The organism is Pseudazoarcus sp. NS36, assembly GCF_059703705.1.
The window spans coordinates 1-55,829 of the sequence record NZ_BAAKJA010000007.1; the positions used below are offsets into that span (position 1 = coordinate 1).

The window sequence follows — 55,829 nt, forward strand, 5'->3', positions numbered from 1 at the left end:
AAATCTCCTCAACCCCGCTAAACACAACACTTCCAGCGGCGAAGAGGGGCGCAGTATATAGACCAAAAACAGCCCGTCAAGCAGACAAACGCAACTTTCTCGCAGGCAACCCGGAAAGCATGCTCCGGGCCGATATGGATCAGTAACTTACGCCCGAAGCGAAATTTTCGAAACGCGTGCATTCGCCGCGGAAAGTCAGCCTCACCATGCCGGTCGGGCCGTTACGGTGCTTACCGATAATGAGCTCGGCAGAGCCTTTTTCGGCCGAATCCGGGTTGTAGACCTCATCCCGGTAGATGAACATGATGATGTCCGCGTCCTGCTCGATCGCGCCGGACTCTCGCAGATCGGACATCACCGGACGCTTGTTGGGGCGCTGCTCCAGACTGCGGTTGAGCTGCGACAGCGCGATGATCGGCACGTTGAGCTCCTTGGCCAGCGACTTCACCGAGCGAGAGATATCCGACAGCTCGGAGGCACGGTTGTCGCTGTCGCGCACGCCGGTCATCAACTGCAGGTAATCGATGACGATCAACCCCAGCGTGCCGCACTGACGCGCGAGCCGCCGGCAGCGCGCGCGCAGATCGATCGGGTTCAGGCCTGCGGTCTCGTCGATGAAAATCGGCGCATCGTACAAGCGCCCCATCGCGGACGTCAGGCGCTGCCAGTCGTCGTCGGTGAGCCGGCCCGTGCGCAGCTTGGTCTGGTCGATACGGCCGATCGAGGAGATGAAACGCATCGCCAACTGGGTGCCCGGCATTTCCATCGAGAAGATGGCGACCGGCAATTTGCAATCAACCGCCACATGCTCGGCAATATTGAGCGCCAATGTGGTCTTGCCCATGGCCGGACGGCCGGCCAGGACGATCATGTCGGAGGGATGCAGCCCGGAGGTCTTCTCATCCAGATCCGCAAGCCCGGTCGGCACACCGGTGACCTCGTTGGGGTTGTCGCGGTCATAGAGCTCCTGCACGCGATCAGCAACTTTCTGCAGCAGCGGCTGGATTGACACGAAGCCGCTCATGTCACGCGCACCCGCCTCGGCGATCTCGAAGACCCTGGCTTCGGCCTGATCAAGCAAGGACTTGGCGTCTCGCCCGGACGGGTTCAGCGCACTTGCGGCGATCTCGTCGCCAACTGCAACCATTTTGCGCAGGATGGAGCGCTCACGAACAATCTCGGCATAGCGCCGGATGTTGGCTGCAGACGGAGTGCTGTTGGCAATCTCGGCAATGTAGGCCAGACCACCGCCTTGCTCGGCCTCGTTGGACTTCTCGAGCGACTCGAACACCGTGACGACGTCGGCCGGCTTGCCCAGATCCACCAGCTTGGCGATGTGCGAATAGATGCGGCGATGATCGTCACGATAGAAATCGGACGCAGACACCAGATCTGCAATGCGCTCCCACGCTGCGTTGTCGAGCAGGATTCCGCCGATCAGCGCCTGCTCCGCCTCGATCGAGTGCGGCGGAAGGCGGATCGACGCCATCTGCGGGTCTTCGGAATAATCGGAACGGGACAGGGCCATCGCGCAACGCCAGACTGGAATTCGGAGGTCGATTCTAGCCCGGATGAGGCATGCGATGCCCGCGGATGCATTTCGTACGCCCCAAATGAAACGGGGCTGCCGAAGCAGCCCCGCCTTGATTGCCTTGCAGCAGACGCTTACTGCTGGTCGCCCAGCACCGACACGGTGATCGGAGCGATCACGTCGGAGTGCAGAGCCACGTCGACCTGCACGTCGCCAACCTGCTTGAGCGGACCGTCCGGCAGGCGGACAGCACTGCGGTCGATATCGAAACCCTGACCCTGCAGCGCTTCAGCGATGTCGGCGTTGCCGACCGAGCCGAACAGACGACCGTCCATACCCGCCTTGCGGACGATCTGAACGATCAGACCTTCCAGCTTGGTGGCCACGGCCTGGGCAGCGGCAAGCTTCTCGGCCTGCACGCGCTCGAGCTCGGCGCGGCGAGCTTCGAACTCGGCCTTGTTGGCTTCGGTCGCGCGCTTGGCCTTGCCTTGCGGAATCAGGAAGTTACGGGCGTAGCCGTCCTTGACCTTGACGATATCGCCGAGGCCACCAAGGTTGACGACCTTCTCGAGGAGAATGATTTGCATGTCCGGTTCTCCTTACTGGTGCAGATCGGTGTAGGGCAGCAGAGCCAGGAAGCGGGCGCGCTTGATCGCGGCCGACAGTTGGCGCTGATAGCCGGCCTTGGTGCCGGTGATACGTGCCGGCATGATCTTGCCGGTTTCGGTGATGAAGTCCTTCAGCAGATCGACATCCTTGTAGTCGATCTCTTCGATCTTCTCAGCCGTGAAGCGGCAGAACTTGCGACGCTTGAACAGACCGCCACCACGGCGATCATCCTTTTTCTTGAACTTGGACTTCGACTTGAAAGCCATTTTTCGTTCCTTCCAGAAATTCGATCTTATCCAGGTGAAGCACCAGACTCCGGCTGCGCTGGCTGCGCGCCGCGAGGAATCCACTCACCCGCATTGACATTCCGGGGCTTGCTGCCGCCAGCACCTTGGCCAGCTCACCGATCGCCACTGCCTGCAGCTCCATCGAAATTTCGCGAGGCATTCCGGCCTCAACCTGCTTCGACGTATGCTTCAGACCGCACCCGCTGACCGGAATACCGGCCGGCGTCAGGCGTATCGGCTGCAACTCGACCAGTTCCGCCTCCAGGCAGAGCCGATTGAGCCCCGTATCCGTCACCTCGTGCCGCTCAGGCCTCGTCGCTGCTCGCGCTGTCGTCGTCACCTTCGGTGGCAACCGGGGTCAGCGAACGGGACTTCTCTTCCTTCATCATCGGCGAAGCTGCGGTGACCGCATCCTTGCGCTGAGTAACGAGGTGACGCAGAACGGCGTCGTTGAACTTGAAGGCATGCTCAAGCTCAGCCAGCACTTCGTTGCCGCACTCGATGTTCATCAGAACATAGTGGGCCTTGTGCATTTTCTGGATCGGGTATGCCATCTGGCGACGGCCCCAGTCTTCCAGGCGGTGAATCTGGCCGCCGCTGCCGGTAACGAGCGCTTGGTAGCGCTCGATCATCGCCGGGACCTGTTCGGACTGGTCCGGGTGGACGATGAACACGATTTCGTAGTGTCGCATGCGTACTCCTTGTGGTTTAGGACAGCCCCCCGGCATGCGAAGACCGGTGGAGCAAGGGAAAGCGCGCGAATTTAGCATGAAGCGGCGACAAATGAAAGGCTTGCGCGCAGTGCTTCAGCGCGGGCGCGCATCCCATATCTTCTGCAAGCGCTTCACACTGACCGGCATCGGCGTCTTGAGCTCCTGCGCGAACAGCCCCACGCGCAGTTCTTCGAGCAACCAGCGGAACTCCTCCAGCGCCGGCTCGACCACGCCGGCACGCAGGCGCGTCATCCGTTCACGCTCGAAGGGCTGCGCCAGCGCTCTCCATTCGGCCATCAGTTGTGCGTCCCGGCCCGGGTTGGCGCGCAGTTTGTCCAGGCGCAGCGTCGCCCCCTTGAGATAGCGCGGAAGATGCGCCAGGCGCTCCCACCGATTCACCAGCATGAAATCTTTCGGGAGCAGCGCGGCCAACTGCGCGCGAATATCTTCGGCAACGCCCGGGAAGCCCTTCAGCGCAGACAGGCGCTTCTCCAGCACTACCCGCTCGGCCAGCACTTGCTGCGTCATGCGCATGAATTCCTGAGCCACCAGACTCATGCGCGGCTTGGCCTCGCCGCAGCGCACGGCAAAGGCCTCGGCGTCCTGCGGCAGCGGATCGAGCAGACACACGCGCTCAATCGTCGCCGCCACCAGTTGCGCCTTCAGATCGGCCTCGCTGCCAAAGGGCAGGAAAGCCAGTGCCAGCTCGCGCAAGCCCGGCAAGCGCTCGATGGCGCGCACCTGATCCTTCAGATTGAGCGCGAACAGCCGCGCCAGCCCCTTGCGATGTACCCGCGCAGCCTCCTCCGGCGTATCGAAGGGGCGCAAGGAAACGCTGTCGCCATCGTCGTGCAGCGCCGGGAAACCGATCACGTCGCGACCGGCCACCCGCACTTCGAGCAGTTCGGGCAGTTCGCCGAAGCTCCAGCTCGTCAGACCGGACTGGCTGCTCGCCCCTGCAGCCTTCGCTTCAGCTTTTGCGGTCGTCCCGGCCGGCGCGGACGTCACGGGCACCTCAAGCTCGACTTGCGCCTTGCGAAACCGCTCAGCCACCTCACGGCCGAAACGCGCGCGCAGTTCCGCCAGATTGCGCGACTGCCCGAGCACACGGCCGTGTTCGTCGATGACGCGGAAGTTCATCTGGCTGTGGGCCCGCAGGTTCTCCGCGCGGAAGGACTCCATCGGCAGCTTCAGTGACACACGCTCTTCGACGAAAGTCTGCAGCGCGCGCAACAAGGGCTCGTCGCGTTCGAACTCGCCCCTTTCCACCGCGGCGACGAATACCGCTGCACTTTCAGCCAGCGGTTGCAGGCGGTGGCGATGCTTCTGCGGCACGGTCTTGAGCAACGCCAGCACCTTCTCTTCGAGCAGGCCGGGCACCAGCCACTCGCAGCGCGCCGCGGGAATCTGGTTGAGCATGGCCAGCGGCACGGTCAGGGTCACGCCATCGTCGGCCGCGCCCGGTTCATGCAGATAGGAGAGCTTGAGCTTCTGACCGAGCACTTCGAACTGGGCCGGGAAGCGCTCGGTCGTGATGCCGGAGGCCTCGTGGCGCATGAGCTGGTCGCGAGTCAGATGCAGCAATTTCGGCTCGGCTTTCTCGGCCGGCTTGCGCCAGGCCTCGAAGCTCGCGAGGTCGACCACTTCAGCCGGCACGTGATCGTCGTAGAAGGCTTCGATCAAGGCTTCGTCCACCAGCACGTCCGGACGGCGCGACTTGTGTTCCAGCCGCTCGATCTCGGCCACCAGCTTGAGGTTGTGCTGCAAGAAGGCCATGCCGCGCGCCGGGCCGTCGGCGATTTCGCCCTGTACCAGGCCTTCGCGGATCAACAGTTCACGGCACAACGCGGGATCGATATCGCGGTAGCCGACGCCGCGCTGAGAATACAACGTCAGGCCGTGCAGGGTGCCGCGCTCCCAGGCACGCACGGAACCGGCGCTCTTGGACCAATGCGGTTCGGACACCTGACGCTTGATCAGGTGCGCGCCGACCTCCTCGACCCATTCCGGCTCGATGCGCGCAATGCAGCGGCCGAACAGGCGCGAAGTCTCGACCAGCTCCGCGCACACCGCCCACTTGCCGGCTTTCTTCGCCAGCGCAGAACCCGGGTGCGGCCAGAAACGGATGCCGCGCGGTCCGAGATAGCTGCCGGCCTGCGGCCCGCTGGCGTCTTCCGCGCGGCAACCGATGTTGCCGAGCAAGCCCGCCAGCAGCGCCTTGTGAATGGCTTCATAGCCGGCCGGCAGTTGGTTCTCTTTCCAGCCGTGCTCGCCGCACAGGGTCGTCAGCTGGGCGTGTACGTCGCGCCACTCGCGCATGCGCAGATGGCTCAGTAAGTGCTGCTTGCACCAGGCCTTGAGGCGGCTGCCGGACTCGTGGCGCACGACTTCGTCCCAGGCCTTCCAGGCATTGCGATACCACAGGAATTCGGAGCGCTGATCCTGCTCGCCGCCGCGGAACCTGGCGTGCGCCTGATCGGCCGCGCCCGGCGATTCCTGCGGGCGTTCGCGCGGATCCTGCACCGCCAGCGCCGACGCGATCACCAGCATCTCCGCCAGGCAGCCGCGATCGCGCGCAGCCAGAATCATGCGTCCGATGCGCGGATCGAGCGGCAGGCGGGCCAGCTCTTCGCCAATCGGCGTGAGTTCGCGCGCCTCGTCGTCAGTGACCGCACCCAGCTCGGCCAGCAGCTGATAGCCGTCGGCGATCATCCGCGACTGTGGCGCATCGAGGAACGGGAAGTCTTCCACCACGCCGAGGCGCAGCGACTTCATGCGCAGGATCACCCCGGCCAGCGATGAACGCAGGATTTCCGGATCGGTGTGCTCGGGGCGCGCATTGAAATCGTCCTCGGCGTAGAGGCGGATACACACCCCGTCCATGACGCGGCCACAGCGACCGGCGCGCTGCTTGGCGGCCGACTGCGCGATGGCCTCGACCTGCAACTGCTCGACTTTGTTGCGGTAGGAATAGCGCTTTACGCGCGCCAGCCCCGTATCGACGACGTAGCGGATGCCCGGCACCGTGAGCGAAGTCTCGGCCACGTTGGTTGCCAGCACCACGCGCCGGCCGCGGCCGCCCGAGAACACGCGCGCCTGCTCCTGGGCCGACTGGCGCGCGAACAGCGGCAGGATTTCCATCGCCGCCGAATGCGGCGATTTGCGCAGCGCCTCGGCCGCCTCGCGGATCTCACGCTCGCCGGGCAGGAACACCAGCACGTCGCCGGGGCCGATGCGCTGCGCCTCGTCCACCGCGTCGGCAATGGCTTCGGGCAGATCGCGCCCCTTGTCGCGGCGCGCCTTGCCGTCGTCTTCCACCGGGCGGTAGCGCATCTCGATCGGATACAGGCGGCCGGACACCTCGATCACCGGTGGCGCCTGGCCGTCGACGGTGAAGTGCCGCGCAAAGCGCTCGGCATCCAGCGTGGCCGAGGTGACGATGATTTTCAGATCCGGCCGGCGCGGCAGCAAGGTGCGCAGGTAGCCAAGCAGGAAGTCGATGTTGAGGCTGCGCTCGTGCGCCTCGTCGATGATGATCGTGTCGTAGGCCGCCAGCGACGGATCACCCTGCGTCTCGGCGAGCAGAATGCCGTCGGTCATCAGCTTGATGTAGCTGGTGGGTTTGAGCCGGTCGGTGAAACGGATCTTGTAGCCGACTGCCTCGCCCAGTTCGCTCTTGAGCTCCTGCGCGATGCGTGTGGCGGTAGCGCGTGCGGCAATGCGTCGCGGCTGGGTGTGGCCTATGAGACCGGAGGCGCCACGCCCGAGCTCAAGACAGATCTTGGGCAACTGCGTGGTCTTGCCAGAGCCGGTCTCGCCACACACGATGACCACCTGATGGTCGCGGATGGCCGTGGCGATCTCCTCACGCTTCTGCGTGACCGGCAGTTCGGGCGGGAAATCGGGCTTCGGCAGCTTCGCCATGCGCTCGGCCAGCAAGGCACGCGAACGCTGCTGCAGCGCATCGAAATCAGCCTGCGGTCTGGCCCGACGCTCGCCCTTCTCGCGCGCAATGCGTCGTTCGAGCGCGCGCAGACGCGGCCGGTCTGCGCTCAGGCAATCGGTAAAACGGGTTTCACGGGGGAAATCGGCGGCGGAACTCAAAGCGCGGGCGGAGGCGGGTTCGGGATGTATTCAGGTCGGCGATTATGCCAGACCCTATCCCCGCACCCGCCCGCATTGCAGTCAGCGCAAGCCCACCACCATGCTCAGGATCAGCGACAGGATCACCATCAACGCCGCCCAGGCGATGACGCCCGCCATCAGTACAAAGGTGCCCATCACGCGCGCCCGGCTATGGCTGTCGAGCCGGAACAACGGGTATACGCCGTGGTAGATCAGCGCCGCCGAGGCCACCCAGGCCGTCAGCATCACGACCATGTTGAACCACACTGACGGCACCAGCAGGGCCAACGAGCCGATCCACAGCGGCGTCGGCGCAATCGCCGCGAGCATGAAGGCCTCCTCGTAGCGCGGCGTCGCATCCACGACGTCGCCCATCTGCTGGATCATCGAGGCCATCAGCGCCACCATGCCAAGCTCGATGGCAAAGAACGCCGCACCGACGCCCAGCGCCTCGGCCATCGAGATCTGCGGAACCACCGCCGGCAACACCGTGCCCGGCGTAACCGCCATGGCGTACATGAACATCACCGCCGGGATCAGCGACATCGGCGCGACATACATCCACATCAGGCGATTGACGCCGGGATGCATGCGCATCAGGTCCTGCCAGCCTTCGGAATACGAATAGACCATCTTCTGGAAATTGTGCGTATCCATAGTGCCCTCCAAAAGTGAGCCGGAACGCCATCCGGAATTCAGTATAGGTGCCGATACGCCCGACTTCACGGCACAATGTCGGGCCGCGCCCCGAACACGCCGATGAACCGCCTGCAGGCCTTTCCCCCCGTCGCCCGCGCCGACGCCCACACGCTGATCCTCGGCAGCATGCCGGGCGCAGCCTCACTGGACGCAGACGCGTACTACGCGCACCCGCGCAATCTGTTCTGGCCCATCGTCGGCAGTCTGTTCGGTTTCGACCCGCACGCCCCCTACCCCGAGCGCATCGCGGCACTGAGCGCGCGCGGCTATGCGCTGTGGGACGTGCTTGGCGGCTGCCGCAGGGCCGGCAGCCTGGATAGCGCCATCGAATCTGAATCCATGGAAATCAACGACTTCCGGAGTTTCTTCGCAGCACATCCCGGCATAACGCGCGTATTCTTCAACGGCAGCTTCGCGGCCACGCTGTTCCGCCGCCGGGTCTTGCCGCTGCTGGGAGAACAGGCCGACCGACTGCATCTGACTCGCCTACCCTCCACCAGCCCCGCCAATGCTGGCACTCCGGCCGCAGCCAAGCATTCCGCCTGGGCGGCGATCCTGCGATGACGACGCGCGAAATCGAAGTCGCCGTGATCGGCGGCGGCCCGGCCGGGCTGGCCGCAGCGGAGGTGATCGCCGCCTCCGGTCGCCACGTCGAGGTCTTCGACGCCATGCCCTCGCCGGGGCGCAAGTTTCTGCTTGCCGGCATCGGCGGGCTGAACCTCACACATTCCGAAGCCACATCGGACTTCATCGCGCGCTATGGGCAGCGTGCGAACTGGCTCACGCCCATGCTGCAGACCTTCGGCGCCGACGCGCTGCGCAAGTGGGCTGCGGGCCTCGGCGTGGAAACTTTCGTCGGCAGCTCCGGCCGGGTGTTTCCGACAGAAATGAAGGCCGCGCCGCTGCTGCGCGCCTGGCTGCATCGCCTCAGAGAAGCGGGCGTGCGGCTTCATGTACGACACCGCTGGGCCGGCTGGAACGGAGATCACCTGCGCTTCACCACATCCGAGGGCGAGCGCAACGTGCGCGCGCACGCCACGGTGCTGGCCTTGGGCGGCGGCAGCTGGGCGCGGCTGGGTTCGGACGGCGCATGGCTGCCGTGGCTGACGGAGCGCGGCGTCGAAGTCGCACCGCTGCGGCCGGCCAACTGCGGCTTCGAGGCAGACTGGAGCGAACATTTCCGCACACGCTTCGCCGGCCAGCCGCTAAAGAACGTCGCGGCCAGCCTAGGCGACCACACGGGGCAGGTGCCCCGGCGCAGCGGCGAATGCATCATCACCGCCAACGGCATCGAAGGCGGGCTGATCTATGCGCTGTCGGCGCCGTTACGCGACACGATAGCCGTTCAGGGCGAAGCCACGCTGTATCTGGACCTCGCACCAGGGCGCAGTCTTGAACGGCTGCAGGATGAGCTCGCCCGACCACGCGGACGCCGCTCGCTCGCCAGCCATCTGCAAAGCAAGGCCGGCATCGACGGCGTGAGGGCCGGGCTGCTGCGCGAATGCACTCCGCGCGAGACAATGGACGACCCCGCACAACTGGCCGCAGCCATCAAACACTTGCCACTTCGGCTGCTGCGCGTACGCCCGCTCGACGAGGCCATCAGCAGCGCCGGCGGGGTGCGTGCCGAGGCACTCGACGAAGACCTGATGCTGAAGAATGTACCGGGTGTGTTCTGCTGCGGCGAGATGCTCGACTGGGAGGCACCGACCGGCGGCTATCTGCTCACCGCCTGCTTCGCCACCGGTCGGCACGCCGGCGAAGGCGTATTGCGCAGGCTCAGCCGCGCAAGGACATGACCAGGGTGTAGCCGGCCCAGGCCATGGCCAGCGAGCCGGCCACGTGGGCGGTGGTGTGCAGCGCGAGCCAGCCCCATTCGCCGCGCTGCATCAGGTGCAGGCCTTCGGCCGAGAAGGTCGAGAAGGTGGTCAGGCCGCCCAGCAGGCCGGTGGTGAGGAACAGCTTGGCCGCGGCCGACAGCGTCGGCAGGGTCTGCACCAGCGCCAGCACCGCGCCCATCAGCCCGCCGCCGATCAGGTTGGCCGCCAACGTGCCGAGCGGCACCGACGCAAACCACGGGTTCATCAGCAGCCCCAGCCCCCAGCGCAACCAGGCACCTATCGCAGCGCCGCAGCCCACCGCGAGGAAGGCCGAAACGCCCGGCATGCTCAACGCGCCACCTCGGCAGCCTGCTCGGGCGCAGCATCGACACGCACGCTCTCGGGCAGATGCAGCGTGCGCGTCGGGAAGGCGATCTCGGCGCCATGCGATTCGATGATCTCGCCGATGCTGAGCAGCACGTCCTGCTTGACCTCGTGGTAGCGCACCCACTGCGTGGTGCGCGTGAAGGTGTACACCATGATGTCGAGCGAGGAATCGTTGTACTGGTTGAAGTTCACGATCAGGGTCTGCTTGGTGTCGATCTCTTCGTGACTGCGCAGCATCTCGCGGATGGCGTCGACAATGGGCGCCACTGAAGCGAAGTCATCGTAGCGCACGCCGATGGTCTCGTAGATGCGGCGGTTGGTCATGCGCGAGGGGTTCTCGACCGTGATCTGCGTGAACACCATGTTGGGGACGTAGATCGGGCGTTTGTCGAAGGTGCGGATGCGCGTCACGCGCCAGCCGATGTGCTCGACCGTACCCTCGATCTCGCGGTCGGGCGAACGCACCCAGTCGCCGATGGCGAAGGGCCGGTCCAGATACACCATCAAGCCGCCGAAGAAGTTGGCGAGCAGATCGCGTGCGGCAAAACCCACCGCAATGCCGCCGATGCCGCCGAAAGCGAGCACGCCCGACACCGAGAAGCCCAGACTCTGCAGCGCCACCAGCGTGGAGGTGATGATGATGGACACGCGCAGCAGCTTACCCACGGCATCCACCGTGGTGCGGTCAATGGGCCGCTCACGCGCGAGCTGATGGGCAACGACCGCCTCCTCGGCGTTGACCAGGAAGCGGTACAGGAACCACGTGAAGCAGAAGATCACGCCGACCGTGCGTACCGGCTCGAAGAATTCCAGCACGGGCGCGTCGGTGGCGGCATACACGATGCGCACCGCAAAGCTCAGACCGACGATCCACGCCAGCAGGCTGGCCGGCTTGCGCACGGCCGCGACGAAGGCGTGACGCCACGGCGTTTCCGGGCCGGCGCGCTGCTCAAGCTTCTCAAGGCTGCGCCGGATGACGAAGTTGGCCACGACCACCATCAGCACCACCACGAACACCTGCAGAATCAATGGCCAGCCGCTGTTCTCGCTGGTCAGCCACTGCATCAGTCGGTCGGTGATCTGCTGCCACTCCATCGGCCTCTTCCCCTGCGTCAAAAACGTCCGAGTTTAACGCACCCGTCCGCGGCCTCACGCCGGGGCCGGCCATCCGCGCTAGAATCGCGCCTTGCGAATCCCGCCTGCATCACCGACCACCGAGGCCCATTCCCGTGTCCGAACACCGCACCGGCGACACCACCAACGCCACCCCCGGCAACTTCATCCGCAGCATCATCGAAGACGACAACCGCAACGGCAAGTGGGGCGGCCGCGTCGAAACCCGCTTCCCGCCGGAGCCCAATGGCTACCTGCACTACGGGCACGCCAAGTCGATCTGTCTGAACTTCGGGCTGGCCGAGTACTACGGCGGCGAATGCCATCTGCGCTTCGACGACACCAACCCGGAAAAGGAAGATCAGGAATACGTCGACGCCATTATCGACGCCGTGAGCTGGCTGGGCTTCGACTGGGGCAAGCACCTGTACTTTGCATCCGATTATTTCGAGACCATGTATCAGTGCGCCGTGAGCCTGATCAAGGCTGGCCACGCCTATGTGGACTCCCTGCCCGCCGACGAGATGCGGGCGCTGCGCGGCACGCTGACCGAGGCAGGCAAGGACAGCCCCTTCCGCACCCGCAGCGTGGAAGAAAACCTCGACCTGTTCCGTCGCATGCGCGACGGCGAATTCGCCGACGGCACGCACGCGCTGCGCGCCAAGGTCGACATGGCCAGCCCCAACATCAACCTGCGCGACCCGGTGATCTACCGCATCCGCCGCATTGCGCACCACCGCAGCGGCGACCGCTGGTGCGTGTATCCGCTGTACACCTTTGCGCACCCGATCGAGGACGCCATCGAGAACATCACGCACTCGATCTGCACGCTCGAATTCGAGGATCAGCGCCCGTTCTACGACTGGCTGCTGGCCACGCTGGCGGACGCCGGCATGTTCGAGCGCCCGGTGCCACAGCAGATCGAGTTCGCGCGCCTCAACCTGAACTACACCGTGCTGTCCAAGCGCAAGCTGATCCAGCTCGTGGACGAAGGCCACGTCGACGGCTGGGACGATCCGCGCCTGCCGACCCTGGTCGGTGCGCGTCGCCGTGGCTTCACGCCCGAAGGCTTCCGCATGTTTGCCGAGCGCATCGGCGTGTCCAAATCCGACTCGTGGATCGACATGAGCGTGCTCGAAGAGTGCATGCGCGAGCATCTGAACGAAGCGGCCGAGCGCCGTGTCGCGGTACTCGACCCGCTCAAGCTCATCATCACCAACTACCCGCAGGGCGGTGAAGAGCTGTGCGAGGCGCCCAACCACCCGCTCAAACCGGAGCTGGGAAAACGCGAGATGCCCTTCACGCGCGAGCTGTGGATCGAGCGCGAAGACTTCATGGAAGAGCCCGTAAAGGGCTTCCGTCGCCTGTTCCCGGACAACCTGGTGCGCCTGCGCTACGGCTACGTCGTCAAATGCACCGGCTGCGAGAAAGACGCCTCTGGCCGCGTCACCGCCGTGCTGGCCGAGTACATGCCGGACTCCAAGAGCGGCACGCCAGGCGCGGACAACTACAAGGTCAAGGGCAACCTGCACTGGGTCTCGGCCGACTACGGCTACCGTGCCGAGGTGCGCCTGTACGACCGCCTCTTCGCCTGGCCCAACCCCGGCGCACGTCGCGAGGGCGACGCACCGGAGGTCGAACGCAGCTTCATCGACGACATCAACCCCGAGTCAAAGACCGTCATCACGGCCTGGCTGGAGCCATCCCTGCGTCGCGCGCGGCCGGAAGAGTGCTTCCAGTTCGAGCGCCACGGCTACTTCGTGGCCGACCGGGTGGATTCGCAGGATGGCGCACCGGTGTTCAACCGCACGGTGACGCTGAAGGACTCCTGGGCGAAAGCCGGCGGTCAGTAAAACGATACGGGCGGGCCGGCAATCAAACCGGCCCGCCCGCTTTCTTGTCGGTCTTTTCCCGCTCTGCCAGCGCATCACCGAGCGGCCCCAGCACCGGCTTGAAGCCGGCACGATGTGCTGCACGGGCCACCGCATGCGCGGCCAGCGGTGCGGTTGCGAGCAGCACCACGATGGCCAGCAAGGCCTCCAGCGCCGCCTCGCCATTTGACGCAGCGGCCACGCCTCCCAGAATCAGCATGGCCCCAAGCGCACCGGCCTTGCTCGCGGCATGCATGCGGCTGTAGCAGTCTGGCAGGCGCGTCACGCCGATTGCGCCGAGCAGACTGAACAGCCCTCCCAGAATGAACAGCGCCGAGGCAATCCAGGGCATCAGGGAAGCACTCATTTGTGTTCCTCCCCGGATGTCATGCCCGTGTCGTCCACTTCGGTGTCCGCGCGGAACAGCAGCGCAAAACCGACCGTCCCCAGAAAGGACACCAGCGCCAGCACCACCGCCACGTCGAGGAATACGGCCTGGGCGGTCAGCGCCGACACCGTGGCAATCGCCGCCACGCCGAGCAGGGTCAGCGCATCAATGGCCACCACACGGTCAGCGCCGGTCGGACCGCGCAACAGACGCAGCAACACCAGCGCACCGCTCACCGCGAGCAGCACGACGACCAGCGGCAGAACCCAGAAGGCCCCGACAAGATCAACCGTCATCGAATTTCTCCCTTGCAGTAGCCGGCGAATCGCCAGCGTCGATCCAGGCCAGCAGTCTCGCCTCGATTGCGCGCACGCCAGCCTCGACCTCGCCGGCGTCCTCGGCATCAAGTGCGTGCACGTACATCAGGCCGGAGTCCGGGTCGTAGTCCATGGCCATGGTGCCCGGCGTCAGCGTCAGCAGGCAACCGACCAGCGTCGCGATGCGCTCGTCCCGCCGTAGCAGGCGGATCGCGACAATCGCCGGACGCGGCTCGCGGTTCAGGCCGAACACCACACGCGCAACATCCACGCTGGCGCGGACAACTTCCCAGGCAAACCAGAACACGAAGCCAACACCCAGTTCGAGCCGCCGCACATAGGGGCGCACCCCCATCAGACCGGCTCCGAGCTTGAGCACCAGATAGACCAGAATCGCCGACACGGTCACGCCCATCAGCGTCAGGGCGTTGGAGAAAGCGGCCAGCACAGCCGCCAGCAGAAGATGTATTCCGAGCATGCCTACTCTCCTCCCGCGTGCGCCATGCGCTGCAGATAGCCGACCGGCTCGGCGAGCTGTTCGGCCGCCGCGATGGCGTAGTCCATGACCGGACCTGCACCGAAACCGATCAGCACCGTCAGCGCCGCCAGCGCGCTCACCGACCACCACGCGCCACGTATGCCCGGCACCGGACGGACGGCCTCTTCACCCTGCGGATGCGCCTTGAGGAAGGCCTCGTTCCAGATCTTGCTCATCGACAGCAGGGTCAGGATGCCGGTGATCAGCGCAATCGCCGCGGCCCACCAGAAGCCGCCTTCCAGGCTGGCCTTGACCAGCACCAGCTTGGCCCAGAAGCCCGACAACGGCGGAATGCCGGCCAGCGACAGCGCCGGAATGGCAAACAGGATCGCGAGCAGCGGCCACTTCGCATACAGGCCGCCCATCCCGGCGAGCCGTTCCGAGCCGGTCAGGCGCGCCGCCAGCCCGCCCACGAAGAACAGATTCGCCTTCACCACGATGTGGTGAATGATGTAGAACACCGCGCCGGCAATGGCCAGCGGCGTGGCCAGGGCCAGTCCCAGGATCATGTAGCCGACCTGGCTGACGATGTGGAAGGACAGGATGCGGCGCACCTCGTTCTGCGCCGCCGCACCCAACACACCGATCAGCATCGTCGCGCAGGCAATCCACAGCAGCACCACGTGGGCGTCGCCGAACTCCGGCCACAACAGCGTCACGAGCCGGATCAGCGCGTACACCCCGACTTTTGTCAGCAGCCCCGCGAACAGCGCCGAGGCCGGCGTCCAGGCCACATGGTAGGAAGCCGGCAACCAGCCGAACACCGGGAACAGTGCGGCCTTGATCGAGAACGACAGCAGCATCAGCACCACCGCCATGGTCGAGCCGGGCGGGATCTCGCCTGAGCGGAAGATCATCGCCAGCTCGCCCATGTTGAGCGTGCCGGTGGCGCTGTAGATCATGCCCGCCGAGAGCAGGAAGATGAGCGTCGCAACCAGGTTGAGCACGACGTAGGTCATGGTGCCGGCCAGCCGGCGGCGCCCGCCGCCCAGCGAGATCAGCGCAAACGAGCCGATCAGCAGCACCTCGAACCACACGTACAGGTTGAACACGTCGGCGGTGACGAAGGCGCCGCACACCCCGCACAGCAGGCCGTGCACGAAGAGGTGGAAGTCGCGCGCGACCTCGGCCTCGCCTTCGCGGCGGATGCCGTAGATCACGGTTGCCAACCCGACCGCGCCGGTGATGGCCACCATCGCGGCAGACAAACGGTCGATCACCGCCGAGATGCCGTAAGGTGCCTGCCAGCCGCCGATCTGGCCGGCCAGCACCACGTCCGAGGCCGCCATGCCGACCAGTGCCAGCCCGACCAACAACAAGGCAAACGCGCCGAGCACGCTGACGATGCGCACCAGATCGTGACGCGGCCGCAACAGCAGGCACAGCACCAGCGTGGCGAGGGGCACCGCCATCGGCGCCACGAGAAGGAAATCGCTCATGCGCGCACCTCCCCGTCCTTGCCGCCCTCGCCCGCAGCGCGCTCGTCATCGCGCCCGTCCGGCGCCGGTTCCTCAGTAGCCGCGGTTACGAAGTCGGTCGTGGTCATGCCGTGCGTTTCACGCACGCTCTTGAGCACGGCCAGCGCAAACACGAACAGCCCGAAGCCGATCACGATCGCGGTCAGTACCAGCGCCTGCGGCAGCGGGTTGGCCGCGTCTGCCGGCACTCCCGCGGCCGACACAAAAGCGGCCGATTCGCCGAAGTAGCGACCCGAGGTCAGCACGCCCAGGTTGATGGCGTTGCCGATGATGGCCACGCCCAGCACGACCCGCACCAGATTGCGGTCGAGCAGCATCCACATGCCGATTCCGGCCAGGCCGCCCACCGTCAATGCAGCGATGATTTCCATCAGTTGGCCCTCCCGGCAAGACGTTGCACCATGTGCATGACCGATCCGAACACGGTCAGAAACACGCCGAGATCGAACAGCAACGGCGTGCCCAGCTTGACGCCCAGCGGCGTAAACCACAGCCCGGTGAGGAAGGGCTGACCTGCAAGGATGCCGATCAGGCCGGCCAGCAGCGCAACCCCCAGCCCGGCACCGATCAGCCGCGGCGGCGAGGTCCACATCAACTCGCGCGCCACGCGGTTGCCGAAGGACAGTACCAGCAGGATGAAGCCGATGGCGCCGACCAGCCCGCCGATGAAACCACCGCCCGGCAGGTGATGCCCCCGCCACAACAGGATCAGCGAAACCAGCATCAGCACCGCCGCAAAAGGCCGCAGGCCTTGCCGCAGCATCGGCGAGGCGAACTCCGGCTCGGGGCGTTCATGCAGGGTTGCGGGCTTGCCACCGCTCAACAGGGTCGCCGCCGCCAGCGCGGCCAGCGCCACCACGAGAATCTCGCCCAGCGTGTCGAAGGCGCGGAAGTCCACCAGGATGACGTTCACGACGTTGCTGCCGTGACCGCCGGGATAACTGTTGGCGAGGAACCAGTCGGCGATGTCGCCCGGCAGCGGATGGTCTACCGCCGCGATAAGCGCGCCGGCCACCGCCAGCCCGAACAGCACCGAGATCACGGCGTGGAACACCCGCACCGAGGCGTGGCGCGCCCCGATGCGCGGTACACGCGGCATGCTGCGGAACACGAAGGCCAGGAACACCACGCTCAGCGTCTCGACCATCAACTGCGTGATCGCCACGTCCGGCGCATTGGCCGACAGGAAGATCAGTGCCAGCCCAAGGCCGCTGGCCCCCAGCGCGGTCACCAGCGCCAGCCGGCCGCGCATCACGGCCGCCGCTGCCGCACCGCACAGCGCCAGCACACAGCCCGCCACGCCCGGCAGCGTGACTTCGGAGTACACGCCGCCGGAGAGCAGGTTTTCCTCGCTGACGATCAAGGCCACCAGCACCACCGAACTGAAGATCAGGCACATCATGGTCATGTGCAGGCGCAGCGAACCGTGCTGGAAGTTCGCCGCGATGCTGCCGGCAAACGCGAACACACGCTTGAGCAGCCGATCCCACAGCATGTCGCCGGAGACATTCCAGAACACCCGCCAGCGCGCGATATGGCGCCGCACGAGATGCCGGTAGCCATAGAACAGCGCACCTAGCGCAACGGTCACCACGCTCGCCAGCACCGCCGGCGTGATGCCGCCCCACAGGTAGAGCTTGACGTCCACTTCGCCGCGCGCCACCGACTGCACGGCGGCATTGACGATCCAGGTTTCCGGCCAGTCGTTCCACGCCCCGAGCACGAAACCGCCAATGGCCAGCAACACCGGGCCGAGCCACATCGGCAGCGAGACCTCGTGCGGGTGCTTGTTGGGGTACGGCCCTTCCTTGCCGAGGAAAGTGCGGATGAACACCAGGCCTGCGGCCGCCAGCAACAGGGCATTGGTCAGGATCATGGCCAGCGTCACGACCCAGCCGACCACGCCCATCTCGATCAGACCGGCGTACTTGAACTCCTTGGCGATGAAGCCGAAGAATGGTGGCAGACCGGCGTTGGAGAAGGCCGCCAACGCAACCGCCGCGCCGGTCAGCGGCATGTAGCGGATCAGGCCGCCTAGCTTGGACAGCTCGCGCGTACCGGTGGAGTGATCGACGGCACCCACGGCCATGAACAGCGCGCCCTTGTACAGCGAGTGCGCCAGCAGATACAGCACGAAGGCCTGCAGGCCATAGGTGGTGTTGGTGCCGATCAGCATGGTGAGCTGCCCCAGCACGGTGACCGTGGTGTAGGCCAACAGGCGCTTGAGGTCGGTCTGACGGATGGCCAGCACCGCACCGACGATGGCCGTGACCGCCCCGAAAGCGACCAGGATCATGCTCCAGCCGCCGTCGCCGCCCATCACCGGGTTCAGACGTGCCATCAGATACACGCCGGCCTTCACCATGGTCGCCGAGTGCAGGTACGCCGACACCGGCGTCGGTGCGTTCATGGCATTGGGCAGCCACAGGTGGAACGGCACCTGGGCGGACTTGGTGAAGCAGCCCAGCAGCACCAGCACCATGATGGCGTAGAAGCTCGGATGGGCCTCGATGGCAGCGATGTCCAGCCCGGAGAAGGTCCAGCCGTTGCCGGCCACGCCCAGCAGCAGCAAACCCGCCAGCAGCGCCAGCCCGCCCCCGCCGGTGATCAGCAACGCCTGCAGCGCCGCGCGGCGCGACACCGCGCTTTCATGCTGGAACGCGATCAGCAGGAAGGAGGTGACGCTGGTCAGCTCCCAGAACACGAACATCACGATGAGATCGTCGGCCAGCACCAGGCCGAGCATGGCCATCATGAACAGCAGCAGATAGGCGTAGAAGCGCCCCAGATGGCGATGGTCATGCAGATAGGCACCGGCATACAACACGATGAGCGTGCCGATACCGGTCACCAGCAGCGCGAACAGCAACGACAACCCGTCGAGCCGCAGGGTCACGGCCACATCGAGGGCCGGCACCCATTGCAGGGTCTCGACGATGGCACCGCCGCTGGCCACCACCGGAATACAGCTTAGGAACCAAAGGAATGCGCCAAACGGCGCGATCGCCAGCAACCAGCCGGCACGATCACCAATGCGGTGAGCAAGCCATGGCGCCGGCAGTGCGGAAAGCGCAATTGCAATGATCGCGCTCAGCATGACGCCCCCTCGCGGGGTACATCGTGTTGCATGCCCGTCCCTCCCACTTCGGGTCGCCCGCAAGGCGACCCTTGTTCTTCTGGTCTGGCACGACGCGTTCTCAGGCGCCGCAGCGGCCCTGACTCAGATCGTGTGCCTGAGCCAGCGCCGCGTCATCAGGGTAAACCATGATGACCCACCCGACGAAAAGACGCGGGAGGGCGAAAAACGTTCAAGGAATCGTCACACAACGTGATACGAAAAATCAGAAGGACTCGTCTGCGGACAGGAATCGCCATTTCCCGGGCGGCAGATCGCCCAGCACCACACCACCGATGCGGATGCGCTTGAGAGCCACCACTTTCAGCCCGACCAGCTCGCACATGCGCCGGATCTGGCGTTTGCGCCCCTCGCGCAGGCGGAAACGCAGGGTGTCTTCGCGCAACCACTCGACCTGCGCGCGGCGCAGCTTGCGACCGTCGAGTTCGAGCCCGTGGTTGAGCAGAGCCAGACCGTCTGCAATGAGCTCGCCCTTCACCCGCACCAGGTATTCCTTCTCGACTTCGGAATCGTCTCCGATGAGCTGACGGGCAATACGCCCGTCCTGCGTCAGCACCAGCAGGCCGGTGGAGTCGATGTCGAGCCGCCCGGCCGGCGCCAGGCCGCGCAGATGCGCGGGGCGAAAAGCCCCGCCGGTCTGGTCGTACTGGGTTTCCGGAGTGACCAGCGAGACCGCCGGCGTATGGCCATCTTCGGCCTGCGCCGAGACATAGCCGATCGGCTTGTGCAACAGGATGGTGACGCGGTCCGACTGGCGCTGCTTTGCTTCGCCGGCCAAATGGATTTCGGCATCCGGGTGAATGCGCGTGCCGAGCTCACTGACCCGCTCGCCATTGACGAAGACCCAGCCGCGCTCGATATAGGCATCGGCCTCGCGACGCGAACAGATCCCGCGCTCGGCCATGATCTTGGACAGACGCACGCCTTCTGCCGGCACTGAATCGGTCACCGGCCTTGCAGATTCGGGCGCTTTCTCGACCGCCACCGGCGGGCGCACTTCGCGCCGGACCGGCTGGGGCCTGGGCGACGGAGCCGGGCCCGGACGGGGCGCGGATCTTGGCTTGTTCGCAGGCTTGGGCTTGTCTCCGGCAGCAACCGGAACGGAGGCACGCGCGACGCGTCGGCGGCGCGGCAACTCAGCCACGGTCGTCGGCCGGGTCCTGCGCCTCGGCCTCGGGATGCCCCGGCGGCGGATCAAAGGTCGCCCAGCCGCAGCTGCTGCCGGTCGGCGGCAATTCCTTGAGGGACTTCTCGCGCTGCTGGTGCAGATGCGCCTTGGCGACGAAATGCGCGGTGATCGGCGCCGTCAGAAACAGGAAGAACACGATCAGCACTTCATGGATGGAGAAATCGCCCCCCACCGCGAAGAACACCACCGAAGCAAACAGCGCACTGCCGATGCCCAGCGTGGTGGCCTTGGTCGGCGCGTGCAGGCGGGCCATCAACTCGGGCAGCTTGATCATGCCGATCGAGCCGACGAGCAGGAACACGCCGCCGATGACGATCAGTGCAGACACGATGAATTCAAAAAACAGGTTCATTGCCGTGCCCTCACTCGATCACGTCGCCGCGCAGGATGAAGCGGCAGTAGGCAACGGTGGAAATGAAACCGAACATCGCAAACAGCAGCGCGGCCTCGAAATACACCGTCGTGCCATGGTGGATACCGTAGTAGATGATCAGCGCGATGGCGTTGATGACCATGGTGTCGACCGCGATCACGCGGTCCATGACGGTCGGCCCCTTGGCCAGCCGCCACAGGTTGAGCAGCAGCGCGATCGAGACGGCCGCAAAGCCGAACATCAAAGCGTAGGCAATCATCCGAAAATCTCCATCAGGCGGGCCTCGTAGCGCGCCTTCATCTCGCGCACGGCGGTTTCGGCGTCGGGCGCGTCCAGACAATGCACCAGCAGGCTGCGGCCGTCGGCCGAGATGTCGCTGCTGACGGTGCCCGGCGTCATCGTGATGGTGCCGGCGAGGATGGCGATGGCCTCGGGCGTTTTCAGCTCGATCGGCACCGTCACCCAGCGCGTATTGAGCTCTTTGACCGGGCAGAACAGGATCAGCTTGGCCACGATCACATTGGCCACGATCACGTCCCAGGCCACGAGCAACATGAACTCGAAGGCCTTGCTCCAAGAACGCACGATCGGGCGGTCCGGCCAGAACTGGCTGGTCAGGATGGAGATCGAGATGCCCAGAATGATGCCGACGATCAACCCACCGGCGCTGAAATCATTGAGCAGCAGCATCCACAGCACCACCAGCGCCGCGGTCAGCAGCGGATGCGGCAGCCAACGCTGCAGGAAGCTCCGTTCATCGTGTTTGGCGTGCATCAGCGGCCTCCCGCAAGTCCGCCGAACAGCACGGCGGATTGATAGTCACCCGGATTGAAGAGCTGGTCGGCGGTATCTTCGAAGAACAGCATCACCGGCCCCGCAAACACCGTCATCGCCACGGTCATCGCCAGCAGCGCTCCGAGCGCGAAGTACGGCAGGACACGCACACGCACACGGGCGCGAATCTCGCCCTCCTGCGCCGTGCTCTTCCAGAACAGCGTGCTGCCGGCGCGCCCGAAACCGATGATGATCAGCAGTGAAGTGACCAGGATCAGGCCCCACAACCAGACAGCCTGCGGCGCCTCGCGCACGGCATCCAGAATCAGCAGCTTGCCGAGAAAGCCCGACAGCGGAGGCAGACCGGCCATGGCGATGGCAGCGACAAAGAAGAAGGCCGACACCAGACCCAGCTGGACAAAGCGCGGTGCCACGTCGAGCAGATCAGCGTGGCCGGGACGGCGCTCGGTGACCAGATCGACCACCAGGAACAGCGCGGCCGCCGCCAAGGTGGAATGCACCATGTAGTACAGCGCAGCAGCCATCGACTCCGGCGTGAATACGCCGACCGTCATCAGCAGCGTGCCCATGGAGGCGATCACGGCGAAGCTGACCATCTGACCCAGGCTGCGCGAAGCCACCACGCCACAGGCCCCGATCACCAGAGTGATCATGGCCGCCGGCATCAGCCAGGGCTCGGCAACCCAGGCCACCTCGTCTGAGGTACCGCCGAACACCAGCGTGTACACCCGGATGATCGAATAGGCACCGACCTTGGTCATGATCGCGAACAGTGCCGCGACCGGCGCCGGCGCATTGCCATAGGTGCCCGGCAGCCAGAACTGCACCGGCACCAACGCCGCCTTCACGGCGAACACCACCAGCAGCAGGATCGCACCGGTGTGCAGCAGAGCCTGATCTTCGGCCACGACTTCGCGCACACCGACAGCCAGATCCGCCATGTTCAGCGTGCCGGTCACGGCGTAGATCAGACCGACGGCAAACAGGAACAGCGTCGAGCCGATCAGGTTGATCACGACGTATTGCACGCCGGCCTTCACGCGCAGCGCGCCACCGCCATGCACCATCAGGCCGTAGGACGCGATCAGCAGCACCTCGAAGAACACGAAGAGGTTGAACAGGTCGCCGGTCAGGAAGGCCCCGTTGATACCCATCAGCTGGAACTGGAAGAGCGCATGAAAATGCTGGCCGCGCTTGTCCCAGCCATTGAGCGTGTAGAGCAGCACGAACAGGCCGATGACCGAGGTCAGCACCAGCATCACGGCCGACAGGCGGTCGAGCACCAGCACGATGCCGAAGGGCGCAACCCAGTTGCCCAGCGCATAGCTGAGCACCGTGCCGTCCACCACCATGCCCATCAGGATGCAGGCCAGGACCACCAGCAGGGCCGCCGAGGCGACCGAGAAGATGCGCGCCAGAACGATGTCAAAACGCATCGCCAGGGCGATCACCGGCGCCACCAGCGCCGGCAGAAGGATCGGGAGAATGACCCAGTGATTCATCGCTCGCCCTTCCCTTGTGCCTCACCGGGCAACGCCACGTCGACATGATCGGTGTCGCTCTCGATGTAGGCGCGCAGCGCCATCACCACGATCACTGCGGTCATGCCGAAAGAGATCACGATGGCCGTCAGCACCAGCGCCTGCGGCAACGGATCGGTATAGCCAGAGGCGAAATCACTGATCACCGGGGGCTTGTTGATGGTCAGGCGCCCCATCGCAAAGAGGAAAACGTTGACCGCATAGCTCAGCAAGGCCAGCCCCAGCACCACAGGATAGGTGCGTGCGCGCAGGACCAGATAGATGCCGGCAGCCGTCATGACGCCAACCGCAGAAGCAACCATGAACTCCATGTCAGTTCCCCCCCGCGACTGGCGCGGCATGGCGCGACGGATCGATATCCATCGGCTCAGTATTCACAGGCTGTTTGCCAACACGGCGGCCCAGACGCGACAGGTTTGCCAGCGCCAGCATCACAGCGCCGACCACGGTCAGGAATACGCCCACATCGAAAGCGATTGCGCTGGCGATCTCGAACTTGCCGACCACCGGCCAGTGCAGATAGGTGAAGGCACTGGTCAGGAACGGATAGTCGAGCACCATCGCCGCAATGCCGGTCGCCGCAGCAATCAGCACGCCGGCGCCGATCATGACGTGATAGTCGATGCGCATGCGCTGCGCCGTCCAGGCGTAACCGCTGGCCATGTACTGCAGCAGCAAGGCGATGGACGCCACCAGACCGGCAATGAAGCCGCCGCCCGGCGAGTTGTGACCACGCAGGAAGATGTAGGCCGCCACCATCATCGCCAGCGGCAGCATGATGCGGGTGGCCACCACCATGATCAGCGGGTGACGATCGGCCGACAACTGCATGTCCGGCGCCCAGGAGCTGAGCTTGCCGCCCAGTTCGCCGCGCATCATGCCGTCGAGCAAGGCGAAGATCGTCAGACCGGCAATGCCCAGCACGATGATCTCCCCGAAGGTATCGAAACCGCGGAAGTCCACCAGGATGACGTTGACCACGTTGGTGCCGCCCCCGCCCGGAACCGACTGGTTCAGGTAATAGGCCGACAGGCTCTCATAGTCGCGTGAAAGCACTGCCCAGGTCAGCCCGGTGATGCCGATGCCGCCCAGCGCGGCGATCAGGCCGTCGCGCAGCTTGCGGCCACCGCTGCTCTCGCGCGGCGTTTCTTTCGGCATGAAATACAGGGCCAGCAGGATCAGGATGACGGTGACGACTTCGACCGAAATCTGCGTCAGCGCCAGATCGGGCGCCGAGAAATACAGGAAGCCGACCGACACGATCAGGCCCACGACCCCCACCGACAGCAAGGCCAGCAGACGGCTGCGGTGCATGCACACCGCAGCCACGCAGCAGCCCACCAGCAGCAGCCAGCCCACTGCCGCCACCGGCGTGATCGCGATGGATTCGCGCGTGCCTTCGCCATGCTCGTGCGTCAGGAAGGTCACGAAACCGATGATCACCGTGCCGGCGATCATGAAGGCCATGTAGCGCTGCAAGGACCCATTGTGCAGGGCCAGCACCGTCTTCTGGCTGAGCCGCACCACGGCATTCACCGTGCTGAAGAACATGGCCTTGGCGTCCGGATGCGGGCCGGCCTGCCAGATGGCGCGCACATTGGTGTAACGCCACAGCACGAACAGGCCGATGGCGACCGCGGCCATGGACATGAACAGCGCCGGCGTGAAGCCGTGCCAGATCGACAGATGGAAGTCCGGCACGGCGCCGCCAATGACGGCGCCCGCGGTCACGCGCACCAGCGGACCGGCAATGGTCTCGGGGAACAGACCGATCAGCACCACCAGCGCGACCAGCAACATCGGCGGCAGCGACATGCCCATCGGCGGGTCATGCGGCTTGCTCGGGTAGTCCGTGCGCTTCGGGCCGAAATACACATGCACGATGTAGCGGAAGGAATACGCCACCGAGAACACCGCGCCGAGCGTGGCAAACAGCGGTATCACCCAGCCCTGACCCAGCCAGCTCGCCTTCCAGGCCTCATCCAGCATCATTTCCTTGGACAGGAAACCGTTGAACAGGGGCATGCCGGCCATCGAGGCCGCGGCGATCATCGCCAGCGTGCCGGACAGCGGCATCAGAAACATCAGGCCGCCCAGACGTTTGATGTCACGCGTGCCGGCTTCGTGGTCGATGATGCCGGCGTTCATGAACAGCGCCGCCTTGAAGGTGGCGTGGTTGAGGATGTGGAAGACCCCGGCCACCGCCGCCATCGGCGTGGCCAGACCGAACAGGAAGGTCACCAGCCCGAGGTGGCTGACCGTCGAGAAGGCCAGCAGGCCTTTCAGGTCATCCTTGAACAGCGCGATGCAGGCGGCAATCACCATGGTCGCCAGACCCGTCGTAGCTACCAGATAGAACCACCAGTCGGTGCCCGACAGCGCCGGCCACATGCGCGCCAGCAGGAAGATACCGGCCTTCACCATGGTGGCCGAGTGCAGGTAGGCCGACACCGGCGTGGGCGCGGCCATGGCGTGCGGCAGCCAGAAGTGGAACGGGAACTGAGCGCTCTTGGTGAAACAGCCGATCAGGATCAGGATCAGCGCCGGCACGTACATCGGCGATGCCTGGATGGCCTCGGCGTGATTGAGGATGATGGTCAGATCGTAGGATCCGACGATGTTGCCGAGGATCAGCATGCCAGCAATCATCGCCAGACCGCCGCCACCGGTGACGGCCAGCGCCATGCGCGCACCCTGCCGGCCTTCCGGCAGGTGCTTCCAGTAGCCGATCAGCAGGAAGGACGCGAGACTCGTCAGCTCCCAGAAGATCAGCAGCAGCAGGATGTTGTCGGACAGCACGATGCCGACCATCGCCCCCTGGAAGAGCAGCAGATAGGTATAGAAATTACCCATCGGGTCTTCCTTCGCGAGGTAGAACCGCGCGTAGGTGATGATCAGCAGGCCGATGCCGAGGATCAGCCCGGCAAACAGCAGGCCGAGGCCGTCCAGAAAGAAATTGACGTTGAGACCCAGCTCAGGCAGCCAGCTCCAGCCGGCCTGGATGACCTCGCCGCGGAACACGGCGGGCGCGTGGGTCAGCAACAACGCGAACGCCAGCAGCGTGACCGACCCGGTCGCAATCGCACAGGCGTTGCGACCGGCACGGATCATCAGTGCCGGCAATACCGCCCCCAGAAAGGGCAGCATCACGATCAGGGCAAGACTCATTGTTATGGTTTCCTGTCGTCCTCTTCCACCGCGCAACCCGGATTATTCCGGGACGGGCTCGCACCATCTCGCGCGGCCAGCCACCCTCCTCCAGAGAGCTTGCCACACGGCACTGCATGGTGATTCGGCGCCGAAGCCAGGCTGAAAAAAACCCTGTTCCGGCACCACGCCGGCGCAGGGCACTTAGGGTTTTCACTTACATGGGCTCGGCCGGCCGTTAAAATACCCCAACTCCACCCTTCCGGGTCAAGTCGGTCGAGCGCGACTGATGACCCCGGTCAATTCCCCCGCAATCCCCTGCCTGCCAAGTCTCATGCCACGCGATTGCGCGGCGCCCCCGCCACGAAGGCCTCGATGTTGTCGATCACCTGATCGGTCATCGCCTGCATCGCAGCCCCGGACGCCCAGGCCACGTGCGGCGTCACGATCAGATTGGGAATATCGTTTGCGAGCAAGGCATTGCCCTCGCGCGGCGGCTCCGCGGACAGCACGTCCACACCGGCACCCGCAATCACCCCCGCACGCAGCGCATCGGCCAGCGCGTGCTCGTCGACCAGGCCGCCGCGCGAAGTATTCACCAGCACCGCGGTACGCTTCATGGCCGCCAGCTCTTCCGCGCCGATCATGCCACGCGTGCTCTCGTTGAGGGGGCAATGCAGCGAAATCACATCGGCCTCACGCAGCACGGTGGCGAAATCCGTGTAGCCCTCGCGCAATGTCGAGGCACCACGGTGCTCACCCCACAGGATGCGCATACCGAAGGCCTCAGCCAGCCGCGCCACGCCCTGCCCGAGACCACCACGCCCGAAGATGCCCAGCGTCGCGCCATGCAGGTCGCCCACCGGATGGCCGAACAGGCAGAAATTGTCACTCCGGGCCCACAGGCCGCTTTTCGCATCGGCGTCGTAGGCCAGCAGACTGCGGCGCAGGGCGAGCATCAGCATCAGGGCGTGTTCCGGCACGGTGTTCACCGCATAGCCGCGCACGTTCGAGACCGCGACACCGCGCTCGCGGCAGGCCGCCAGATCGATGTTGTCGGTACCCGTGGCCGAAATCGCCACCAGTTTCAGGTCCGGCAACTGCCTCAGATGCTCGGCCGTCAGACGCACCTTGTTGATGATCGCCACCTGCGCATCGCGCAGCCGCTCAACCACACGCTCGGGCGGAGTCAGCGGATATTCGATCCACTCATGCGGAACCGACGGCGTGCGAAAACCCGAAGCGACGGACTCGCCTTCGAGATTCACGATGCGGATGCTCATGTTCTGTCTCCGGAAGGGTCTTGTTGTGTGCGCAAGCTGTTCGAGCAGCCAGTCGCCGACCATGGTAGCGGCGCGGCCAGCCGGCAACACCTCGCAATAACCCGTAAGGCGCAAGCTGTTTCACTAGGCGAAACGCAAGGCCTTGGTTACACTCCGGACACGCTTATCCCGCCGGTATTGCTGTGACCCAAGCCACAGAAAACAAGAATCCCATTCAGGTTGTCGAGCGCATGATGACGCTGCTCGACGTCCTCGCCGCGCACGCCGATCCGGTGCCGCTCAAGCAGATTGCGCTCGAAAGCGGCCTGCACCCCTCGACCACACACCGCATCCTCGGCGCCATGGGGCAAAGCGGTTTCGTCGAACGTGGCGACGGTGGCACCTACCGCCTCGGCATCCGCCTGCTGGAACTGGGCAACATCGTCAAATCACGCATCTCGCTGCGCGATACGGCCATGCCCTTCATGCTCAAACTGCACAACGAAACCGGTGAGAGCGTGAACCTCGGCATGCGTGACGGCGACGCCATGGTCTACGTCGAACGCACCTCCAGCGGCCGCTCCTCGGTGCGCGTGGTGCACATCGTCGGCGCCCGCGCACCGCTGCACACCACCGCCTCGGGCAAGCTCTTTCTGGTGGAAGACGGGCGCGACAAGGTGCGCGACTACGCCAAACGCACCGGCCTGCCGGGCAGCACGCCGGCCTCCATCACCGACCTCGACAAGCTCGAACGCGAACTCGCCGAAACCCGCCGCCACGACGTGGCCTTCGACCTCGACGAGGTCGAACTCGGCGTGCGCTGCATCGCCGCCGGCATCCGCGACGACAGCGGCGACCTGGTCGCCGGCCTGTCGCTGTCCACACCGTCGGAACGCTTCAAGCGCGACTGGGCCCCGCTGGTGCGCAGTACCGCGCAGGAAATCTCGCGGGCGCTGGGCTTTACCGAGCCGGCGCCAAAACGGCGTTAAGCTTCCGTCCCGGACGCCGCTTCCAGCACCTTCAGCAGACTCGACGTGTCGTCGTAGCCCCAGCCCTGGTTCATCAGCGCATTGAGCTGCTGCCAGGTCTGCGCGGCAATCGGCAACGGCGCGCCGACCTTCACCGCCTCGTTCAGCAGGATGCCGAAGTCCTTGTGGTGCAGCCGCGCTTGGATGCCGGCCGAGAAGTCGCGCTGGACCATGCGCTCGCCCATCACCTCCATCACGCGCGAAGCCGCCGAGCCGCCCAGCAGCGCGGTGCGCACGGCGGCGAGATCCACATTGTGGGCGCGCGCCAGATGCATGGCTTCGGCGCAGGCTTGCAGCGCGCACACCATCACCATCTGGTTGCAGGCCTTGGCGACCTGCCCGGCGCCGGGCTCACCGATGCGCACGATGGTCTTGCCCATGGCCTCCAACAGCGGACGTACGCGATCGAACACCTCTTCGCTCGCCCCGGCCATGATCGCCAGCGTACCCAGTACCGCCGCCTGCTCACCGCCGGACACCGGCGCATCCACCCAATGGATGCCGGCTTCGGCATAGCGCCGGGCGAAGTCGCGCGCCGCATCGGGCGCGATGGTGCTCATATCCACATGCACCGCACCCGCCCTTAAGCCGGCCGCCAGCCCGTGCTCGCCGAAGGCCACGCCTTCGACATCCTTGCTGTTGGTGATGATGGTGATGACCACGTCGCTCGCGGCCGCCAGCGCCGCCGGCGTGTCATGGGCTGTCGCGCCCTGTTCGACCAGCGGCGCCGTCGATTCCGCCCGGCGCGCCCATACGCCCAGGGTATGGCCGGCGCGCATCACATGTTCTGCCATCGGGCGCCCCATCACGCCCAGTCCGATGAATCCGACGCGCATCACCCTTCTCCTCCGCTCATGCGTTCGAACAGCTTCAGCATGGCGACCGAATCCTCTTCGCCCAGGCCGCTACCGACCATTGCGTTGTAGAGCTGTGCTGCGGCTGCCGCGGTGGGCAGCTGCAGACCCAGGCGGTGCGCCTCTTCGAGCACGATGCGCATGTCCTTCTGGTGCATCCACGACTTGAAGCCGGGCTGAAAATCACGTTTGACCATGCGTCCGCCGTGCGCGTCGAGAATGCGCGAGGCGGCAAAACCGCCCATCAGCACTTCGCGCACCGCACCGGCATCCACGCCGCTCTTGCGCGCGAAATTGAGCGCCTCGGCCACCGCCGCCACGCCTACACCGGTCACGATCTGATTGCAGGCCTTGGCGACCTGACCGGCGCCGTTGCCGCCGATGTGCGAGATGGTCTTGCCCATGGCCTCGAACAGGGGTTTGACGCATTCGAAGGCCGAAGCGTCGCCGCCGACCATGATGGTCAGCGTGGCGTTGATCGCACCCGGCTCACCGCCGGACACCGGCGCGTCGAGCATGGTCACGCCACGCTCGCGCAAGCGCTGCGCGATGGACTGTGTGAGCTCGGGCGAGATGGTGCTCATGTCGATGTGGATCAGGCCGGGCCGCGCGCCGTCGGCAATGCCCTCCGGCCCCAGCGCGACGCGCTCGACATCCGGGGCGTCGCCGACGATGGTGATGACCACGTCCACGTTGGCCGCCACGTCGGCGGCGCTGGTGGCGGCGGCCGCACCGGCGTCGAGCAGCGGCTGCATGGCCTCGGGGCGTCGCGCCCAGACACGCAGGGAATGCCCCGCGCGGATCAGGTTGAGCGCCATCGGACGCCCCATCAGGCCGAGCCCGATGAATCCCACATTCATTGATTTCCCCCGGAACAATCACTAGGCGTGAACATGGCTGCGACGGATAATCGCGCCATGAACCTGCCTGCAATGATCAAGGAAATCGGGCGAGGCGCCAAGGGCGCCCGTTCGCTCACGGCCGAAGACGCCGAAACACTGTTCGGCGGCATGCTCGACGGCACGGTGCCCGACCTGGAACTCGGCGCCATCGTCATCGCGCTGCGCGTGAAGAGTGAGTCGCTCAACGAACTGATCGGTTTCAAGCGCGCCATGGACGCGCGCTGCGCACACGTTGCGGTACCCGACGGCCCGCGCTGCGTGGTACTGCCGACCTACAACGGCGCGCGCCGCCAGGCCAACCTGATGCCGCTGCTGGCGCACCTGATTGCGCGCGAAGGCGTGCCGGTGCTGATCCAGGGCCGTCACGATTTTGACAGCCGCATCAGCCCCTTCGAGCTGCTGGCCGCGCTCGACATCACCCCGGCGGGTGACATCGCCGAGGCGAGCGCACAACTCGCCGATCAGCGCATCAGCTGCATACGCCTCGAAAGCCTGCTGCCCGGGCTGGCCTCGCTGCTGTCGCTGCGCCTGCGTTTCGGCGTGCGCGGCAGCGGCCACACCATGGCCAAGCTGCTCGACCCCTGCCCGGGGCGCAGCGTGCGCGTGGTGGCGGTGACGCACCCGGAGTATCTGGAGCGCATGAACGACTTCCTGCGCGCCGACGGCGGCATCGCCATGCTCATGCGCGGCACCGAGGGCGAGGCCTTTGCCAACCCGCGCCGACGCCCGCGCTTGGAAGTCTTCGTGAATGGCGTGGCCAGCGAAGCCTGGCCGGCGGAAGAAGGCGGCGCACCACCGCTTGAAGGGCTGCCGGACGTACCCGGGGTGGTCGACAACGCCGCGCTGATCCGCGACATGCTGGCCGGACGCGTGGCGATTCCGCAGCCGGTGCTGGATCAAGCGAGCACGCTGGTGGAATTGGCCAAAGCGCCGTAGCCCGTTCCAAACAGGCCTGCTGGCGCCTTGCAGCACAAGCCGCAGATCAGCTTGCGCGAAACTTGCCGGCGCGAAAATCCTCCACCGCCTGCCGGATCTCATCCACGGTGTTCATCACGAAAGGCCCGTGCTGCACGATGGGTTCCTGCAGCGGACGACCGGCGATCAGGAGCACGCGAGCGGGCTTGTCACCCGCCTCGATGCGGACACCGTCCGACTCCGCAGCGTTGTCGAGGATGGCCATGCGGCCCGACGCCACGCGCTTGCCGCCCACCGTCACCTCGCCCCGGTACACATACAGAAAGGCGTTGTGCTGCGCCGGTAACGCTTGTGCAAACTGCGTTCCGGCTGGCAACGCAATGTCGGCATACAGCGGCGCCGTGGCCTCACGCGTCATCGCCCCCTCTACGCCATGGCTGTGGCCGGCCACCAGCTTCACGCCCACCCCTTCAGCCGTAGCAAAGGCCGGGAGGTCGTCCGACTTCAGGTCGCGGTAGCCGGGCGCGCACATCTTGTCGCGCGCGGGCAGGTTGAGCCACAGCTGGAAACCTTCCATCAGGCCGTCTTCCTGCTCCGGCAGCTCGGAGTGGATCACCCCGCTGCCGGCCGTCATCCACTGCACGCCACCGTTTTCCAGCAGACCTTCGTTGCCGCCGCTGTCGCGGTGGCGCAGGCGGCCGGCGATCATGTAGGTGACGGTTTCGAAACCGCGATGCGGGTGGTCGGGAAAGCCGCCGATGTAGTCGTCCGGGTTGTCGCTGCGGAAAGCGTCCAGCATCAGAAAGGGATCGAGCCGCTCCTGCAGGTCGTCGGTGAGCACGCGTGTGAGTTTCACACCGGCACCATCCGAGGTCGCCATGCCGGTCACCAGCCGCTCGATACTGCGCGGCCGCTCTACACGCTCCTCGGCCAGCGCCTCGCGATTCGGCACGATGGCGCCGATTTCGGCGTGCAGCTCGGCTTCACTGCGACCGAACATCAGGCGCTTGAAGGTGCCGGAGAGTCCCTTGCTGGTCGTGCTCATCGCTGTCCCACGCTCAGGCGAGCGCGGCCTCCACTTGTTGTTCGGCATCGGCAAACGCCTTCTCGACCGCTTCCGGCCCCATGCCCAGGCCCTCAGCGTAGACGAAGCGTACGTCGGTCATGCCGAGAAATCCCAGCACCATCTTCAGGTACGGCACCTGGGTGTCGGCCGCGGTGTCGCGGTAGAAACCACCCCGCGTCAGCGCGACATGCACGGTCTTGCCCGTGAGCAGACCTTCCGGGCCGTTCTCGGTATAGCGGAAGGTCACCTTGGCACGCGCGACGGCATCCACCCAGTTCTTGAGCTGGGAGGTAATCGAGAAGTTGTACATCGGCACGCCGATCACCAGCACATCGGCCGCCTGAACCTCGGCGATCAACTGGTCATCCAGCGCAACGCGCGCAGCCTGCTCGGGCGTGCGCTGCTCGGCCGGCGTGAACAGGGCTTGCAACGCTGCCTCGTCGAGGGTCGGATGCGGCGTGGCAGCCAGGTCGCGCACGGTGACGGCGGCCTGGGGGTGGCGCTCAAGCAGGCGCTCGACAATGCGTCCGGCCAGACGGGCCGACTGGGAGCCTTCGCTGCGAGCGCTGGCATTGATTTGCAGGATGTTCATGGTCGTCTCCGTGGGGGAAGGTGTTTACGGTGCCCATGGTATTGACGTACGAACAATGCATTAAGCAGTGTTTCTGGATATGATTGTTCCACTCATGGAACAAAAGACCCCGATCGATCCGAATGACCTGCTCGTTTTCGCGCAAATCGTGGAAACGGGCAGCTTCACGCGCGCGGCCGAACAGCTCGGCCTGCCCAAATCCACGGTGTCGCGCCGCCTCACCCATCTGGAAGAGCGGCTGGGCGAACGCCTGCTGCAACGCACGACGCGCAAGCTGACGCTGACCGACTTCGGTCACAGCATCATCGGCCATGCGCGCCAGGTTTCCGCCGAGGTCGACGCCGCCAACGCGCTCGCAGAACACCGCCGGGCGCGCCCGACCGGACGCCTGCGCGTGTCCATGCCGGCCGACTTTGCCAACTCCATCCTGCGCGAGGTGCTGGCGCGCTACATCGCGCTGTACCCGGAGGTCACGCTGGATCTGGACCTGTCGCCGCGACGCGTCGATCTGATCGGGGAAAACTTCGACCTCGCACTGCGCTTTGGCGACATGCCCGACGACGCGACACTGGCCGCAAGACCGCTCGGCGCGTTCGATCAGGCCCTGTTTGCATCGCCGGACTACCTGATCCGGCGCGGTCACCCTGCCGCCCCCGAAGCACTGGCCACCCATGACGCCCTGTGCCTGGTCGGGCGCGACGGCCAAGCCCGGCCCTGGGATCTGTGCGACGGCCAACGCCGGGCTCTGATCACACCGCGCGCGCGCGCCACCGCCAACTCGCCCGACGTTCTGCGCGGTCTGGCCTGCGCGGGAAGTGGCATCACCCTGGTACCCGCGCACTATGCAGCCGAGGCCGTTCAGGCCGGGCGTCTGGTGCGCGTGCTGCCGCAGTGGTCGTCGCCGGGCGGCAAGGGGTGGGCGGTCTTTCCGAGCCGCCGATTGATGCCGGCGCGCACGCGCGCCTTTCTCGATCTGATCGACGAACTCGCCGTCTCGGGCGAAAGCCACGGCAGCAGAGACCCGCAGGGCGGCAATGCCCTACAATCCCCGAACTTCTGACACGGAAACGCCGCCATGTCCCGCTTCACGCCGCGCCAGCTTCTTGCACTGCTGTTCCTGGCCTGCACCGCATTGCTCGCCTACGGCCTGTACCTGCAGCACGTGGTAGGTCTCGAACCCTGCCCGATGTGCATCCTGCAGCGCTACGCCTTTGTCGCCATTGCCGCCATTGCCCTGCTCGGCACCCTGCACGGCCCGCGCCGCGCCGGCAGCGTGGTGTATGGCGTGCTGCTGCTGTCGGCCTCGGTCGCCGGCGGAGTGGTGGCCGGCCAGCAGTCCAGATTGCAGCTTGAGCCGCCGTCACTCGCCGAATGCGGGCCGGGCTTCGAGTACATGGTCGAGAACTTCGGCCTGGGTGAAGCCCTGCCGATGATGTTCCGCGGCTCCGGCGACTGCGCCGCGATCGACTGGACCTTTCTCGGGCTGACGATCGCCAACTGGTCGCTGATCTGCTTCGCGCTGATCGCGCTGATCGCGCTGTGGATGATGCTGCGCGGCGGCCGCAAGAAGCCGGCATCGCTGTGGGACGTGCGTATCTAGGGTGTACGCACCATGGCACTGGCAGCCACAGGTGCCGGACGACGTGACGCCGTCAGCCGATGACCTCGATGATGGCCCCGCCGATCTCGTACAGCTCTGCGCTGATCTGGTGGCAACGCTTGATCTCGACCCGCGCCACCAACGGCGGGCGCGGCAATCCACTGGTCGGCGTCGGGATCTCGACCGTCACCACCTCGCCCTCGCCGGGAACATAGTTGCCGCGCAGGGTCATGCCCCCCACCGAGATATCCACGCATTCGGCATCGATAGCCACGCCGCCTTCGACAATCAGACGGGCCGCCGACCCCATGGTCAGGCGGCGACTGGCTCGGCGTTCAGCGGGCGGAGGCGAACTCGTCATCGGAGTGTCACGAAATGAATTGCCCGCCATTCTAGCCGGCAATTCAGTGCCTCTGCGTACCCGCGCTTCAGCCCGGCTGACGGGCGCCCTGCAGCGCGTAGGCCGCCATCGCGGCAACCACCGGCTCGGCCTCGCCGACTGCGGCCAGCAAGTCGATCCTGCAATGCGGATGCAGTGCCCGCGCCTCATCGAGCAGCACCGGCAGATCCTTCTTCACGTGCCCGCCCTGGGCGAGGAACATCGGCACTACGGTGACCTGCGTCGCCCCGCCACGCGCGACGCAATCAATGGCATCAACCAGGGTCGGCCGCATGAATTCGAGAAACGCCACCTCGACCTCGACCCCGCTGGCGGCGGCACGCACCGTGTCGCGTACGCGCTCCATCGGGCGCGCCCACTCGGGATCGCGTGCGCCGTGGCCGAACAGGATGATCGCCGACTTGCTCATTGCCCTACCTCCGTGGATTGCGCGGCCTTGCTGACGAGCGCGTCGAGCGCGCGCGCTGCCGCAAAAAGTCCGACGCTGGCGGTCACCACCATGCTGGAACCGTAGCCGGCACAGGCCAGCCCTTGCGGGCCGGTTTCGCACACGGCGTCGGGCAACTGCGGTGGCTCGTCGGAATACACCGCCAGCACCCCGAAGCGGCGCCTCGGGTCACGCGGAAAACCATGTTCGGAACGCAGACGCTTGCGCAGCTTGGCCAGCAGGGCGTCCTGCTCGGTGCGCGACAGATCGTCCACGCGGATGCGCGCCGGATCGGTCTTGCCGCCGGCGCCACCACACACCACCAGCACAATGCCGGCATCGCGACAGGCCAGCACCAGCGCGGCCTTGGCGCGCACGTTGTCGATGGCGTCAATGACCACATCGCAGCCGGCAACCAGTTCGGCAGCGTTCTCTGCGGTCAGGAAGTCTTCCACCGCCTCGACCTCGATACCGGGGTCTATGGCCTGGATGCGCTCGCGCATGGCCAGCACCTTGGCCTGCCCCAGCGCGGGTTCCAGCGCGTGGATCTGGCGATTGATGTTGGATTCGGCGATGTGATCAAGATCGACCAGGCGCAGGCGACCAATACCGCTGCGCGCCAGAGCCTCTGCGGCCCATGAACCGACGCCGCCGACGCCGATGACACAGGCACGCGAATGCGCCAACCCATCGAGCACGGGCTCGCCGTAGAGCCGCGCGATGCCCCCGAAACGGCGGGCGCGGTCGACTTCAGTGGACGGGGTCTGGGGGCAGCTCACGCGGTGGCCGGCTCGGGGCACTTGTCGAGCCACATGCCCAGCCCCTGCGCGTTCATGTCGAGATCGGTGCGCAACAGCTCTAGCACCTCATCGTCGGCAATCGGCGCACCCTGGCGCTCGACTTCGTCGCGCACGATCTGCTCCAGGCCGGACAGGATCTCGACATGGCGCTTGATGCCGTAGCCACGCGCAGCCCGCGCCACCGCCACCTGCGCGTCGATCAGCCGATGCAGGTCGGCGGCCAGGCGCTCGACCCCGGTCACGCGGCTGTAGTGGCCGAGATAGATGGCTTCCGGGCGCATTGCGACGATTCGATCAATCGAATCGTGCAGCGCCTCCGGGTCAAACTCGGAAGGCATCGTCGACGGAAAGACAAAGCAGCGGCCGTCGCGGTCAAGCTCACGGTAGGACACGCCAAAGGTATCGCCGACGAAGCAGGCATGCGCCTGCTCGTCCCACAACGCAATGTGGTGACGGGTATGGCCGGGCGTGTCCAGCACGCGGAAGACACGATCGCCCAACTCGATACGCAGCCCCTCTTCGGCCGCAACAATGCGCTCAAGAGGAATCGGCACCGGTTCGCCATACAGTTCCAGCACACGTTCGGAGCCGTACACCTCGGCGTTCGCACTCCACAGCCGAGTCGGGTCCGCCAGATGACGCACGCCGCGCGGATGCACCAGCACCTTCGCGTTGGGCAGCGACTGCATCAGCGGGCCGGCGCCCGAAGCGTGATCGAGATGGATGTGGGTCAGTACCAGCCAGTCGACACTGGCCGGATCGATTGCTGCGGCCTGCAACGCGGCGAGCACGCGCGGCACCGACGCCGTGATTCCGGCATCGATGATGGCCGCGCGGCCACGGTGAATCACGACATGGATTGCTGCCAGACCTTCCCGGCCGTAGCCGGCATCGATCGCAAGAACCCCGTCGGGGTGTGCGGTCACATGCTGCACCTTGCTTCCTCCAGGCGCGGAGCGCCGATGAACCGCGGTATTGTATATGGGCAAGACCCAAAACCTTTCAACCGCAATACCTTGATCCAGTTCATGCCAACCGATTTCGAAGACATCATTGACCGCCGCAATGTGCCGGGCGAGAAGTGGGGCCGCTACGCCGGGCGCGACGTGTTTCCGCTGTGGGTCGCAGACATGGACTTCGCTGCCCCACCGGAAGTTCTCGCCGCACTGCACGCCCGCATCGACCACGGCGTGTTCGGCTACACCTACGCGTGGCCCTCGCTGGAGCAGGCCGTTGTCGACGGCCTTGCGCGCGACCACGACTGGCGCATCGAAGCCGACTGGCTGGTGTGGCTGCCCGGCGTCGTCACCGGCCTCAACCTCAGCTGCCGCGCCGTCGCCCCGGCCGGCTCAACGGTGTTCACCTCGACGCCGGTGTATCCGCCCTTCCTCGGCGTGCCTGCCAACAACGACTGCACACTCGTCAGCGTGCCGCTGGAAGAACACGATGGCTGCTGGGAGTGGAACCGCGCGGACACCGAAGCCGCGCTCGACGACGCAACCCGGATGTTCCTGCTGTGCAACCCGCATAACCCGACCGGCCGTGTCTTTGACACCGACGAACTGACCTGGATCGCGTCGCTCGCCGAGCGCCACGACTTCGTCATCTGCTCCGATGAAATCCACTGCGGACTGGTACTCGACGAAAACCGGCCGCACCGGCCGCTGGCCGCGCTCTCGCCACAGGCCGCGCGCCGCACGATCACGCTGATGGCGCCGTCCAAGACCTGGAACATCCCGGGGCTGCATTGTTCCTTCGCCATCATTCCAGACCCCGCCTTGCGCGGCCGCTTCACGCACGCCATGCGCGGCATCGTGCCGACGCCCAACGTCCTCGGACTGGTCGCCACCGAAGCTGCCTACCGCGACGGCGAGGCCTGGCGCCAGTCCTTGCTGACCACCCTGCGCGGAAACTGCGATGTCGTGATGAACGAGATTGCCCGCATGCCCGGCCTGCGCATGACACGCCCGGAGGCCACCTATCTGGCGTGGATCGACTGCCGCGAGTCCGGCCTTGCCGACCCGGCCGCATTCTTCGAGGCTGCCGGCGTCGGCCTGTCCGACGGCGCCCCCTTCGGCATGCCCGGTTTCCTGCGCCTGAACTTCGGCTGCCCGCGCGCCACACTGATCGAAGCGCTGCACCGCATGCATGCCGCCCTGCAGGCGCGCTGAGGCCGTCAGGTCTCCTCTACGCGCCAGCGCTGCGGCGGGTCCGGCGGCACCTCGCCGCAAACCGCCCACGAGACTTCAGCCTGCGTGCCCGCGGGCAGACACAGCGCCAGCACCGCGTCATCGAGGTGCCACAGCCAGGCGTTTCCTGCAGAGCTCTCCGACCCGGTCTCGATGTCACGCAGGGCGCGCGACGCGATGCCCTCACCGCGCGCCTTGAGCCAGGCCTCCTTGAGCGACCAGCAGGTCGTGAACCGTCGCGGCAGATCGTGCGGATCGCACGTCGCCAGACGGCGCTGCTCGGCCGGCGAGCACACCATGCCGCTCAGACCGGCGTAGTCACGCAGCGGACCGACCCGCTCGATATCCACGCCTACCGGAAACGCTGCCACCGCACACAACAGCCAGTCGCCACTGTGGCTCAGGCCAAGAAATAACGGACTGCCGGAGGGCTGCGAGAGCAGCTCCGGCGGGGCGTTCTCCGGCGCATTCAAAGGCCAGTCGCACAGCGGGTCGCCGCCCTGTACGGCGGCCAGAAGACGGCGGAGCGCGAGGCGAGCGGCCAGAAACTCATTGCGGCGGCGCTCAGACCGCATCTGCGCCAGGCGCCCTTGTTCGGACGCCGAGAGCCAGCCGGGCGCAGCCGCCCCGGCCTCTGCCGCCACGCTCGAAATGCGACTCAACCCGAGCGTGACAGCGGGCGCCACCGCCTTACTTGGCGATCTTGGCGTAGGTGCCCTTGAGCGTCACGCCGGCCATGATGGCACCCTCGGCACACTCGTAATTCTCGGGGTCCTTGAAGACCTTCTGCTTGTACCAGCTGTACATGCCGACCACGGCATTGGCGCCCATCTGTTTGGCCGAGTTCTCGAACGCCATCAGCGCCGACAGTGCCGCCCAGTTGCAGGCGGTCATCGGATCCTTGCCGAACGAGTTGGTCTTCTTGTTCGACACGTTTTCTCCCATGCGCGACAGCACCTTCGGCGTCGGCTGACCGTCCAGATAGAAGGACACGCTACCGTCAAGCTTGCCCTGGGCGATGCCCATTTCCACGACCGCGGCGAGCGGAAAGTAGTGGGGAGCATCCGCCGCCAGCACAGGCGTCGACAGGAGCCCGCAGGCAGAAAGAACCATCAGAGTGCGCTTCATCGGGCAATACCTCACAGGGCAGTGATTCATCGGGAAAGGGCCGTGGGCGCCATACGCAGCCCACCCAAAACGGCTGCCGACCTTATATGACAGGTGCGACAGCTTTGCAACCGCATGGCATCAGGCCTGCGGCCAGCGGCGGAAGATCAGCGAGGTGTTGATGCCACCGAAGGCGAAGTTGTTGCTCATGACGATGTCGGTCTGCAACTCGCGTCCGCTGCCGGTGATGTAGTCGAGCTTCGCGCAGCGCGGGTCGACCTCGACCAGATTGACGTTGGGCGCAAACCAGCCCTCGCGCATCATCTCGATCGACAGCCACGCTTCCAGCGCCCCGCAAGCGCCCAGCGTGTGCCCCATGTAGCTCTTCAGCGACGAGATCGGAATGTCGCCGCCCATGACCTGCAAGGTTGCGGTCGATTCGGCGATGTCGCCCTGATCGGTGGCCGTGCCGTGGGCGCAGATGTAGCCGATGTCGTCCGGCGTCACACCGGCATCCGCCAGCGCCAGCTCCATCGCCCGCGCCATGGTGGCGGGGCTGGGGTGGGTGACGTGCACGCCGTCGCTGTTGGTGCCGTAGCCCAGCACTTCGGCGTGGATACGGGCGCCGCGCGCCAGCGCGTGCTCAAGCTCTTCGAGCACCAGCGTGCCGGCGCCCTCGCCCAGCACCAGACCGTCGCGCCCGGCATCGAAGGGGCGCGGGCTGTCCTGCGGGTGGTCATTGTTCACGCTGGTCGCAAACAGGGTATCGAACACCGCGGCCTCGGTGGCGTCCAGCTCATCCGCGCCGCCCGCCAGCATCGCCACCTGCTTGCCGCTCTGGATGGCCTCGAAGGCGTAGCCGATGCCCTGGCTGCCGGACGTGCACGCGCTCGACGTGGTGACGATGCGGCCGGTGATGCCGAAGAACACGCCGATGTTCACCGCGGCCGTATGCGACATCATCTTGATGTAGGTGTTGGCGTTGATGCCGTCGGTGTTCTTCTCGCGGATCATGCAGGCGAAGTCGCCCACCGCCGCCGGCGTGCCGGCCGAGGAACCGTAGGCGATGCCCATGCGGCCGTCACGCACGATGTCGGCCCCGAGCAGGCCGGCATCGATCAGCGCCAGCTCGCTGGCGCGCGTGCCCATCAGCGCCACCTTGCCCATGCTGCGCATGGTCTTGCGCGTGTAATGCGCGGGCAGTTCGAAGGGCTTCACGGTCACGCCGAGCAGGGTATTGAGGCCTTCGTAGGCCTTCCACTCTTCCATCACCTGCACCACGTTGCGCGCAGCGCGCAACGCCTCGCGCGCAGTCGGCCAGTCGTGCCCAAGCGGGCTGATGGCGCCGAATCCGGTTACGACGACACGCTTCATCCGATCATTCCTCCGTTCACCGAGATCACCTGACGCGTGATGTAGGCAGCATCTTCACTCAGCAGGAAGGAGACGGTCGCAGCCACCTCCTCCGGGCGTCCCATGCGTCGCACGGGAATCAGTTTCATGGCTTCTTCGAGCACCTCGGGCGACACCATGTCGGTGTCGATCAGCCCCGGTGCGACGCAATTGACGGTGATGTCGCGTTTGGCCAGCTCCACCGCCAGCGCCTTGGTGGCGCCGATCACACCCGCCTTGGCGGCGCTGTAGTTGGTCTGACCGCGATTGCCCATCAGCCCCGACACCGAGGCCAGCGTGACGATGCGACCCGGCTTGCGCCGGCGCACCATCGGCATCACCAGCGGATGCAGCACGTTGTAGAAGGCGTCGAGGTTGGTGTGGATAACACTGTCCCATTCCTCGCCCGTCATGGCCGGGAAGGCCGTGTCGCAGGCGATGCCGGCGTTGCACACCACGCCGTAGTACGCGCCGTGCGCCTCGACATCGGCCTCCAGCGCAGCGGCGGCGGCCGCACGATCCGCCACATCGAACTGCAGCAGGCGCGCTTCACGGCCCATCGCGCGGATCGCGGCAATGACCTCTTCGGCCTGCTGCACGCCGGAACGGCAATGCACCACCACGTCATAGCCCTCGCGCGCGAGGCGCAGCGCAATCGCCCGGCCGATACCGCGACTCGAACCGGTGACAAGCACCGTACCGGAACTGCTGGATTCTTCAGACATTGGAACCGCTCTTGGCTGGGTTATCGAGAAAGGCCGCGCCGTCGGGCGGCTCGAAGACGGATACGTTGGCGCTGGCAACCGGTTGGCCGTCGATCAGGATGCGGCACGAGAACATGCCCAGGCCGTTCTCGCCGACCAGTTCGCACTCGGCCTCGATGCGCAGACAGGCGCCCACCGGAAACGCCGGAAGCGAAGATTCATAACGGCGGCTACCGAGCAGAAAGCCGATTTTCGCCGGCTCACCGGCACGCTGGGCGCGGCCTCCGGCCCAGGCCGCCACGGTCTGCGCCATGTACTCCACGCCGACCCAGGCCGGCACGGCATCACCGCGCACGAACAGCCCGTCCGGGCGCAGTTCGGCCTCGGCCACCGCGCGCTCGTCGTCCACCGACACGATGCGGTCGAGCAGCAGCATGGTGCCGCTGTGCGGCACCAAGGACTCGACAGGAAGGCTGGAAAAATCGGTCATGGATGTTCAGGCGGCGGCAAACAGCAGGCTGGCATTGCTGCCGCCGAAGGCAAAGGAATTGCTCAGCACATGGCGCAGCGGCCGACCCAGCGTCTCGCCGGGCGAAGCGAGGCGGATGGCCGCGATGTCGGGGTCGGGCACACCATCCCACCAGTGCGGCGGCAGGCGCCCCTCGGGGTTGTCGACCAGCGTCATCCAGGCAAACGCAGCTTCGATGGCGCCGGCGGCAGCCAGTGCGTGGCCGGTCAGCGGCTTGGTCGAGCTGCACGCCACCTCAGCGCCGAACACTTCGGCAATCGCCAGGCTTTCCATCGCATCGTTATGACGCGTCGCCGTGCCGTGCAGATTCACGTACTCGACGTCGCAAGGCGCCAGCCCCGCGCGCTCCAGCGCGCCGCGCATCGCGGTCATCGCGCCGATGCCGGCCGGATCGGGTGCCGACATGTGATAGGCGTCCGAGCTCTCGCCCCAGCCAGCCAGACGCAGCGGGCCGGCGTCGCGGCTCAGCAGGAACAAGGCCGCGCCTTCGCCGATGTTGATGCCGTCGCGGTTGGCCGACAGCGGATTGCAGCGCTTTTCCGAGACCGACTCCAGCGCCGAAAACCCCGCCACGGTGAAGCTGCACAGCGCATCGACGCCCCCCGCCACCACCGCATCCACCATGCCGGCGCGCAGCAGGCGCGCCGCCGAAGCCAGCGCCTTGGCACCGGACGAACAGGCCGTCGAGATCACATAGGCCGGACCGCTTACGCCCAGTTCGCGCGCCACGAACAGCGCCACGCTGCCCATTTCCTGCTGCGCGTAGTCGTAGTCGGCGGGGAAGGCGCCCTGCTCGCTGAGCGCACGCGCGGCACGCTCGCCCTCTTCAACGCCCGAGGTGCTGGTGCCGAGCACGATGGCCACGCGCGCGGGGCCGAAGCGCCCGATCGCGGCATCCACCGCCGGCCGGATCTGCTCCAGCGCGGCAGCCGCCAGCGCATTGTTGCGGCTGCGCAGGAACACGGGCTGGTGCTCCAGCGACGGCAAGGGGCCGTCCGGCAGGCAACCCAGCGGCAGCACGCGACCGCCGGCATAGCGCGCGGTTTCGGCCACGCCGCCGGGCGAATCGGCACGAAACAGGTTTGCACGCACTTCCTCGGCCGACCGGCCCAGTGCGCACAACACGCCCATTGCATTCATGAATACCGCGCTCACGACGCCCCCTCTGGCTGCGCCGACTCGATCACGATGCGGTAGCGGTCCCGCTCGTGCATGAGTTCGGCATGCGAGGGCGAAACATACACCACACGGACCACCGCCTCGCCGGCCTGGCGCAGCACACGCTGATCCGCCGTGGCGTCCAGCGCCCAGCCCTGTGGCAAGGCACCGCGGATGGCCGCGGCCGGCCACAGCACGAGTTGCAGGTCGTTCAGAATGCGCTCGCCACGCACCGCCGCAGGCCACCAGTCGGCGTGCGATTCGCGCATTTCCACGCCGTCCCACTCCAGCCGGGCCGCCGTCTGACCGAAGCCGAGTACGGCCAGACGCACGCTGGCTGCATCGACCTCCAGCATCACGTCGAGTGTCTTCACCTTCTCGCCGGCGTGCACGCTCAGGCGCTGCTGCAGAAACAGCTCGCGCCCGAGCGAATCCGGCGCCAGACGCAGCAGCGGCACCGCGTCGCCATGGCGCACCGCCTCGCGCGGCACGCTGGCGCAGGCCGACAGCACCAGCGCCGCACACACCGACAGGAAGAAAGCGAGCCGACGCATCACGCCGAACACAGCTCTTGCAGCACACCCAGGCGGCGTACCGACTCGGCGACATAGGGGTTGCTGCGGTCCCAGGCGTAGCCGGCCAGGATCGACGCGATCATGCGGCGGATTTCGGGCGAATGTCCCTCGTGGAAAATGATCTTCTGGAAACCGCCCGAGTACCAGGCCTCGACAAAGGCACGGAAGGTGTCGACACCGGCCTTGAGCGGCGCGGCGTAGTCCTTCTGCCAGTCCACGCTCTCGCCGGCAAAGCTGCGCGCGATGCACTCACTGGCGAGGCTGGCCGACTTGAAGGCGATGGTCACGCCGCTGGAGAACACCGGATCGAGAAACTCGCCGGCATTGCCGAGCAGCGCATAGCCCTTGCCCCACAATGATTTGACGTTGGCCGAATAGCCGTTGATCCCGCGCGCCGGGGTATCCCACACCGCGTTGGCGAGCAGACGGGCCAGGCCCGGCTCTTCGCCGACGATGCGCTGCAGGCGCTCGGTGGGCGTGCCCTCAAAGCGCGCCAGAAAGGCCGCCTCGGCCACCACGCCCTGCGAGCAACGACCATCCGACAACGGAATCGTCCAGTACCACACGTCCTGATGTTCGGGATGCACCGAGATCAGGATCTTGTTGCGGTCAAAGCCGCCCGGCGGAACATTGTCCTGCAGGTGCGTGAAGATCGCGCCGCGCGCCGGAAAGCCCGACGGGGTTTCAAGGTCCAGCAGTCGCGGCAGCACGCGACCGAAACCGCTGGCATCCAGCAGGAAGCGGGCTTCGACAGTGAAGGTTTCACCGTCGGGCGAGCGCACCACCACGCGCGGCCACTCGCCCTCGACGTCTACCGCGATGACTTCGTGCCGGTAGCGGATCTCGGCACCGGCCGCAGCAGCCGCATCCGCCAGCACCTTGTCGAAACGCGCACGCTCGACCTGGAAGGTGGTGCCCCAGCCGCAGGAGAACTTGTCGCGGAAATCAAATGCGGTGTATTTGTCGCCGCGCGCAAAGGCCGCGCCGTTCTTGAACTGGAAGCCTGCCTCGATCACCGGGCGCAACATTCCGGCCGCCTCGATGTAGGCCATGCTCTGCGGCAGCAGGCTCTCGCCGATGGAAAAGCGCGGGAAGACCTCGCGCTCGAGAATCAGCACCTGCCGCCCCTGCTGACGCAGCATGCCGGCCGCCACGGCACCGGCGGGTCCGGCGCCGATGATGAGGATTTCGGTCTGGATTACAGGGTCGGTCTGCATGTCACAGACTCCCGATTGGCGTTGAGCTGCATGCTCTGCATGTCCTGGTAACGAGTCATCACACGGAAGAGGAAACCACCGGCGCCGCAGCCGCGCGAAACAGCGGCGCCAGGAAAGCCACGCAGGCCAGACCGACGATCAGCGTCAGCCCGAAGGCGTGCAATGCAGGCGTGCCCGACAGCGCCAGCAGGCCGAAGGCCAGCCAGGTGCTGGCAGCTCCGAGCAACACCGCCAGCCAGGCCGAGCCGTCACCGCGGTGTTCGAGCAGGAAAATGCCGTAGTCGATGCCGACGCCGAGCAGCAGCGTGAAGGCCAGCACGTTGAAGAGCTGCAGCGGCTGCCCGAACAGGCCCAGCACGCCCAGGGTCAGCACGGTCGCCAGGGCCACCGGCAGCCACACGCGCCAGGCCTGCTGGCGATAGCGCACCAGCAACACCGCCAGCACCGCAAGGTGACCGACCAGCAGCAAGGCACTCATGTTCAGGCGATAACGCGCCAGCAAGTCCGATATCTCGGTGGGCTTGTCGACCCAGCGCACGCCATCCAGTCCATCGGCCGCACGCTGCAAGTCGGGCAGGCGCGCCACATCGTTCAGGCCGCGCAACAAGATCACGCTGGCGTGCTGTCCGTCGGCCAACTGCCCCAGCCACAGCGGACGCATCTGTTGTGACACCGGATGTGCAAGCCAGGCGTCGAGCGTCAGCGCGGTGGCCGCAAAGCCGGGGCGCTCGATTTCCTCGCCGAGCGCCTGATTGATGCCGTCGAGCACCGCCTGTTCGACCTGCGCCGTGCGCTCGGCGTCGGCTTGCTGACGCGCGGCAGACGGCACCCAGGCAGACACCGCGCCATACCCTGCGAAGGCGCCTTCGGCAACCAAGGCATCAAGGCGAGACCGAAGTGCCTCTTCGCGCTCCAGCACCTGATCCGCACTATCGCCGCGCACCAGGAAGAACTGCGCCGGGCTCGGCAGCCCGAGCAGCCGCCCGACCTCGCGCTGCTGCGCGATCAGCTCAGGCGGGGAATTCTGCAATTGCCGCACGTCGTCGCGGGCCCCGAGCTGGATCAAGCCAACGCCACACAGCACCACCACCACAAGCCACACCACCAGCGCAGCCGGTGACCGCGACAGGCGCGGGAAACGCGCCAGACTGCCGCCAAGCAAATCGGCAAAACGACTGCAGCGCACTTCGCCCCGGTCGATCAACGGAAACCACAGCACCACACACAACAGGGTGGCGACCAGACCGACCGCCGAGAACAACGCCATCTGACGCAGGCCCGGAAACGCCGCCACGCCGAGCGCGAGGTAGGCCACCACGCTGGTCAGCATGGCCAGCAACAGCGCCGGCAATAACTTCGACATCAGGCTGCGCGGCGCCACGCCGGGGTGGCCCTGACGGCTGGCGAAATAGTGGAAGCCGTAGTCCTGTGCGACGCCGACCAGGCAGGCGCCGAACACCAGCGTCATCAGGTGCACCTCGTGGAACAGCCAGGCCGTCACCGACAGCGCGGTGGCGCAACCGACCAGCAGCGACAGCCCCACCAGCACGATGGGACGCGGGGCGCGGAAGGTCAGCCACACCAGCAGCAGCACCGCTGTGAGCGAGCCCCAGCCGATGGTGCGGATCTCGCGCCCGGCCTGCACGGCGGCGGCCTCGGCATGCAGCGGCACACCGGCCAGCATCACGCGGGCCTCGGGTACCGCAGCGCGTGCGCGTTGCAGTGCGCTGCCGTAGGTCGCCTCACCGCTCAGGCTGAAACCGCTGCCGGCGCTCTCGTAGCGCAACACCGCCCACTGCAGATCGTCGGCCTCAACCGCCAGCAGACCGTCGCGCGGGCGGGCGGCGCTCTCGGCGGCGCGGGCGCTCCACCATTGCGGCCACAGACCCAGCGGATCAGCGGCCCAATCAGACAAGCGCACGCGCACGGCCGGTTGATACAGCGCGGCGAGCGCAGACTCGACCTGGCGCCCGGTCGGCTCGCGCTGCAGCGCTTCGCGTTGGCTTGCAGTCAGCAGCCGGTCACGCCAGGGCAGGTAGAACTCCAGGGCCTGTGTCATCTGCGCGGCGTCGGGCGCCGGCCGTTCGGCGAGTGGTGCACCGTGCATGGCTTCGCGCCAGCGCACTACGGCCTGCTGCGTCTGCGACCACGCCGGGGTACCGAGCATGACCACCACCTCACGCGTGGCGGCCTCCGCCAGCTGGCGCGTGGCCAGGCTCACTGCCGGCTCCTGCTCGTCGTCCGGCAGCAAGGCCATCACGTCGGACTCGAAGCGCCCCTGCTGCCAGAACTGCCACTGATGCGCCGCCACGCCACACACCGCAAGCAGCCACAGCAAGGCGGCGACACGCCACAGGCGGTTCGCAGGCGCGACAGCGGTCACCGGAACATCACTCAAGGGCTGCCGCCTCGGCCGGCGTCAGCGCCTGCGCCTCGCGCTGAGCGCTGAAGCGGATCTCGGTGACGTCGCCCTGCGCGTCCTCGAAACGCACACGCTGCACATGGCGGTCACCGTCGAGTTCGACGCGCGACAGCCAGCGCGCAGCCATCGCGTCGGGCGGCAACAGCAACAGCCGCCAGGCCTTGTCGCCGAGCAACTGGCCGTCGATCGTGAAGCGCGTCTGCAGCACGTCCAGATCGGCCGCCATGACAGCGAACAGGATTTCGTTGATGGCGCGCAGACCCGGCTCCTTGCCGGCTTCGATGACGGTCTCGACCTCGCCGTCCGCGCGGCGCGACATCAGGCGTTCGCGCGTCACCGCCAGCGACGAGGCGAAGGGCGTGCGCGTGTTCCACAGTACGCCGCGCTCGCGCGCCACGACAAACTCACCGCGCGACACCAGCGGCTTGCGGAAGCCGGCAACACTCTTGTGTTGCTCGAACTCACCGTGGAGCACCGGAGCGTCGGCCAGACGCGCACGCAGACCGGCCAGCAACGCGTCGTCGACGGCAACCGCCGGCAGGAGCCACGTCAGCGCCATCAAGGCGCCAAGATTCAGGAACAGGCGGCGGGCACTCACGGCTCGACCCCGAGTTTCTGCCACAGTACGGGCGGGCAGACGTAGCACATCTCGCGCGTGCTCATATCCACCGCCACCTGGATGGTCGAGGCGGAATTGAGCTTCTCGCCGGTCTTCGCGTCACGAATCTCATATTCGATGCGCAGACGGAATTCCCACTCGACGATGGTCGCGCGCACCTTCAGCGCCTGACCATAGACGACCGGACGCACGTACTTCAGACGCATGTCGACGATGGGCCAGCCGTAGCCCGATTCGCGCATGCTCGGGTAGTCGTAGTCGTACTTGGCGAGCAGCGCCGAACGGGCCATTTCGAGATAGCGCACGTAGTTGCCGTGATAGACAATCTCCATCGCGTCGATGTCGCAGAACGTGGGCAGGACGTCGATCTCGATGCTCAGCGGGGGCTCCCCCTTCACGGGCGTGTTGTCAGACGTCGTCATGCAGGCTCCATGCGCGCGAACGGATGGCGCCCAGCAGTTGCTGGAGGTCGCCGTCGAGCGCGCGATCTTCGACCACCAGTTCGAGGCGTTCTTCGAGGTCCGCCTGGAAAGCCTCCAGGTCGGGGCTGAGCTGCATCGCGCCATCGAGCGAGCGACGCAGCGCCACGCCCTGACGCGAGGCAATCAGCATCGCGGCCACCACCTGCTCGGTGAGTTCCAGCACGCGCAGCGCGTCGCGCGCGGCGATGGTGCCCATGCTGACCTTGTCCTGGTTGTGGCACTCGGTCGAGCGCGAGAACACCGAGGCCGGCATGGTCAGCTTGAGTGCTTCGGCGGTCCAGGCCGACACGCTGATCTGCAGCGCCTTGAGGCCGTGATTGATGGCCGCCCGCGGGCCCGTGGCACCCGACAGGTTGGCCGGCAGGCCGTGGCTGTAACGCGCATCGACAAGCAGCGCGAGTTGGCGATCAAGCAGGTCGGCGACGTTGGCCACCGCGGCCTTCAACCCGTCCATCGCGAAGGCGATGTGGCCACCGTAGAAATGACCGCCGTGCAGCACCTGCTCGCGCTCGCCGTCGATCAACGGGTTGTCGTTGGCGCTGTTGAGCTCGTTCTCGATCAGTTCGCGGAAGAAGCCCAGACCATCTTCCAGTACGCCGATGACGTGCGGCGCGCAGCGCAGCGAATAGCGGTCCTGCAAACGCTGCTCGTTGCGCGGCGGGCGGTCGGCCGCCAGATCACTGCGCAGGCGTGCGGCAATGCGCTGCTGGCCGGCGTGCGGCTTGACCGAGAACAGCACTTCGTCAAAGTGGTGTGCATTGCCGGCACTGGCCAGCACGCTGCAGGCCGTGATGCGGGTGGCGAGCCGCGACAGGTATTCGGCACGCCGCCATGCCAGGCACGCCAGCGCGGTCATCACCGCCGTGCCGTTCATGATCGCCAGACCTTCCTTGGGACGCAGGCGCAGCGGCGTGATGCCGAGCGTAGCCAGCACTTCTGCGGCGGCACGGCGCTCGCCGCGGAACCACACCTCGCGCTCACCGCACAGCACGGCGGCCAGATACGACAGCGGCGTCAGATCGCCGCTGGCGCCGACCGAGCCCTCAGCCGGAATCAAGGGCAGCACGTCATGCGCGAGCAGCTTCTCGATCTGCTCCAGCAGGCCGGGGCTGACACCGGAAAAACCCTGCGCCAGTGAGACCATGCGCACCGCCAGCACCGCGCGCGTCTCTTCCGGCGTGAGCATGCGGCCGGCACCGCAGCCGTGATAGGTGTAGAGGTGATGGGGCAATTCGGCGACCAGCGCCGGCGGAATCACCACCGTGCAGGAATCGCCGTAGCCGGTGGTGACGCCATACACCACGCCGTCCTCGCGCAGCAGGCGATCGAGGAAATCCGCGCCGCGCTGGATGCGCGCACGAAAGGCCGAGTCGGCGGACAGCTCGACAACGGCGGTGCGCTCGGCCAGCGCAGCGATGTGCTCGATGCCCAGGCGCGAGCCGTCCACGCACACGCGCGGCAGTTCAATGGCTTGATTTGTCATGGTGCTCGATTGGACGGGACGACTGGTCCCAGAACGGAAAGAAGTTGAACCACTCGTAGGGCGAGGTGCGCAGTCTGGCCTCTAAGCGCGCGATGAAACGTCCGGCGTGCTCACGCACCGCCGCTTCGCGCGACGCGCGCGGCAGCTCGATGCGCTCGGCCAGCGGCTCGAAATGCACACCATGACCGTCGCCCTCGCGTACGCAGGCCAACAGGAACACCGGGCACTTCAGCAAGGACGCCAGCACATATGGCCCAACCGGAAACTCGGCCTCATGCCCGAGAAAGGGCAGACGCACGGTCTTGCTCACGCTTACCGGCACACGGTCGCCGGCAATCGCCACGAATTCGCCCTGCGCGATCCGCTCCTGCAGCATCACGGCGGTGGCCACATCCACTTCGGTGACCTGCATCAGACGCACACCGCTGTTCGGGTTGAGACGATCGAGCATGCGGTTCCAGCGCTCGGCGTGACGGGTATGCACCAACACCGTGAGCCTGAGGCCCGGCTGGCGCTCGGCCGTGGCCTGGCACAGTTCGAGACAACCCATGTGCGCGGTGATGAACACGCCGCCGCGACCGGCCGCGATCAGGTCAAGCACCGGCTGCTGGCCGTGGAAGCGCACGCGATCAAACTGGTAGCGCCCGCTCAGCGCCAGCATCTTGTCGAGCAGCGCCTCGGCAAACGAGAAGAAATGACGCAGTTCGTGACGCCGGCCAGGGGCCTCCCCGAGCGCCCCATGTGCGGCTTCGATGCGCTGCAGGTACTCGCGCGAGGCACGCCGCGCCAGCGGCCGCGTAGCCCAGTAATAGGTCACCACCGGATACAGACACAGTCGGAACGGCCAGCGCCCGCACAGGCGGTGCAGGTGGTACAGAAACCACGTGCCGAGCACGCAGGAACTCTCGCCGATGCTGGCCCAGTGCGGTGCCGTGCGGGCGTTCATGCGCTCACCGCCTTGCGCCACAACAGGCGGGGCAGGCGCAGCAACATGCCGAAGAACAGCCGCGCATGCATGCGCGAGATCAACCAGTTGTCGCGCCACAACCTGAAGTGCGACACGCCGTCCTCGGGGTAATGCACGCGCGTGGGCTGATTGACGACCGGCACGCCGCGCCAGAACAGCCGCACGATGATGTCGACGTCAAAATCCATGCGCCGGCCGATGCTCGCTTCATTGATCAGCGCCACCGTGCTGTCGAGCGGGTAGACGCGAAAGCCGCACATCGAATCGCGGATGGCCATCGACAGGGTATTGATCCACACCCACACGTGCGTGGCGTAGCGCGCATACAGGCGGCTGCGCGGCACCGAATCGTCGTACACCGGGCAGCCGCAGATCACGGCCAGAGGATGCAGTGCTGCAAGTTCGAGAAAGCGCGGAATATCTCCCGCGTCGTGCTGGCCGTCCGCGTCGATCTGCAATGCGTGGGTGTGACCCAGCCGCTGCGCCTCGCGCAGGCCGGCCATCATCGCCCCACCCTTGCCGCTGTTCTGCTCAAGCCGCAGCAGCTGCACGTCCTGCGGATGCGCTGCAGCGAGTTCATCGAGTACCCGCGCGCAACCGGCCTCGCTGCCGTCGTCCACCAGCAGACACGGCAGACCATGGCCACGTACCGCCGCGACCATGGCGCCGATGGTGGCCGGATGGTTGTAGACCGGGATGACGACCACGGGGCGGAAGCTCATGCGGCCTCCGCGAACACGATGCGGCCGCTGGCATGCGCGCCATGAACCGACGAGTAGCGGAAACCCAGCGCGCCGCTCTGGGCGTTCCACTGCAGGTCGAGTTGCAGTGCCGTGCCGGGCAGCACCGGCAACTGGAACTTGAGCACTTCGCAACGCTGGAAGTCGCCCGGCAACGCAAAGCAGCTGCGCGCGAACTCGACCGCCCAGTCGAGCTGCGCCACGCCCGGCACCAGCGGTGCGTCGGTGAAGTGGCCGTCGAAGACGATCAGCTCGGCTGTCACGTCCAGCATCGCGCGGGCCGCTTCAGGCTCGCGTTGCAACCATTCGACGGCCGGCAGATAGGGGCGGAACAGTGTCGCCAGTTGCGCCGCGGCGGTCTTGCCCTGCGCGTTGACCGGCAGCGACACCACGTGGCGCCAGCTGCGCGGCAGCACCACACGCTCGACGCTGTGCAGAAGCCGCGTACGCAGCGTCTCGTTGAAGGCGCGCCGACCCTGGCTGCGCAGCTTCTCCCAGCCCGCGGCGGTCGGCACCACGACGGCTGCAAGCTTCTCTGCGCCGGCTTCGCCAAGTACCGCCGCCCGAGCGTCCTCGACATCGGGCGATTCGCACAAGGCGCGCTCGATGGCGCTCAAGGAGACGCGCTTTTCTTCGATCTTGGCGATGCGGTCGACGCGGCCGCGCAGGATGAATCCAGCGCCATCCGCTGCGGCCTCTGCGCGATCCGAGGTCATGAACCAGTCATCCTGGCCGACATGCGCCGAACGCACCTGCAGCACGTTGTCTTCACAACGCCACGCCACGCCCGGTAACGGCTGCCAGCGCTCCCCGTGCGCGGCCTGTTGCCGCCAGGCGATACCGCCGGTTTCCGAACTGCCGAACACTTCGATGGGCGAAGCCTGCAGCAGCCTGGAGCAATTCGCCGCAGCCTCGGCGGGCAGCACACCTCCGGACGAAAAAACGGCCCGTAAGCCCATGCATGCGTTGCGCCAGTCGGGCGTATCGGGCAGACGCTTGAGATGAGCCGGACTGGACACCAGCACACTGGGCTCCGGCCCCAGGCACTGCGCCATCTCTTCGGGATAGGACAGGCGCTGCGCGACGAAGGGCCGCCCTGCCGCAAGCGGCCACAGCACAACAAACAGCAGGCCGTAGATGTGTTGATGGGAAACGGTGGCGTAGGTGGTCGCCGCCTCCAGCCCCGTGCCGAACTGCTGCTGCAAGGCACGAATCTCGGCTGCGAGCTGCGCGAGGCGTTTGTTGATGGCTACCGGCACGCCGCTGGAGCCGGACGTGAACAACACCAGACGAGTCGCTTCGATATCCAGCGGCTCAAGCGGCGCCGTGACCGCGGGAGCGCCCTGCGGCATCACCGCACCGGGCAGTTCGCCAGCCGAGAGATCGACATGCGCGGCCAGACGCTCGATGGTTTCCGGCTGGGTGTCGCCGGGCAGAACCACGGTCTTGCCGGCATGCCACGCGCCGAACAATGCCGCCGCGAAGTCATAGCTGTCACTAAAGTACAGCGCCACGCGCTCGCCAGCATGCGCAGCGAAGCACTGCTGCCAGGCGGCAACCTCACGCACGAATTGGCCCTGCGGGATGCGCGCCTTTCCACGCACCGCGACGCAATGATCGTTCGCGGGCCGGGTCGCAATATCCGCCAGTTCGGTCCAGTCAGCCACCTGCGGCCTCCTGCGCGGCGATGCGCGCCTGCACCCGCTTGCGTACCAGCCATTCACCGGCGAAGAGACTGGCCATCAGCACGTAGGCCACAAATCCGTTGTAGAGCGCCCACTGCGCGGGACTCGCCCACACCGCGGTCAACAGCGCCATGCTGCCGTTGAACACGAAGAAGGCGCACCACACCTGGGTCACGCGGCGCGTATAGGCCACGGCCTCGGGCGGCAGCACGGGATCGCGCAAGCGCGCCAGGCGCTCGACGACGGTCGGCGGGCGCCACAGGCTGAACGCGAACACGGCAAGAAAGGCGAGATTCACCAGCACCGGATAGAACTGCAGGGCCAGCACTTCCCCGGTAAGCAGACAGATTGCCGCAATCACCGCGGCCGCCGCTGCGGCCAGCAACCAGCGGCGCGAGCGCGAGGCCCAGGCGCGTGCCAGCGCCAGCGCCACCAGCAGCAGGGCAATCCACACCGGCGCGAGGCGATCGAGCGCGAAATAGACCACCCCGGGGTACAGCACCGTGAGGACAGCCAGCAGCGGCGTGACGCACTTGCGCAAGGAGGAAGCCTCAGGCCTGAGCGTCTTCGTGGACGAGGCCGTGAATGGCATCGACCACGTCCTGGATGGTGCGCACGGATTTGAAGGCTTCCGGCTGCAGACGGCGGCCGACCAGCCCCTTGAGCTGCACGATCATGTCGACGGCGTCGATGCTGTCGATATCGAGGTCTTCGTAAAGACGCGCACCGGGAACAATTCGGTCGCCCTCGATATCGAAGGTGTCCGTGAGAATCTCGGTAATGCGTCGGAGGATGTCGTCCTTGGTCATTGGCTTACCCATGAAGTTTGAAGTCACAGGGACTTACGCGGCCCGGCGCTCGCTCACAAAAGCGGCGAGCGCACGCACGCTGCTGAAATGGCGACGGGTTTCGTCGGAATTGGCGGAAATGCTGACGCCGTACTTCTTCTGCAAGGCAAGACCCAGTTCGAGCGCATCGATGGAGTCGAGCCCCAAGCCGTCAACAAACAACGGGGCCTGCTCATCGATGTCTTCCGGGCGCACATCCTCGAGCGACAGCGCCGCGATGATGAGTTCCTTGATTTCCTGTTCAAGACTGGGCACGGCTGATCTCCCGCGAATAGTATTGGGCGAGGAAGTCGGTCAACTGACGCGCAGCGAGCGCTTCGCTCTGATTGTTGGCGGAGAAGTCCCGCACCGGGATGTCTTCGCATACTTCGATCACGAAATGGGCACGTCGGACCGGCACGCGATACCAGGGCACCCCTTTTCTCAACATGGGCGGATCGCTGCTGATCCGCACCGGCGTCACGTCTATGCTGCCGCGCACGGCGATATTCGCCGCACCGCGCTGGAATCGGGCCCCGCCTTGCAGCGGCGTGCGCGTCCCCTCCGGGAAGATCACCAGATTGTTGCCGGAGTGGATCGACGCAATGCAGTCATCCACCATGCCGGGCCCCGACTCATTGCCGACATAGCCGGCGGCCCTGATCGGCCCCCGCGTAAACGGATTGCGCGCCAGTCCGGCCCTGACAATGCAGTCCGCGTGCTCAATCAAGGACACGAGAAAGACCACGTCAATCAAGGACGGATGATTGGCCACGACCAGCAAGCCGCTGCGGCCCAGCCGCTCGCGACCTCGTACCTCGTAGCTGATCACGCCCACGGTTGCCATCAATCCGACAAACAACCGAAACGACTCGTGCACCACTTTCTTGGCGTACCGGGCACGACGCGTCGGCTCCCGCGTCAGCAGGCAGATCGCCGGGTAGGCCACCACCCCGATCAATACCCCTCCCAGCCCGAACGTCGCAAAGCAGAATCCGGTCGCGACGATGCGGTACCACCTGTCCAGCCGCTCAAACATGGCGTCGCCACTCCCACCCGCGACCACCCACCGCACGTTGCATCACCGCATCGCCTGACAGCATGAATCGCAGCACGTCCAGCCCATAAGGCAGCGCGACCGGCATCACACCCTCGGCATGCTTCACATCCTGCGGACGCAAACTGAAACGAACCGCATCGGACGGGCTAGCTGCACATAGCTGCCACGCCCACGCATAGTGGCACGCAGGCTCATCGGCGTAGAGAGCGTACTGCTCCGGTAGCGGTGCGTCATAACACATCAGCATCACCGATGCTGCACCATCAGCCAACAGGCCGAGCGCCTCGATCACGCCGCCTACAACGCTATCCGCCCCTCCGGCCAAGGCAACAGAGTTGCCTCGGTCACCCCGCGCAATCGAGTACTGTGCGCCGATTGCATTGTGCACGGACAGGCCGAAAGCCGTCGGAGACAGCGGATTGCCCGCCGCTTGCTCACGCAGCAAACCCAGCGACCGCCCTGCCTCACCATAACGCGAGGCCAACACGACCGGCATGCCACCCGCGGTGTCCTGACACCAGAATCCGACCTGCGCGGCCATGCGACCCAACAAGCCGAGACGGCGCCGCGCCGCGACCGGCAGTTCAATCAAGTCGGGCTGGCGCTCACCGGTTGGCAAAACAGGCCGCCCAGCCCATGCCAGCCAGTCAGCCTGTGTATCCAGGCCGTCGGCATAAGCACTCCAGGTCCGGATCGAGAATTCCAGGGTCATCAAGCTTCAACCAGTCACGCACGCTGCCTGCGCAAGCTGACGGGCACGTCAGTTACTG

General features: G+C 66.1%; 59 protein-coding genes. 8 read left to right on the plus strand and 51 right to left on the minus strand.

The window, feature by feature from the left end; genetic code table 11:
• Positions 1-139: 139 nt before the first annotated feature.
• From dnaB to AC6H0R_RS11795, 7 genes are all read right to left on the minus strand, one after another.
• Positions 140-1,528 carry a replicative DNA helicase gene (gene dnaB / locus AC6H0R_RS11765; RefSeq protein ID WP_497581564.1) on the minus strand — a complete coding sequence of 463 codons (1,389 nt, stop codon included), beginning with the start codon at positions 1,526-1,528 and terminating at the stop codon, positions 140-142.
• A gap of 137 nt (positions 1,529-1,665) precedes the next feature.
• Positions 1,666-2,118, minus strand: a complete 453-nt coding sequence (gene rplI, locus AC6H0R_RS11770) for a 50S ribosomal protein L9 (protein ID WP_497581565.1) — start codon at positions 2,116-2,118, stop codon at positions 1,666-1,668.
• 12 nt (positions 2,119-2,130) lie between these two features.
• Positions 2,131-2,406: a 30S ribosomal protein S18 gene (gene rpsR / locus AC6H0R_RS11775; protein ID WP_497574608.1), complete on the minus strand. Its 276-nt coding sequence runs from the start codon at positions 2,404-2,406 to the stop codon at positions 2,131-2,133.
• The gene (priB, locus tag AC6H0R_RS11780; protein WP_497581566.1) at positions 2,366-2,767 is read right to left on the minus strand and encodes a primosomal replication protein N; all 402 of its coding nucleotides are present in this window, start codon (positions 2,765-2,767) and stop codon (positions 2,366-2,368) included. The genes rpsR and priB overlap by 41 nt, the downstream gene beginning before the upstream one ends.
• A complete protein-coding gene (rpsF, locus tag AC6H0R_RS11785) occupies positions 2,733-3,119 on the minus strand; it encodes a 30S ribosomal protein S6 (protein ID WP_497581567.1) in 387 nt (128 codons plus the stop codon). Before rpsF ends, priB begins: the two co-directional genes overlap by 35 nt.
• Positions 3,120-3,233: 114 nt before the next feature.
• On the minus strand, positions 3,234-7,244 hold the full coding sequence (hrpA, locus tag AC6H0R_RS11790) for an ATP-dependent RNA helicase HrpA (RefSeq protein ID WP_497581568.1): 4,011 nt from the start codon (positions 7,242-7,244) through the stop codon (positions 3,234-3,236).
• An 81-nt stretch (positions 7,245-7,325) separates the two neighbouring features.
• Entirely contained in the window at positions 7,326-7,922 is a 597-nt protein-coding gene (locus AC6H0R_RS11795) for a Yip1 family protein (RefSeq protein ID WP_497581569.1), read from the minus strand.
• A gap of 102 nt (positions 7,923-8,024) precedes the next feature.
• On the opposite strand from AC6H0R_RS11795, the gene AC6H0R_RS11800 reads away from it, so the two are divergent.
• Positions 8,025-8,528: a DNA-deoxyinosine glycosylase gene (locus AC6H0R_RS11800; protein WP_497581570.1), complete on the plus strand. Its 504-nt coding sequence runs from the start codon at positions 8,025-8,027 to the stop codon at positions 8,526-8,528.
• Entirely contained in the window at positions 8,525-9,763 is a 1,239-nt protein-coding gene (locus AC6H0R_RS11805) for a TIGR03862 family flavoprotein (protein ID WP_497581571.1), read from the plus strand. The genes AC6H0R_RS11800 and AC6H0R_RS11805 overlap by 4 nt, the downstream gene beginning before the upstream one ends.
• On the opposite strand, the gene crcB is transcribed toward AC6H0R_RS11805, so the two are convergent.
• Positions 9,744-10,130 (minus strand): fluoride efflux transporter CrcB, encoded by a 387-nt coding sequence (crcB, locus tag AC6H0R_RS11810; RefSeq protein WP_497581572.1) that lies wholly within the window; start codon positions 10,128-10,130, stop codon positions 9,744-9,746. The two genes, AC6H0R_RS11805 and crcB, sit on opposite strands and share 20 nt — an antisense overlap.
• 2 nt (positions 10,131-10,132) lie before the next feature.
• A complete protein-coding gene (locus tag AC6H0R_RS11815; RefSeq protein WP_497581573.1) occupies positions 10,133-11,266 on the minus strand; it encodes a mechanosensitive ion channel family protein in 1,134 nt (377 codons plus the stop codon).
• 134 nt (positions 11,267-11,400) lie between these two features.
• Here AC6H0R_RS11815 and AC6H0R_RS11820 point away from each other — a divergent pair, with 134 nt between their 5' ends.
• Positions 11,401-13,137: a glutamine--tRNA ligase/YqeY domain fusion protein gene (locus tag AC6H0R_RS11820; protein WP_497581574.1), complete on the plus strand. Its 1,737-nt coding sequence runs from the start codon at positions 11,401-11,403 to the stop codon at positions 13,135-13,137.
• A 22-nt stretch (positions 13,138-13,159) separates the two neighbouring features.
• On the opposite strand, the gene mnhG is transcribed toward AC6H0R_RS11820, so the two are convergent.
• From mnhG to AC6H0R_RS11890, 14 genes are all read right to left on the minus strand, one after another.
• Positions 13,160-13,522: a monovalent cation/H(+) antiporter subunit G gene (gene mnhG, locus AC6H0R_RS11825; RefSeq protein ID WP_497581575.1), complete on the minus strand. Its 363-nt coding sequence runs from the start codon at positions 13,520-13,522 to the stop codon at positions 13,160-13,162.
• Positions 13,519-13,839: a monovalent cation/H+ antiporter complex subunit F gene (locus AC6H0R_RS11830; RefSeq protein ID WP_497581576.1), complete on the minus strand. Its 321-nt coding sequence runs from the start codon at positions 13,837-13,839 to the stop codon at positions 13,519-13,521. The genes mnhG and AC6H0R_RS11830 overlap by 4 nt, the downstream gene beginning before the upstream one ends.
• Complete coding sequence (locus AC6H0R_RS11835; RefSeq protein ID WP_497581577.1) at positions 13,829-14,338, minus strand: Na+/H+ antiporter subunit E; 510 nt, start codon at positions 14,336-14,338, stop codon at positions 13,829-13,831. The genes AC6H0R_RS11830 and AC6H0R_RS11835 overlap by 11 nt, the downstream gene beginning before the upstream one ends.
• A gap of 2 nt (positions 14,339-14,340) precedes the next feature.
• Positions 14,341-15,837, minus strand: a complete 1,497-nt coding sequence (locus tag AC6H0R_RS11840) for a proton-conducting transporter transmembrane domain-containing protein (protein WP_497581578.1) — start codon at positions 15,835-15,837, stop codon at positions 14,341-14,343.
• A complete protein-coding gene (locus AC6H0R_RS11845; protein ID WP_497581579.1) occupies positions 15,834-16,247 on the minus strand; it encodes a sodium:proton antiporter in 414 nt (137 codons plus the stop codon). The genes AC6H0R_RS11840 and AC6H0R_RS11845 overlap by 4 nt, the downstream gene beginning before the upstream one ends.
• Entirely contained in the window at positions 16,247-18,973 is a 2,727-nt protein-coding gene (gene mbhE, locus AC6H0R_RS11850) for a hydrogen gas-evolving membrane-bound hydrogenase subunit E (protein ID WP_497581580.1), read from the minus strand. The genes AC6H0R_RS11845 and mbhE overlap by 1 nt, the downstream gene beginning before the upstream one ends.
• Before the next feature lie 244 nt (positions 18,974-19,217).
• Positions 19,218-19,961, minus strand: coding sequence for a pseudouridine synthase (locus AC6H0R_RS11855; protein ID WP_497581581.1), 744 nt, complete (start codon positions 19,959-19,961; stop codon positions 19,218-19,220).
• Between the two features lie 187 nt (positions 19,962-20,148).
• The gene (locus AC6H0R_RS11860; RefSeq protein WP_497581582.1) at positions 20,149-20,553 is read right to left on the minus strand and encodes a Na+/H+ antiporter subunit G; all 405 of its coding nucleotides are present in this window, start codon (positions 20,551-20,553) and stop codon (positions 20,149-20,151) included.
• Between the two features lie 10 nt (positions 20,554-20,563).
• The gene (locus AC6H0R_RS11865) at positions 20,564-20,833 is read right to left on the minus strand and encodes a K+/H+ antiporter subunit F (protein WP_497581583.1); all 270 of its coding nucleotides are present in this window, start codon (positions 20,831-20,833) and stop codon (positions 20,564-20,566) included.
• Positions 20,830-21,348 (minus strand): Na+/H+ antiporter subunit E, encoded by a 519-nt coding sequence (locus AC6H0R_RS11870; protein ID WP_497581584.1) that lies wholly within the window; start codon positions 21,346-21,348, stop codon positions 20,830-20,832. Before AC6H0R_RS11870 ends, AC6H0R_RS11865 begins: the two co-directional genes overlap by 4 nt.
• Positions 21,348-22,871 (minus strand): monovalent cation/H+ antiporter subunit D, encoded by a 1,524-nt coding sequence (locus AC6H0R_RS11875; protein WP_497581585.1) that lies wholly within the window; start codon positions 22,869-22,871, stop codon positions 21,348-21,350. Before AC6H0R_RS11875 ends, AC6H0R_RS11870 begins: the two co-directional genes overlap by 1 nt.
• Complete coding sequence (locus AC6H0R_RS11880; protein WP_497581586.1) at positions 22,868-23,221, minus strand: Na+/H+ antiporter subunit C; 354 nt, start codon at positions 23,219-23,221, stop codon at positions 22,868-22,870. The genes AC6H0R_RS11875 and AC6H0R_RS11880 overlap by 4 nt, the downstream gene beginning before the upstream one ends.
• Position 23,222: 1 nt before the next feature.
• A complete protein-coding gene (locus AC6H0R_RS11885) occupies positions 23,223-26,078 on the minus strand; it encodes a monovalent cation/H+ antiporter subunit A (RefSeq protein WP_497581587.1) in 2,856 nt (951 codons plus the stop codon).
• Positions 26,079-26,389: 311 nt separating this feature from the next.
• On the minus strand, positions 26,390-27,340 hold the full coding sequence (locus AC6H0R_RS11890) for a D-2-hydroxyacid dehydrogenase (protein WP_497581588.1): 951 nt from the start codon (positions 27,338-27,340) through the stop codon (positions 26,390-26,392).
• A gap of 230 nt (positions 27,341-27,570) precedes the next feature.
• Here AC6H0R_RS11890 and AC6H0R_RS11895 point away from each other — a divergent pair, with 230 nt between their 5' ends.
• Entirely contained in the window at positions 27,571-28,308 is a 738-nt protein-coding gene (locus AC6H0R_RS11895) for an IclR family transcriptional regulator (RefSeq protein ID WP_497581812.1), read from the plus strand.
• On the opposite strand, the gene AC6H0R_RS11900 is transcribed toward AC6H0R_RS11895, so the two are convergent.
• The gene (locus AC6H0R_RS11900; RefSeq protein ID WP_497581589.1) at positions 28,305-29,183 is read right to left on the minus strand and encodes an NAD(P)-dependent oxidoreductase; all 879 of its coding nucleotides are present in this window, start codon (positions 29,181-29,183) and stop codon (positions 28,305-28,307) included. The genes AC6H0R_RS11895 and AC6H0R_RS11900 overlap by 4 nt on opposite strands.
• Positions 29,183-30,061 carry a 2-hydroxy-3-oxopropionate reductase gene (locus AC6H0R_RS11905; protein WP_497581590.1) on the minus strand — a complete coding sequence of 293 codons (879 nt, stop codon included), beginning with the start codon at positions 30,059-30,061 and terminating at the stop codon, positions 29,183-29,185. The genes AC6H0R_RS11900 and AC6H0R_RS11905 overlap by 1 nt, the downstream gene beginning before the upstream one ends.
• 57 nt (positions 30,062-30,118) lie before the next feature.
• On the opposite strand from AC6H0R_RS11905, the gene ybiB reads away from it, so the two are divergent.
• On the plus strand, positions 30,119-31,039 hold the full coding sequence (gene ybiB, locus AC6H0R_RS11910; RefSeq protein WP_497581591.1) for a DNA-binding protein YbiB: 921 nt from the start codon (positions 30,119-30,121) through the stop codon (positions 31,037-31,039).
• Between the two features lie 46 nt (positions 31,040-31,085).
• On the opposite strand, the gene AC6H0R_RS11915 is transcribed toward ybiB, so the two are convergent.
• Together AC6H0R_RS11915 and AC6H0R_RS11920 are read right to left on the minus strand one after the other, a co-directional pair.
• Positions 31,086-31,898, minus strand: coding sequence for a pirin family protein (locus AC6H0R_RS11915; protein WP_497581813.1), 813 nt, complete (start codon positions 31,896-31,898; stop codon positions 31,086-31,088).
• A gap of 178 nt (positions 31,899-32,076) precedes the next feature.
• Entirely contained in the window at positions 32,077-32,676 is a 600-nt protein-coding gene (locus tag AC6H0R_RS11920) for an FMN-dependent NADH-azoreductase (RefSeq protein ID WP_497581592.1), read from the minus strand.
• A gap of 94 nt (positions 32,677-32,770) precedes the next feature.
• On the opposite strand from AC6H0R_RS11920, the gene AC6H0R_RS11925 reads away from it, so the two are divergent.
• A complete protein-coding gene (locus AC6H0R_RS11925; protein ID WP_497581593.1) occupies positions 32,771-33,736 on the plus strand; it encodes a LysR family transcriptional regulator in 966 nt (321 codons plus the stop codon).
• 15 nt (positions 33,737-33,751) lie between these two features.
• The gene (locus tag AC6H0R_RS11930) at positions 33,752-34,276 is read left to right on the plus strand and encodes a disulfide bond formation protein B (RefSeq protein ID WP_497581594.1); all 525 of its coding nucleotides are present in this window, start codon (positions 33,752-33,754) and stop codon (positions 34,274-34,276) included.
• A 52-nt stretch (positions 34,277-34,328) separates the two neighbouring features.
• On the opposite strand, the gene AC6H0R_RS11935 is transcribed toward AC6H0R_RS11930, so the two are convergent.
• The 4 genes from AC6H0R_RS11935 to AC6H0R_RS11950 form a co-directional block, all read right to left on the minus strand.
• Positions 34,329-34,637, minus strand: a complete 309-nt coding sequence (locus AC6H0R_RS11935; RefSeq protein ID WP_497581595.1) for a PilZ domain-containing protein — start codon at positions 34,635-34,637, stop codon at positions 34,329-34,331.
• A 67-nt stretch (positions 34,638-34,704) separates the two neighbouring features.
• On the minus strand, positions 34,705-35,085 hold the full coding sequence (locus AC6H0R_RS11940) for a sirohydrochlorin chelatase (protein WP_497581596.1): 381 nt from the start codon (positions 35,083-35,085) through the stop codon (positions 34,705-34,707).
• Positions 35,082-35,882 (minus strand): tRNA threonylcarbamoyladenosine dehydratase, encoded by an 801-nt coding sequence (locus tag AC6H0R_RS11945; protein WP_497581597.1) that lies wholly within the window; start codon positions 35,880-35,882, stop codon positions 35,082-35,084. The genes AC6H0R_RS11940 and AC6H0R_RS11945 overlap by 4 nt, the downstream gene beginning before the upstream one ends.
• Positions 35,879-36,838, minus strand: a complete 960-nt coding sequence (locus AC6H0R_RS11950; protein ID WP_497581598.1) for an MBL fold metallo-hydrolase — start codon at positions 36,836-36,838, stop codon at positions 35,879-35,881. Before AC6H0R_RS11950 ends, AC6H0R_RS11945 begins: the two co-directional genes overlap by 4 nt.
• Positions 36,839-36,931: 93 nt before the next feature.
• Between AC6H0R_RS11950 and AC6H0R_RS11955 the strand changes: the two genes are divergently transcribed.
• Positions 36,932-38,074, plus strand: coding sequence for a MalY/PatB family protein (locus AC6H0R_RS11955; RefSeq protein ID WP_497581814.1), 1,143 nt, complete (start codon positions 36,932-36,934; stop codon positions 38,072-38,074).
• Between the two features lie 5 nt (positions 38,075-38,079).
• Here the strand turns inward: AC6H0R_RS11955 and AC6H0R_RS11960 are convergent, their stop codons facing one another.
• The 20 genes from AC6H0R_RS11960 to AC6H0R_RS12055 all read right to left on the minus strand — a co-directional run bounded on the left by AC6H0R_RS11960 (position 38,080) and on the right by AC6H0R_RS12055 (position 55,771).
• Positions 38,080-38,778, minus strand: coding sequence for a 4'-phosphopantetheinyl transferase family protein (locus AC6H0R_RS11960; RefSeq protein ID WP_497581599.1), 699 nt, complete (start codon positions 38,776-38,778; stop codon positions 38,080-38,082).
• 4 nt (positions 38,779-38,782) lie between these two features.
• Positions 38,783-39,220, minus strand: a complete 438-nt coding sequence (locus AC6H0R_RS11965; RefSeq protein WP_497581600.1) for a hypothetical protein — start codon at positions 39,218-39,220, stop codon at positions 38,783-38,785.
• 120 nt (positions 39,221-39,340) lie between these two features.
• Positions 39,341-40,573 (minus strand): beta-ketoacyl-ACP synthase, encoded by a 1,233-nt coding sequence (locus AC6H0R_RS11970; protein WP_497581601.1) that lies wholly within the window; start codon positions 40,571-40,573, stop codon positions 39,341-39,343.
• Positions 40,570-41,316, minus strand: coding sequence for a 3-oxoacyl-ACP reductase FabG (gene fabG, locus AC6H0R_RS11975; protein WP_497581602.1), 747 nt, complete (start codon positions 41,314-41,316; stop codon positions 40,570-40,572). Before fabG ends, AC6H0R_RS11970 begins: the two co-directional genes overlap by 4 nt.
• The gene (locus AC6H0R_RS11980) at positions 41,309-41,785 is read right to left on the minus strand and encodes a hotdog family protein (RefSeq protein WP_497581603.1); all 477 of its coding nucleotides are present in this window, start codon (positions 41,783-41,785) and stop codon (positions 41,309-41,311) included. Before AC6H0R_RS11980 ends, fabG begins: the two co-directional genes overlap by 8 nt.
• Positions 41,786-41,791: 6 nt before the next feature.
• On the minus strand, positions 41,792-42,979 hold the full coding sequence (locus tag AC6H0R_RS11985; RefSeq protein ID WP_497581604.1) for a beta-ketoacyl-ACP synthase: 1,188 nt from the start codon (positions 42,977-42,979) through the stop codon (positions 41,792-41,794).
• A complete protein-coding gene (locus AC6H0R_RS11990; protein ID WP_497581605.1) occupies positions 42,976-43,536 on the minus strand; it encodes a DUF3261 domain-containing protein in 561 nt (186 codons plus the stop codon). Before AC6H0R_RS11990 ends, AC6H0R_RS11985 begins: the two co-directional genes overlap by 4 nt.
• Entirely contained in the window at positions 43,536-44,774 is a 1,239-nt protein-coding gene (locus AC6H0R_RS11995; protein WP_497581606.1) for an NAD(P)/FAD-dependent oxidoreductase, read from the minus strand. Before AC6H0R_RS11995 ends, AC6H0R_RS11990 begins: the two co-directional genes overlap by 1 nt.
• A 58-nt stretch (positions 44,775-44,832) precedes the next feature.
• On the minus strand, positions 44,833-47,157 hold the full coding sequence (locus tag AC6H0R_RS12000; protein ID WP_497581607.1) for an MMPL family transporter: 2,325 nt from the start codon (positions 47,155-47,157) through the stop codon (positions 44,833-44,835).
• A gap of 7 nt (positions 47,158-47,164) precedes the next feature.
• Positions 47,165-47,794: a LolA family protein gene (locus tag AC6H0R_RS12005; protein WP_497581608.1), complete on the minus strand. Its 630-nt coding sequence runs from the start codon at positions 47,792-47,794 to the stop codon at positions 47,165-47,167.
• Positions 47,791-48,237: an acyl-CoA thioesterase gene (locus tag AC6H0R_RS12010; RefSeq protein ID WP_497581609.1), complete on the minus strand. Its 447-nt coding sequence runs from the start codon at positions 48,235-48,237 to the stop codon at positions 47,791-47,793. Before AC6H0R_RS12010 ends, AC6H0R_RS12005 begins: the two co-directional genes overlap by 4 nt.
• Complete coding sequence (locus tag AC6H0R_RS12015; protein ID WP_497581610.1) at positions 48,224-49,780, minus strand: HAL/PAL/TAL family ammonia-lyase; 1,557 nt, start codon at positions 49,778-49,780, stop codon at positions 48,224-48,226. Before AC6H0R_RS12015 ends, AC6H0R_RS12010 begins: the two co-directional genes overlap by 14 nt.
• Complete coding sequence (locus AC6H0R_RS12020; RefSeq protein ID WP_497581611.1) at positions 49,761-50,726, minus strand: lysophospholipid acyltransferase family protein; 966 nt, start codon at positions 50,724-50,726, stop codon at positions 49,761-49,763. The genes AC6H0R_RS12015 and AC6H0R_RS12020 overlap by 20 nt, the downstream gene beginning before the upstream one ends.
• Positions 50,723-51,469 (minus strand): glycosyltransferase family 2 protein, encoded by a 747-nt coding sequence (locus AC6H0R_RS12025; protein WP_497581612.1) that lies wholly within the window; start codon positions 51,467-51,469, stop codon positions 50,723-50,725. The genes AC6H0R_RS12020 and AC6H0R_RS12025 overlap by 4 nt, the downstream gene beginning before the upstream one ends.
• Entirely contained in the window at positions 51,466-53,154 is a 1,689-nt protein-coding gene (locus AC6H0R_RS12030) for an ApeI family dehydratase (RefSeq protein WP_497581613.1), read from the minus strand. The genes AC6H0R_RS12025 and AC6H0R_RS12030 overlap by 4 nt, the downstream gene beginning before the upstream one ends.
• Positions 53,147-53,713, minus strand: a complete 567-nt coding sequence (locus tag AC6H0R_RS12035) for a COG4648 family protein (protein ID WP_497581614.1) — start codon at positions 53,711-53,713, stop codon at positions 53,147-53,149. The genes AC6H0R_RS12030 and AC6H0R_RS12035 overlap by 8 nt, the downstream gene beginning before the upstream one ends.
• Positions 53,714-53,723: 10 nt before the next feature.
• Positions 53,724-53,981: an acyl carrier protein gene (locus AC6H0R_RS12040; RefSeq protein ID WP_497581615.1), complete on the minus strand. Its 258-nt coding sequence runs from the start codon at positions 53,979-53,981 to the stop codon at positions 53,724-53,726.
• 33 nt (positions 53,982-54,014) lie between these two features.
• Entirely contained in the window at positions 54,015-54,275 is a 261-nt protein-coding gene (locus tag AC6H0R_RS12045) for a phosphopantetheine-binding protein (protein WP_497581616.1), read from the minus strand.
• The gene (locus AC6H0R_RS12050; RefSeq protein WP_497581617.1) at positions 54,262-55,038 is read right to left on the minus strand and encodes a lysophospholipid acyltransferase family protein; all 777 of its coding nucleotides are present in this window, start codon (positions 55,036-55,038) and stop codon (positions 54,262-54,264) included. The genes AC6H0R_RS12045 and AC6H0R_RS12050 overlap by 14 nt, the downstream gene beginning before the upstream one ends.
• The gene (locus AC6H0R_RS12055) at positions 55,031-55,771 is read right to left on the minus strand and encodes a beta-ketoacyl synthase chain length factor (RefSeq protein WP_497581618.1); all 741 of its coding nucleotides are present in this window, start codon (positions 55,769-55,771) and stop codon (positions 55,031-55,033) included. The genes AC6H0R_RS12050 and AC6H0R_RS12055 overlap by 8 nt, the downstream gene beginning before the upstream one ends.
• Between the last annotated feature and the right edge of the window lie 58 nt (positions 55,772-55,829).

Bases quoted from the DNA above. Each gene is read 5' to 3' on its own strand.
- dnaB (WP_497581564.1), bottom strand. From the start codon at position 1,528: ATGGCCCTGTCCCGTTCCGATTATTCCGAAGACCCGCAGATGGCGTCG.
- rplI (WP_497581565.1), bottom strand. From the start codon at position 2,118: ATGCAAATCATTCTCCTCGAGAAGGTCGTCAACCTTGGTGGCCTCGGC.
- rpsR (WP_497574608.1), bottom strand. From the start codon at position 2,406: ATGGCTTTCAAGTCGAAGTCCAAGTTCAAGAAAAAGGATGATCGCCGT.
- rpsF (WP_497581567.1), bottom strand. From the start codon at position 3,119: ATGCGACACTACGAAATCGTGTTCATCGTCCACCCGGACCAGTCCGAA.
- AC6H0R_RS11795 (WP_497581569.1), bottom strand. From the start codon at position 7,922: ATGGATACGCACAATTTCCAGAAGATGGTCTATTCGTATTCCGAAGGC.
- AC6H0R_RS11800 (WP_497581570.1), top strand. From the start codon at position 8,025: ATGAACCGCCTGCAGGCCTTTCCCCCCGTCGCCCGCGCCGACGCCCAC.
- AC6H0R_RS11805 (WP_497581571.1), top strand. From the start codon at position 8,525: ATGACGACGCGCGAAATCGAAGTCGCCGTGATCGGCGGCGGCCCGGCC.
- crcB (WP_497581572.1), bottom strand. From the start codon at position 10,130: ATGCCGGGCGTTTCGGCCTTCCTCGCGGTGGGCTGCGGCGCTGCGATA.
- AC6H0R_RS11815 (WP_497581573.1), bottom strand. From the start codon at position 11,266: ATGGAGTGGCAGCAGATCACCGACCGACTGATGCAGTGGCTGACCAGC.
- mnhG (WP_497581575.1), bottom strand. From the start codon at position 13,522: ATGAGTGCTTCCCTGATGCCCTGGATTGCCTCGGCGCTGTTCATTCTG.
- AC6H0R_RS11830 (WP_497581576.1), bottom strand. From the start codon at position 13,839: ATGACGGTTGATCTTGTCGGGGCCTTCTGGGTTCTGCCGCTGGTCGTC.
- AC6H0R_RS11835 (WP_497581577.1), bottom strand. From the start codon at position 14,338: ATGCTCGGAATACATCTTCTGCTGGCGGCTGTGCTGGCCGCTTTCTCC.
- AC6H0R_RS11840 (WP_497581578.1), bottom strand. From the start codon at position 15,837: ATGAGCGATTTCCTTCTCGTGGCGCCGATGGCGGTGCCCCTCGCCACG.
- AC6H0R_RS11845 (WP_497581579.1), bottom strand. From the start codon at position 16,247: ATGGAAATCATCGCTGCATTGACGGTGGGCGGCCTGGCCGGAATCGGC.
- mbhE (WP_497581580.1), bottom strand. From the start codon at position 18,973: ATGCTGAGCGCGATCATTGCAATTGCGCTTTCCGCACTGCCGGCGCCA.
- AC6H0R_RS11860 (WP_497581582.1), bottom strand. From the start codon at position 20,553: ATGAACCTGTTTTTTGAATTCATCGTGTCTGCACTGATCGTCATCGGC.
- AC6H0R_RS11865 (WP_497581583.1), bottom strand. From the start codon at position 20,833: ATGATTGCCTACGCTTTGATGTTCGGCTTTGCGGCCGTCTCGATCGCG.
- AC6H0R_RS11870 (WP_497581584.1), bottom strand. From the start codon at position 21,348: ATGCACGCCAAACACGATGAACGGAGCTTCCTGCAGCGTTGGCTGCCG.
- AC6H0R_RS11875 (WP_497581585.1), bottom strand. From the start codon at position 22,871: ATGAATCACTGGGTCATTCTCCCGATCCTTCTGCCGGCGCTGGTGGCG.
- AC6H0R_RS11880 (WP_497581586.1), bottom strand. From the start codon at position 23,221: ATGGAGTTCATGGTTGCTTCTGCGGTTGGCGTCATGACGGCTGCCGGC.
- AC6H0R_RS11885 (WP_497581587.1), bottom strand. From the start codon at position 26,078: ATGAGTCTTGCCCTGATCGTGATGCTGCCCTTTCTGGGGGCGGTATTG.
- AC6H0R_RS11890 (WP_497581588.1), bottom strand. From the start codon at position 27,340: ATGAGCATCCGCATCGTGAATCTCGAAGGCGAGTCCGTCGCTTCGGGT.
- AC6H0R_RS11895 (WP_497581812.1), top strand. From the start codon at position 27,571: ATGATGACGCTGCTCGACGTCCTCGCCGCGCACGCCGATCCGGTGCCG.
- AC6H0R_RS11900 (WP_497581589.1), bottom strand. From the start codon at position 29,183: ATGCGCGTCGGATTCATCGGACTGGGCGTGATGGGGCGCCCGATGGCA.
- AC6H0R_RS11905 (WP_497581590.1), bottom strand. From the start codon at position 30,061: ATGAATGTGGGATTCATCGGGCTCGGCCTGATGGGGCGTCCGATGGCG.
- ybiB (WP_497581591.1), top strand. From the start codon at position 30,119: ATGAACCTGCCTGCAATGATCAAGGAAATCGGGCGAGGCGCCAAGGGC.
- AC6H0R_RS11915 (WP_497581813.1), bottom strand. From the start codon at position 31,898: ATGGCGACCTCGGATGGTGCCGGTGTGAAACTCACACGCGTGCTCACC.
- AC6H0R_RS11920 (WP_497581592.1), bottom strand. From the start codon at position 32,676: ATGAACATCCTGCAAATCAATGCCAGCGCTCGCAGCGAAGGCTCCCAG.
- AC6H0R_RS11925 (WP_497581593.1), top strand. From the start codon at position 32,771: ATGGAACAAAAGACCCCGATCGATCCGAATGACCTGCTCGTTTTCGCG.
- AC6H0R_RS11930 (WP_497581594.1), top strand. From the start codon at position 33,752: ATGTCCCGCTTCACGCCGCGCCAGCTTCTTGCACTGCTGTTCCTGGCC.
- AC6H0R_RS11935 (WP_497581595.1), bottom strand. From the start codon at position 34,637: ATGACGAGTTCGCCTCCGCCCGCTGAACGCCGAGCCAGTCGCCGCCTG.
- AC6H0R_RS11940 (WP_497581596.1), bottom strand. From the start codon at position 35,085: ATGAGCAAGTCGGCGATCATCCTGTTCGGCCACGGCGCACGCGATCCC.
- AC6H0R_RS11955 (WP_497581814.1), top strand. From the start codon at position 36,932: ATGCCAACCGATTTCGAAGACATCATTGACCGCCGCAATGTGCCGGGC.
- AC6H0R_RS11965 (WP_497581600.1), bottom strand. From the start codon at position 39,220: ATGAAGCGCACTCTGATGGTTCTTTCTGCCTGCGGGCTCCTGTCGACG.
- AC6H0R_RS11970 (WP_497581601.1), bottom strand. From the start codon at position 40,573: ATGAAGCGTGTCGTCGTAACCGGATTCGGCGCCATCAGCCCGCTTGGG.
- fabG (WP_497581602.1), bottom strand. From the start codon at position 41,316: ATGTCTGAAGAATCCAGCAGTTCCGGTACGGTGCTTGTCACCGGTTCG.
- AC6H0R_RS11980 (WP_497581603.1), bottom strand. From the start codon at position 41,785: ATGACCGATTTTTCCAGCCTTCCTGTCGAGTCCTTGGTGCCGCACAGC.
- AC6H0R_RS11990 (WP_497581605.1), bottom strand. From the start codon at position 43,536: ATGCGTCGGCTCGCTTTCTTCCTGTCGGTGTGTGCGGCGCTGGTGCTG.
- AC6H0R_RS11995 (WP_497581606.1), bottom strand. From the start codon at position 44,774: ATGCAGACCGACCCTGTAATCCAGACCGAAATCCTCATCATCGGCGCC.
- AC6H0R_RS12010 (WP_497581609.1), bottom strand. From the start codon at position 48,237: ATGACGACGTCTGACAACACGCCCGTGAAGGGGGAGCCCCCGCTGAGC.
- AC6H0R_RS12015 (WP_497581610.1), bottom strand. From the start codon at position 49,780: ATGACAAATCAAGCCATTGAACTGCCGCGCGTGTGCGTGGACGGCTCG.
- AC6H0R_RS12020 (WP_497581611.1), bottom strand. From the start codon at position 50,726: ATGAACGCCCGCACGGCACCGCACTGGGCCAGCATCGGCGAGAGTTCC.
- AC6H0R_RS12025 (WP_497581612.1), bottom strand. From the start codon at position 51,469: ATGAGCTTCCGCCCCGTGGTCGTCATCCCGGTCTACAACCATCCGGCC.
- AC6H0R_RS12040 (WP_497581615.1), bottom strand. From the start codon at position 53,981: ATGACCAAGGACGACATCCTCCGACGCATTACCGAGATTCTCACGGAC.
- AC6H0R_RS12050 (WP_497581617.1), bottom strand. From the start codon at position 55,038: ATGTTTGAGCGGCTGGACAGGTGGTACCGCATCGTCGCGACCGGATTC.
- AC6H0R_RS12055 (WP_497581618.1), bottom strand. From the start codon at position 55,771: ATGACCCTGGAATTCTCGATCCGGACCTGGAGTGCTTATGCCGACGGC.